The sequence below is a fragment of the Pseudomonas sp. PA27(2017) genome (assembly GCF_001945445.1).
Classification (GTDB): domain Bacteria; phylum Pseudomonadota; class Gammaproteobacteria; order Pseudomonadales; family Pseudomonadaceae; genus Aquipseudomonas.
In genome coordinates this window covers 54077-108496 of sequence record NZ_MSXW01000011.1, presented here as the reverse complement: position 1 = coordinate 108496, position 54420 = coordinate 54077, and the positions used below count along the sequence as shown (strand labels likewise).

At 63.5% G+C, this 54420-nt stretch carries 58 protein-coding genes and 1 pseudogene (1 of these 59 running past the window's edge); 33 read left to right on the top strand and 26 right to left on the bottom strand.

Annotated features, from left to right (window positions below):
• The first annotated feature begins 166 nt into the window (after positions 1–166).
• The 15 genes from BVH06_RS05235 to BVH06_RS05165 all read left to right on the top strand — a co-directional run bounded on the left by BVH06_RS05235 (position 167) and on the right by BVH06_RS05165 (position 15487).
• The gene (locus BVH06_RS05235; RefSeq protein WP_075931943.1) at positions 167–1087 is read left to right on the top strand and encodes a LysR family transcriptional regulator; all 921 of its coding nucleotides are present in this window, start codon (positions 167–169) and stop codon (positions 1085–1087) included.
• Between the two features lie 389 nt (positions 1088–1476).
• The gene (locus BVH06_RS05230) at positions 1477–2559 is read left to right on the top strand and encodes a 4-oxalomesaconate tautomerase (protein WP_075933442.1); all 1083 of its coding nucleotides are present in this window, start codon (positions 1477–1479) and stop codon (positions 2557–2559) included.
• A gap of 60 nt (positions 2560–2619) precedes the next feature.
• The gene (locus tag BVH06_RS05225; RefSeq protein WP_075931941.1) at positions 2620–3936 is read left to right on the top strand and encodes a dicarboxylate/amino acid:cation symporter; all 1317 of its coding nucleotides are present in this window, start codon (positions 2620–2622) and stop codon (positions 3934–3936) included.
• A gap of 59 nt (positions 3937–3995) precedes the next feature.
• A complete protein-coding gene (locus tag BVH06_RS05220; RefSeq protein WP_371915267.1) occupies positions 3996–5324 on the top strand; it encodes a CitMHS family transporter in 1329 nt (442 codons plus the stop codon).
• A 148-nt stretch (positions 5325–5472) separates the two neighbouring features.
• Positions 5473–5784, top strand: a complete 312-nt coding sequence (locus BVH06_RS05215) for a YgaP-like transmembrane domain (protein ID WP_075931939.1) — start codon at positions 5473–5475, stop codon at positions 5782–5784.
• 59 nt (positions 5785–5843) lie between these two features.
• Entirely contained in the window at positions 5844–6170 is a 327-nt protein-coding gene (locus BVH06_RS05210) for a thioredoxin family protein (RefSeq protein ID WP_075931938.1), read from the top strand.
• 70 nt (positions 6171–6240) lie between these two features.
• On the top strand, positions 6241–6678 hold the full coding sequence (locus tag BVH06_RS05205; RefSeq protein ID WP_075931937.1) for a phosphotransferase system, HPr-related protein: 438 nt from the start codon (positions 6241–6243) through the stop codon (positions 6676–6678).
• 128 nt (positions 6679–6806) lie between these two features.
• Positions 6807–7193, top strand: coding sequence for a MerR family DNA-binding transcriptional regulator (locus tag BVH06_RS05200; RefSeq protein ID WP_075931936.1), 387 nt, complete (start codon positions 6807–6809; stop codon positions 7191–7193).
• Between the two features lie 49 nt (positions 7194–7242).
• Positions 7243–8424, top strand: coding sequence for an isovaleryl-CoA dehydrogenase (locus tag BVH06_RS05195; protein WP_075931935.1), 1182 nt, complete (start codon positions 7243–7245; stop codon positions 8422–8424).
• An 82-nt stretch (positions 8425–8506) separates the two neighbouring features.
• A complete protein-coding gene (locus tag BVH06_RS05190; RefSeq protein ID WP_075933440.1) occupies positions 8507–10114 on the top strand; it encodes a carboxyl transferase domain-containing protein in 1608 nt (535 codons plus the stop codon).
• 19 nt (positions 10115–10133) lie between these two features.
• The gene (locus BVH06_RS05185; protein WP_075933439.1) at positions 10134–10931 is read left to right on the top strand and encodes a gamma-carboxygeranoyl-CoA hydratase; all 798 of its coding nucleotides are present in this window, start codon (positions 10134–10136) and stop codon (positions 10929–10931) included.
• Positions 10928–12823 carry an acetyl/propionyl/methylcrotonyl-CoA carboxylase subunit alpha gene (locus BVH06_RS05180; RefSeq protein ID WP_075933438.1) on the top strand — a complete coding sequence of 632 codons (1896 nt, stop codon included), beginning with the start codon at positions 10928–10930 and terminating at the stop codon, positions 12821–12823. Before BVH06_RS05185 ends, BVH06_RS05180 begins: the two co-directional genes overlap by 4 nt.
• Positions 12820–13728: a hydroxymethylglutaryl-CoA lyase gene (locus tag BVH06_RS05175; protein WP_075933437.1), complete on the top strand. Its 909-nt coding sequence runs from the start codon at positions 12820–12822 to the stop codon at positions 13726–13728. The genes BVH06_RS05180 and BVH06_RS05175 overlap by 4 nt, the downstream gene beginning before the upstream one ends.
• A gap of 236 nt (positions 13729–13964) precedes the next feature.
• Positions 13965–14711, top strand: coding sequence for an FKBP-type peptidyl-prolyl cis-trans isomerase (locus tag BVH06_RS05170; RefSeq protein ID WP_075933436.1), 747 nt, complete (start codon positions 13965–13967; stop codon positions 14709–14711).
• A 344-nt stretch (positions 14712–15055) separates the two neighbouring features.
• A complete protein-coding gene (locus BVH06_RS05165) occupies positions 15056–15487 on the top strand; it encodes a YkvA family protein (protein ID WP_075933435.1) in 432 nt (143 codons plus the stop codon).
• Between the two features lie 13 nt (positions 15488–15500).
• Here the strand turns inward: BVH06_RS05165 and bdcA are convergent, their stop codons facing one another.
• Both bdcA and BVH06_RS05155 read right to left on the bottom strand, forming a co-directional pair.
• Positions 15501–16214, bottom strand: coding sequence for an SDR family oxidoreductase (gene bdcA / locus BVH06_RS05160; RefSeq protein ID WP_075933434.1), 714 nt, complete (start codon positions 16212–16214; stop codon positions 15501–15503).
• 28 nt (positions 16215–16242) lie between these two features.
• Positions 16243–17445 carry an MFS transporter gene (locus BVH06_RS05155; protein WP_075933433.1) on the bottom strand — a complete coding sequence of 401 codons (1203 nt, stop codon included), beginning with the start codon at positions 17443–17445 and terminating at the stop codon, positions 16243–16245.
• A 111-nt stretch (positions 17446–17556) separates the two neighbouring features.
• On the opposite strand from BVH06_RS05155, the gene BVH06_RS05150 reads away from it, so the two are divergent.
• Positions 17557–18162 (top strand): TetR/AcrR family transcriptional regulator, encoded by a 606-nt coding sequence (locus BVH06_RS05150; protein WP_075931926.1) that lies wholly within the window; start codon positions 17557–17559, stop codon positions 18160–18162.
• A 40-nt stretch (positions 18163–18202) separates the two neighbouring features.
• Here BVH06_RS05150 and BVH06_RS05145 read toward each other — a convergent pair whose 3' ends face one another.
• A complete protein-coding gene (locus BVH06_RS05145) occupies positions 18203–19384 on the bottom strand; it encodes an acetyl-CoA C-acetyltransferase (RefSeq protein ID WP_075931925.1) in 1182 nt (393 codons plus the stop codon).
• Positions 19385–19570: 186 nt separating this feature from the next.
• On the opposite strand from BVH06_RS05145, the gene BVH06_RS05140 reads away from it, so the two are divergent.
• From BVH06_RS05140 to BVH06_RS05130, 3 genes are all read left to right on the top strand, one after another.
• Complete coding sequence (locus BVH06_RS05140) at positions 19571–19852, top strand: DUF2218 domain-containing protein (RefSeq protein WP_075933432.1); 282 nt, start codon at positions 19571–19573, stop codon at positions 19850–19852.
• 78 nt (positions 19853–19930) lie between these two features.
• Positions 19931–20851 carry a lipid A biosynthesis lauroyl acyltransferase gene (locus tag BVH06_RS05135; protein WP_075933431.1) on the top strand — a complete coding sequence of 307 codons (921 nt, stop codon included), beginning with the start codon at positions 19931–19933 and terminating at the stop codon, positions 20849–20851.
• 23 nt (positions 20852–20874) lie between these two features.
• Positions 20875–22059: a patatin-like phospholipase family protein gene (locus BVH06_RS05130; RefSeq protein ID WP_075933430.1), complete on the top strand. Its 1185-nt coding sequence runs from the start codon at positions 20875–20877 to the stop codon at positions 22057–22059.
• A gap of 60 nt (positions 22060–22119) precedes the next feature.
• Here BVH06_RS05130 and zapE read toward each other — a convergent pair whose 3' ends face one another.
• From zapE to BVH06_RS05115, 3 genes are read right to left on the bottom strand one after another with little or no spacing between them, the layout of a single operon-like run.
• On the bottom strand, positions 22120–23235 hold the full coding sequence (gene zapE / locus BVH06_RS05125) for a cell division protein ZapE (RefSeq protein ID WP_075933429.1): 1116 nt from the start codon (positions 23233–23235) through the stop codon (positions 22120–22122).
• Positions 23232–23429, bottom strand: coding sequence for a helix-turn-helix transcriptional regulator (locus tag BVH06_RS05120; protein WP_027904667.1), 198 nt, complete (start codon positions 23427–23429; stop codon positions 23232–23234). Before BVH06_RS05120 ends, zapE begins: the two co-directional genes overlap by 4 nt.
• Entirely contained in the window at positions 23426–23803 is a 378-nt protein-coding gene (locus tag BVH06_RS05115) for a hypothetical protein (RefSeq protein ID WP_075931919.1), read from the bottom strand. The genes BVH06_RS05120 and BVH06_RS05115 overlap by 4 nt, the downstream gene beginning before the upstream one ends.
• 389 nt (positions 23804–24192) lie before the next feature.
• Here BVH06_RS05115 and BVH06_RS05105 point away from each other — a divergent pair, with 389 nt between their 5' ends.
• Positions 24193–24978 carry a sulfite exporter TauE/SafE family protein gene (locus tag BVH06_RS05105; RefSeq protein ID WP_075933428.1) on the top strand — a complete coding sequence of 262 codons (786 nt, stop codon included), beginning with the start codon at positions 24193–24195 and terminating at the stop codon, positions 24976–24978.
• Between the two features lie 306 nt (positions 24979–25284).
• The gene (locus tag BVH06_RS05100) at positions 25285–25980 is read left to right on the top strand and encodes a GntR family transcriptional regulator (RefSeq protein ID WP_075931914.1); all 696 of its coding nucleotides are present in this window, start codon (positions 25285–25287) and stop codon (positions 25978–25980) included.
• 48 nt (positions 25981–26028) lie between these two features.
• Here BVH06_RS05100 and BVH06_RS05095 read toward each other — a convergent pair whose 3' ends face one another.
• The 8 genes and pseudogenes from BVH06_RS05095 to BVH06_RS05065 form a co-directional block, all read right to left on the bottom strand.
• A complete protein-coding gene (locus BVH06_RS05095; protein ID WP_075933427.1) occupies positions 26029–26850 on the bottom strand; it encodes an ABC transporter ATP-binding protein in 822 nt (273 codons plus the stop codon).
• Complete coding sequence (locus BVH06_RS05090; protein WP_075931912.1) at positions 26847–27611, bottom strand: ABC transporter permease; 765 nt, start codon at positions 27609–27611, stop codon at positions 26847–26849. Before BVH06_RS05090 ends, BVH06_RS05095 begins: the two co-directional genes overlap by 4 nt.
• 11 nt (positions 27612–27622) lie before the next feature.
• Complete coding sequence (locus BVH06_RS05085; RefSeq protein ID WP_075933426.1) at positions 27623–28642, bottom strand: ABC transporter substrate-binding protein; 1020 nt, start codon at positions 28640–28642, stop codon at positions 27623–27625.
• A gap of 198 nt (positions 28643–28840) precedes the next feature.
• Positions 28841–30058: an amidohydrolase family protein gene (locus tag BVH06_RS05080; RefSeq protein ID WP_075933425.1), complete on the bottom strand. Its 1218-nt coding sequence runs from the start codon at positions 30056–30058 to the stop codon at positions 28841–28843.
• Entirely contained in the window at positions 30055–30765 is a 711-nt protein-coding gene (locus tag BVH06_RS26000; protein WP_256575135.1) for an ABC transporter ATP-binding protein, read from the bottom strand. The genes BVH06_RS05080 and BVH06_RS26000 overlap by 4 nt, the downstream gene beginning before the upstream one ends.
• Before the next feature lie 63 nt (positions 30766–30828).
• Positions 30829–32547, bottom strand: a pseudogene (locus tag BVH06_RS05075) (ATP-binding cassette domain-containing protein); the annotation flags it as partial.
• Entirely contained in the window at positions 32544–33413 is an 870-nt protein-coding gene (locus BVH06_RS05070) for a branched-chain amino acid ABC transporter permease (RefSeq protein WP_075933423.1), read from the bottom strand. The pseudogene BVH06_RS05075 and the gene BVH06_RS05070, both read right to left, overlap by 4 nt.
• Before the next feature lie 47 nt (positions 33414–33460).
• Positions 33461–34642, bottom strand: a complete 1182-nt coding sequence (locus BVH06_RS05065; protein WP_075933422.1) for an ABC transporter substrate-binding protein — start codon at positions 34640–34642, stop codon at positions 33461–33463.
• A gap of 187 nt (positions 34643–34829) precedes the next feature.
• On the opposite strand from BVH06_RS05065, the gene BVH06_RS05060 reads away from it, so the two are divergent.
• Positions 34830–35228, top strand: coding sequence for a nuclear transport factor 2 family protein (locus tag BVH06_RS05060; protein WP_075933421.1), 399 nt, complete (start codon positions 34830–34832; stop codon positions 35226–35228).
• A 32-nt stretch (positions 35229–35260) separates the two neighbouring features.
• Here BVH06_RS05060 and BVH06_RS05055 read toward each other — a convergent pair whose 3' ends face one another.
• On the bottom strand, positions 35261–35776 hold the full coding sequence (locus BVH06_RS05055; protein ID WP_075933420.1) for an O-acetyl-ADP-ribose deacetylase: 516 nt from the start codon (positions 35774–35776) through the stop codon (positions 35261–35263).
• Positions 35777–35790: 14 nt separating this feature from the next.
• On the bottom strand, positions 35791–36216 hold the full coding sequence (locus tag BVH06_RS05050) for a hypothetical protein (protein WP_075933419.1): 426 nt from the start codon (positions 36214–36216) through the stop codon (positions 35791–35793).
• Positions 36217–36308: 92 nt separating this feature from the next.
• Here BVH06_RS05050 and pdxY point away from each other — a divergent pair, with 92 nt between their 5' ends.
• Together pdxY and BVH06_RS05040 are read left to right on the top strand one after the other, a co-directional pair.
• A complete protein-coding gene (pdxY, locus tag BVH06_RS05045; protein WP_075933418.1) occupies positions 36309–37187 on the top strand; it encodes a pyridoxal kinase PdxY in 879 nt (292 codons plus the stop codon).
• On the top strand, positions 37184–37585 hold the full coding sequence (locus BVH06_RS05040) for a hypothetical protein (RefSeq protein ID WP_075933417.1): 402 nt from the start codon (positions 37184–37186) through the stop codon (positions 37583–37585). Before pdxY ends, BVH06_RS05040 begins: the two co-directional genes overlap by 4 nt.
• 13 nt (positions 37586–37598) lie before the next feature.
• Here BVH06_RS05040 and BVH06_RS05035 read toward each other — a convergent pair whose 3' ends face one another.
• The 3 genes from BVH06_RS05035 to BVH06_RS05025 form a co-directional block, all read right to left on the bottom strand.
• Positions 37599–37853 carry a hypothetical protein gene (locus tag BVH06_RS05035; protein ID WP_075932117.1) on the bottom strand — a complete coding sequence of 85 codons (255 nt, stop codon included), beginning with the start codon at positions 37851–37853 and terminating at the stop codon, positions 37599–37601.
• 61 nt (positions 37854–37914) lie between these two features.
• Positions 37915–38370 carry a DUF2846 domain-containing protein gene (locus BVH06_RS05030; RefSeq protein WP_139315578.1) on the bottom strand — a complete coding sequence of 152 codons (456 nt, stop codon included), beginning with the start codon at positions 38368–38370 and terminating at the stop codon, positions 37915–37917.
• 69 nt (positions 38371–38439) lie between these two features.
• Entirely contained in the window at positions 38440–38850 is a 411-nt protein-coding gene (locus tag BVH06_RS05025; protein WP_075933416.1) for a hypothetical protein, read from the bottom strand.
• A 257-nt stretch (positions 38851–39107) separates the two neighbouring features.
• Here BVH06_RS05025 and BVH06_RS05020 point away from each other — a divergent pair, with 257 nt between their 5' ends.
• From BVH06_RS05020 to rbsD, 6 genes are read left to right on the top strand one after another with little or no spacing between them, the layout of a single operon-like run.
• On the top strand, positions 39108–40064 hold the full coding sequence (locus BVH06_RS05020; RefSeq protein ID WP_075933415.1) for a sugar ABC transporter substrate-binding protein: 957 nt from the start codon (positions 39108–39110) through the stop codon (positions 40062–40064).
• The gene (locus BVH06_RS05015) at positions 40061–41629 is read left to right on the top strand and encodes a sugar ABC transporter ATP-binding protein (RefSeq protein WP_075933414.1); all 1569 of its coding nucleotides are present in this window, start codon (positions 40061–40063) and stop codon (positions 41627–41629) included. The genes BVH06_RS05020 and BVH06_RS05015 overlap by 4 nt, the downstream gene beginning before the upstream one ends.
• Positions 41626–42606, top strand: coding sequence for an ABC transporter permease (locus BVH06_RS05010; protein WP_075931898.1), 981 nt, complete (start codon positions 41626–41628; stop codon positions 42604–42606). The genes BVH06_RS05015 and BVH06_RS05010 overlap by 4 nt, the downstream gene beginning before the upstream one ends.
• 6 nt (positions 42607–42612) lie before the next feature.
• On the top strand, positions 42613–43611 hold the full coding sequence (locus tag BVH06_RS05005) for a LacI family DNA-binding transcriptional regulator (RefSeq protein WP_075933413.1): 999 nt from the start codon (positions 42613–42615) through the stop codon (positions 43609–43611).
• Between the two features lie 49 nt (positions 43612–43660).
• Entirely contained in the window at positions 43661–44569 is a 909-nt protein-coding gene (gene rbsK, locus BVH06_RS05000) for a ribokinase (RefSeq protein ID WP_075933412.1), read from the top strand.
• Positions 44566–44970 carry a D-ribose pyranase gene (gene rbsD, locus BVH06_RS04995; protein WP_075933411.1) on the top strand — a complete coding sequence of 135 codons (405 nt, stop codon included), beginning with the start codon at positions 44566–44568 and terminating at the stop codon, positions 44968–44970. Before rbsK ends, rbsD begins: the two co-directional genes overlap by 4 nt.
• 236 nt (positions 44971–45206) lie before the next feature.
• On the opposite strand, the gene BVH06_RS04990 is transcribed toward rbsD, so the two are convergent.
• Positions 45207–46637, bottom strand: a complete 1431-nt coding sequence (locus BVH06_RS04990) for an IS1182 family transposase (RefSeq protein WP_075933410.1) — start codon at positions 46635–46637, stop codon at positions 45207–45209.
• Positions 46638–46746: 109 nt separating this feature from the next.
• Here BVH06_RS04990 and BVH06_RS04985 point away from each other — a divergent pair, with 109 nt between their 5' ends.
• From BVH06_RS04985 to BVH06_RS25290, 3 genes are all read left to right on the top strand, one after another.
• Positions 46747–47514 (top strand): hypothetical protein, encoded by a 768-nt coding sequence (locus BVH06_RS04985; protein WP_139315577.1) that lies wholly within the window; start codon positions 46747–46749, stop codon positions 47512–47514.
• A 559-nt stretch (positions 47515–48073) separates the two neighbouring features.
• Positions 48074–49192: a hypothetical protein gene (locus tag BVH06_RS04980; protein ID WP_075933408.1), complete on the top strand. Its 1119-nt coding sequence runs from the start codon at positions 48074–48076 to the stop codon at positions 49190–49192.
• Positions 49193–49195: 3 nt separating this feature from the next.
• Positions 49196–49462: a hypothetical protein gene (locus BVH06_RS25290; RefSeq protein ID WP_139315576.1), complete on the top strand. Its 267-nt coding sequence runs from the start codon at positions 49196–49198 to the stop codon at positions 49460–49462.
• A gap of 343 nt (positions 49463–49805) precedes the next feature.
• Here the strand turns inward: BVH06_RS25290 and BVH06_RS04975 are convergent, their stop codons facing one another.
• The 6 genes from BVH06_RS04975 to BVH06_RS04950 all read right to left on the bottom strand — a co-directional run.
• Complete coding sequence (locus BVH06_RS04975) at positions 49806–50486, bottom strand: EcsC family protein (RefSeq protein WP_075933407.1); 681 nt, start codon at positions 50484–50486, stop codon at positions 49806–49808.
• Between the two features lie 330 nt (positions 50487–50816).
• Positions 50817–51470: an HAD family phosphatase gene (locus BVH06_RS04970; protein ID WP_075933406.1), complete on the bottom strand. Its 654-nt coding sequence runs from the start codon at positions 51468–51470 to the stop codon at positions 50817–50819.
• The gene (locus BVH06_RS04965) at positions 51470–52456 is read right to left on the bottom strand and encodes an ABC transporter ATP-binding protein (RefSeq protein ID WP_075933405.1); all 987 of its coding nucleotides are present in this window, start codon (positions 52454–52456) and stop codon (positions 51470–51472) included. Before BVH06_RS04965 ends, BVH06_RS04970 begins: the two co-directional genes overlap by 1 nt.
• Positions 52453–53250, bottom strand: coding sequence for an ABC transporter permease (locus BVH06_RS04960; RefSeq protein ID WP_075933404.1), 798 nt, complete (start codon positions 53248–53250; stop codon positions 52453–52455). The genes BVH06_RS04965 and BVH06_RS04960 overlap by 4 nt, the downstream gene beginning before the upstream one ends.
• Complete coding sequence (locus BVH06_RS04955) at positions 53237–54085, bottom strand: ABC transporter permease subunit (RefSeq protein WP_075933403.1); 849 nt, start codon at positions 54083–54085, stop codon at positions 53237–53239. Before BVH06_RS04955 ends, BVH06_RS04960 begins: the two co-directional genes overlap by 14 nt.
• Positions 54082–54420, bottom strand: the final stretch of a protein-coding gene (locus BVH06_RS04950) for an alkaline phosphatase family protein (protein ID WP_075933402.1). 468 nt of this gene lie beyond the right edge of the window; only the last 339 of its 807 coding nucleotides appear in the window; the start codon falls outside the window, past its right edge; the stop codon is at positions 54082–54084. The genes BVH06_RS04955 and BVH06_RS04950 overlap by 4 nt, the downstream gene beginning before the upstream one ends.

Genomic DNA, 54420 nt, shown 5'->3' with positions numbered 1-54420 from the left:
GGTGGTTATCGCCGTTTGTTTTGTAAATTGCATATATTTTGTTTATTGATAATTTAGATGCATTAATGCGCCTGTGATGATCTTCCATTGGGTGCAAATCGCCAGATGTTGTTTAATGCACTAATCTGCGCTGAAAAATAAAAATATGAATTGATAGGTTTTTTGCATGAATTACGAACTTCAGGACCTGCGCGCCTTCGTCAAGATCGCCGAGTTCGGCAATTTTCACGAAGCGGCCAACGCCATCCATCTCTCGCAACCAGCCCTTACCCGACGCATGCAGAAGCTGGAGGAGGGGCTTGGCACCCAACTGCTGGATCGCACCACGCGGCGGGTCAGCCTCACGGCGGTCGGTCGTGATTTCCTGCCCAAGGCGCGGCGCCTGCTCGACGATTTCGAACGCTCGATTCTCGGTATTCGCGAACTGGCCGAGCGCCAGTCCGGCCAGGTGACGCTGGCGTGCATCCCCACCGCGGCGTTCTATTTCCTGCCTACGGTGATTCGCGATTTCAATCGTCAGTACCCGAAAATTCGCATCCGCATTCTAGACCTGAGTGCCCACGAGGGCCTGGAAGCGGTGCTGCGTGGCGAGGCGGATTTCGGCATCAACATGCTCAGTGGTCAGCACGCCGAGATCGATTTCACGCCGCTGGTCAACGAACCCTTCGTGCTGGCCTGCCGGCGCGATCACCCGCTGGCCGAACAGCCGCAAGTGGCCTGGCGTGAGCTGAGTGACTACCGCCTGATCGGCGTCGGGCGCTTGAGCGGCAACCGCGTCCTGCTCGATCATGGCCTCGCACACCTGGACTGGCGACCCAGCTGGTTCTACGAGGTTCAGCACCTGTCCACGTCCCTGGGCATGGTCGAGGCCGGGTTGGGCATCGCCGCCATGCCGAGCCTGGCGATGCCGGTCGAGGATCACCCGATACTGGTGCAGCGTCCGCTGGTCGACCCGGTGATCAGCCGTACCCTGGGCCTGGTGCGGCGCCATGGTTCCTCGCTGTCCCCGGCCGCCGAGCAGTTCGTCGATACCCTGCTCAAGCAGTGGCCTGGCTACACCGCACTGGGCACCGACAAGCCTGCGTAAGCCATCGCGAGATCAGTTGGCGAAATTGCATTCAAGAACAGCGCTGCCCACGGGTGGCGTTTTTTGAGCGGAATCTTGCCGATTTTTTTGTCAATGGACAGCCTGTTTTGTTGATTGGATCAGCGCCATATGGCCACAGCGATGTATTCGCTGATGACAGTTGTCACGATGGTCATTTTCTTAAATTTGCAGATATACCAAGATTTTAAGCGCTATCTTGACGGCTTTCGTGCGATTAAGCGTTTCGCACGCAGCTAATCAAAGAGTTCTTTTGATGCGCATGGCGCATTAAATTCTGAAATCTTTGCATTTGATGGAATTGTCAGCGCGTGTGACTCTTTTGCTCAAGGCATCAATCGGCCTGATTGATCAGTACAAGAGAGAAAGTCATGCGAATCCCCTGTGTGCTCATGCGCGGAGGCACCTCCAAAGGGCCGGTTTTCCTTGCCAGCGACTTGCCTGAGTCGATTGACGAGCGAAACGAAGTGCTGCTGTCTGTAATGGGGGCAGGGCATGAACTGGAGATCGACGGCATCGGGGGCGGCAGCCCGCAGACCAGCAAGGTCGCCATCGTCAGCCCGTCCAGCCACCCGGACGCGGATGTCGATTACCTCTTCGTGCAGGTCATGGTGTCCCAGCGCCGTGTGGATACCGCGCCGAACTGCGGCAACATGCTGTGCGCCGTCGGCCCGTTCGCCATCGAGCAGGGCCTGATCAAGGCCGGCTCGTCGACCACCGAAGTGCGTATTCGCAACCTCAACACCGGCACCTTCGTCTGCTCGAAAGTGCAGACTCCGGGCGGTGTGGTCACCTATGCCGGCAATACCCGCATCGACGGCGTACCGGGCGTTGCCGCGCCCATCGAGCTGACCTTTCTGGACGCGGCGGGTAGCAAGACCGGCAAGCTGTTCCCCACCGGCAACACCCGCGACAGTTTCGATGACGTGCAAACCACCTGCATCGACATGGCCATGCCGATGGTGTTGATCGACGCCGCCAGCCTGGGCAAGTCCGGCCAGGAATCACCCGCCGAGCTGGACGCCGACAGTGCCTTTCTCGCCCGTCTCGAGTCGATCCGCCTGCAGGCGGGCCTGGCCATGGGCCTGGGCGACGTCAGTGAAAAAGTCATTCCCAAGCCGGTCCTGCTGGCGCCTGCATCGGCAGGCGGCACCATCCAGGTCCGTTACTTCATGCCTCACAACTGTCATCGCGCCCTGGCGATCACCGGTTCGATCGGTCTGGCGACTGCCTGCGTCAGCCCGAACACCGTGGCCGCCGACCTGCTGGGTCTCGATGACAACGCAGAGCGCCTGGATCACGTACGCATCGAGCACCCGAGCGGGTCGATCGAAGTCGCGTTGGCGTACGTGGGTGAAAACGGCCAGACGATCCGTGCCTCCGTGGTACGCACCGCCCGTCGGCTGTTTTCCGGAGAGGTACACGCCCCGGAAGGGCAACGTCTGGCCGGTTGAGCGACCGGCCCGCACGAAAATTTGCGCATCCGAACAATTTCTATAAATGGGTGATGCCTGATGAAAGTCGTCAGATCGTTATATTTCCAGATCCTCTGCGCCGTGCTGCTGGGCGTACTGGTCGGGCACTTCTGGGCGCAGCAAGCCACTGCTCTCAAACCACTGGGCGATGCCTTTATCAAGCTGGTGAAGATGATGATCGCGCCCGTGGTGTTCTGCACCATCGTCACCGGCATCGCCGGCATGACGGAGAAAAGCGCGCTTGGCCGCCTGATGGGCAAGACCCTGGGGCTGTTTCTCGGCCTGACCGTACTCAGCCTGCTGATCGGCCTGTGCGCGGTCTACCTGTTCCAGCCGGGCGTGGGCATGAACGTCGACCCCAGCAAGCTGAGCACAGCAGGGCTGTCGCAGTACACCGATTCGGCGGCCAAGCTCGGCGTGGTCGAATTCTTCATGCACATCATCCCCAACACGTTCATGGGCGCATTCGCCGAAGGTGAGGTGCTGCCGGTGCTGTTCATCGCCGTGCTGTCGGGCTTCGCCCTGTCGTCGATCGGCGAGGCGGGCAAGCCGGTGCTCGACGTGCTCGAAGCCGCTTCGAAGATGGTCTTCAAGATCTTCTCGTACCTGATGCGCTTCGCGCCGATTGGCGCCTTTGGCGCCATCGCGTTCACCGTCGGCCAGTACGGCATCACCTCGCTGGGCTCGCTGGCCAAGCTGATCATGACGCTGTACATCGCCTGCGCGTTCTTCGTCTTCGTGGTGCTCGGCAGCCTGTGCCGCCTGTACGGCTTCAGCCTGTGGAAACTGCTGCGCTATTTTCGCGAAGAGTTCCTGGTGGTGCTCGGCACCTCGTCGACCGAGCCGGTATTGCCGCGCATGCTGGAAAAACTCCAGGCCCTGGGTTGCCGCAAGTCGGTGGTCGGCCTGGTGCTGCCGACCGGCTACTCGTTCAACCTCGACGGCACGGCCATTTACCTGTCCCTGGCTGCCGTGTTCATTGCCCAGGCCTGCAACATCGACCTGTCGCTCACCCAGATCGTCACCATGCTGGCGGTGATGCTGCTCTCCTCGAAAGGCGCCGCCGGCGTCACCGGTAGCGGTTTCGTGGCGCTGGCCTCGACCCTGTCGGTGATGCACGACCTGCCGCTGGCCGGCCTGGCGCTGTTGATCGGCATCGACCGCTTCATGTCCGAAGCCCGTGCGCTCACCAGCCTGGCCAGTAACGCAGTGGCCACCGTGGTGGTGTCGATTTCCGAAGGCGCCTGTGATCGTCGCACGCTGCACGCCGTGCTCGACGAACGCCCGCAGCCGCCAGGCGCAGAGCAGCAGCCCGGCTGGCAGCCGGCCGCCCCCGCCGAGTCGCCGTTGAAGTGAAGGCCAACTAAAATTCTGCCGCGCCGGCTGTATCGGCGCGGCATCCGACGCTCGTCTCAATAACAATACAAGAGAGAATTCAGATGCTCGCTCTACTCGGGTTGGCGATGGTGGTCGTGTTCACCTACATGATCATGTCCAAGCGCATGTCGCCCATCGTGGCACTCACCTTCATTCCCATCGTCTTCGCCATTGCTGGTGGCTTCGGTGATTCCACCGGCAAGATGATTCTCGACGGTCTGAAGATGGTCGCGCCGTCGGCAGCGTTGCTGCTGTTCGCGATCCTGTTCTTCGGCCTGATGATCGACACCGGCCTGTTCGACCCGCTGATCCGCGTGATCCTGCACAAGGTCAATGGCGACCCGGTGAAGATCGCCGTCGGTACCGCGCTGCTGTCGCTGACCGTGGCCTTGGACGGCGACGGCACCACCACCTACATGATCACCTGCGCGGCGATGTTGCCGCTATACCGGCGCATCGGCATGAACCCGATGATTCTCGCCACGGTATCGATGCTGTCGCTGAGCATCATGAGCGGCATGACTCCCTGGGGCGGCCCGGCCACCCGTGCCATCGCCGCTCTGGGGCTGGACGCCTCCGAGTACTTCATCCCGCTGCTGCCAACCATGGCCGCCGGCGCCGCGTGCGTGGTGCTGATCGCCTACATCCTCGGTCGCAAGGAGCGTGCTCGCATCGGCAATACCGAGCTGCAGACCGGCGGCGGTGATTGCTACATCAAGGAAATTCTTGGTGATCAGCCTTACAAGCGCCCGCGCTTCGTGTGGATCAACCTGTTGCTGGTGGTGGCGGTGATGACCGCTCTGGTAATGGGCCTGGCCCACGCCGCGGTGCTGTTCTTGGTCGGTTTCGTGATCGCTCTGATGATCAACTACCCGCAACTCGACATCCAGAAAGAGCGCATCCTGTCCCACGCCGGCAATGCCATGACCGTGGTGCTGCTGGTGTTCGCCGCTGGCGTGTTCGCCGGGATCTTTTCGGGCACCAAGATGGTCGACGCGCTGGCACAGAGCATCGTCGACATGATCCCGCCATCCTGGGGGCACCTGTTCCCGATGGTGGTGGCGATCACCAGCATGCCGCTGACCTTCGTGCTGTCCAACGATGCCTATTACTTCGGCGTGGTGCCGATCCTGGCGAAGGCGGCAGCGGCCTATGGCATCAGCCCACTGGAAATCGCCCGTGCGTCGATCCTCGGCCAGCCGGTACACCTGATGAGCCCGCTGGTTGCGTCCACGCTGCTGCTGGTCGGCATGGTCGACAAGGACATCGGCGACTTCCAGAGGGCTACGGTCAAGTGGGCGGTGCTGCTGTCCCTGGCCATCACCTTCGTGGCGGTGATCACCGGGGCCATTTCCTTCATGGTGTGATCGGGCGCTAAGCGGCTTTGCACGGATGGCTGCCCTCGGGCAGCCATTTTCGTTCATGGACGGCCGTTCATCCGCCTGTCGGCGGGGTCGAACGCCAGGCCGCTTCGGTCAGTCGTTTGCATATCAATCACCGAGCGGAGCGAACGCGATGTCCATATCTGATAAACAAGGCAGCAGTAACGTCCAGGGTTGGGAGCGCGCGCTGTCCATCGGCAGCGGTATCGCCATGGCCCGCGGCGGCCTCAAGCGCGGTGGCGTGCTCGGCCTGATGCGCGCAGCATTCGGCGGCATGCTGGTGGCTCGCGGTCTGAGTGGGCACTGCCGGCTCAAGAGCATCATGGAAGACGCCCGCTCGATGCGCCCCGAAGTGGACCGCATCACCGATACCGTGAGCCGCCTGGAAGGCGAGATCGCCGAGCGGGTCAAGCCGGTCGTCAAGAAAGTCACCGACGGCGTTTGATACGCTGCAACCCCGCACCGCCCCGCCTGATCGGGGCGGTTTCGCGGCGAGGAGATCCCATGAGCAATTCCTATAGCGCCACAGCCCCGACATCCGCCGAGGTGCAGGCGATGCCCGCTATGACCGTGCTCGAGTTCGGTACCGACTGGTGCGGTCATTGTCAGGCTGCTCAGCCGCTGCTGGCCAAGGTGCTGGCGGATTACCCCGAAGTGCGCCACCTGAAAATCGAGGATGGCAGTGGCCGGCCCTTGGGGCGTTCCTTCCGGGTCAAGCTGTGGCCGACGCTGGTGCTGCTGCGCGATGGCGTGGAGGTCACTCGCCTGGTGCGGCCTACCAGCGACAGCGTGATCGAAGAGGCACTCGAGCAACTGGTCGGCGAGGGTTGAACTCGTCACTTTCCCTGAATTTTCCCGCTGTGGGGCGAGTCCACCAGATAGACCCACAGCGGAGACCATCATGAGCACATCCAAGCAATCGCCCACGCCCCAGGAGATCGACGACATGGAGGATCGCATGGGGTCGATCGAGCAGCTCGACTTCAGCGACCGCCAGGATGATCGCGAAGGGCGCATCGGCGACCGTCGTCCAGCCGACGAGGTGCAACACGAATACCCCGACGAGCGTGTCCGCGAAGCCGGGCAGAGCGGCGGCGAAACCCTCAGGGAAGGCCGCCATGAAGATGGCGTGAGCATGGACGACCTGAGCCCGGAAACTCTGATCGACGATTCCGGTGCCCGTTCGCCACACGAGCGCGGTGACGATAAACCGGCTGATCGTGACCTGAGCATCGTGGGCGAAGGTGATATCGGCGCCGGTGAAGGCCTCGATGAAGAAGAGATGGCGCGTCGTCGCCCCCTCGATGGCGTGCCGTGGGACGGCAAGCCGCAGCCCTGAATCAATCGAAGGCATGGCCGTGAAGGCCATGCCTTTTTAATTTCAGTCAGGTGGTACCGATCGATTTGACAGCCCTGCATTTGCAGGCTTACGTTTACGTAAAGGTAATTATCGGTTGGCCTCCCACCATGAGTGTTTCCCACAGCATTTCCGATCTTGCCCAGGAGCTGGGCGTCACCACCCGCACCATTCGTTTCTACGAGGAGCAGGGCATGCTCGCGCCCGAGCGGCGTGGCCAGGAGCGCATCTACAGCGCCCGGGACCGGGTGACGCTGATGCTGATTCTGCGTGGCAAGCGCATTGGTTTCTCCCTGGCCGAGTGCAAGGAATTGATCGACCTCTATGATCCGGCTGGCGGCAACCGCAAGCAGCTCGACCACTTTCTGGAAAAGATCGCCGAGCGGCGCGAGCACCTGGCCCGCCAACTGCTGGATATCCAACAGATGCAGCGCGAGCTCGATACCGCCGAGCAGCGCTGCCTGACGGCTTTGAAGGAGATTCCCGTCACCGCCTGATCGCCACCCTTTGACCCATCCAACAACTACAACAATGGAGCGTCGTGAGATGAACACCCTGCCAGGACTGAATTTCTTCCTCGGTGAGGAAATCGACATGCTGCGCGATGCGGTCGCCGGTTTCGCCGCCAAGGAAATCGCCCCGCGCGCTGCCGAAGCCGACCGCAACGATCAGTTTCCCATGGACCTATGGCGCAAATTCGGCGACATGGGCCTGCTCGGCCTGACCGTCAGCGAGGAATACGGCGGCGCCGGCATGGGCTACCTGGCACATATGGTCGCCATGGAGGAAATCTCCCGCGCTGCCGGTGGCATCGGCCTGTCCTACGGGGCCCATTCCAATCTTTGCGTCAACCAGATCAACCGCAATGGCAGCGACGAACAGAAGTGCCGCTTCCTGCCCAAGCTGATCAGCGGCGACCATATCGGCGCACTGGCCATGAGCGAGCCCAACGCCGGCTCCGACGTTGTGTCGATGAAGCTGCGCGCCGACCGCAAGGGCGATCGTTACGTACTCAACGGCAGCAAAATGTGGATCACCAATGGCCCGGACTGCGACGTGCTGGTGGTCTACGCCAAGACCGATCCGGCCGCTGGCGCCAAAGGCATGACCGCGTTCATTGTCGAGAAGGGCAGCCAGGGTTTCTCGGTAGCTCAGAAACTCGACAAGCTCGGCATGCGCGGCTCGCACACTGGCGAGCTGGTGTTTCAGGACGTCGAGGTGCCGGCCGAGAACGTGCTGGGCGGCGTCGGCGAGGGCGCGCGGGTGCTGATGAGTGGCCTCGATTACGAACGCGCCGTGCTGTCCGGTGGGCCGCTGGGGTTGATGCAGGCCGCCATGGATGTGGTGGTGCCCTACGTTCACGACCGCAAGCAGTTCGGCCAGAGCATCGGCGAGTTCCAGCTCATCCAGGGCAAGCTCGCCGACATGTACACCACTCAGCAGGCTTGCCGCGCATACCTGTACGCCGTCGGCAAGCAGCTCGATGCGTTGGGCCGTGAGCACGTGCGCCAGGTGCGCAAGGACTGCGCCGGGGTGATTCTCTACGCCGCCGAGAAGGCCACCTGGCTGGCCGGCGAAGCGATCCAGATCCTCGGTGGCAACGGCTATATCAACGAGTTTTCGGTCGGCCGCCTGTGGCGCGACGCCAAGCTTTACGAGATCGGCGCCGGCACCAGCGAGATCCGCCGCATGCTGATCGGCCGCGAGCTGTTCAACGAAACGGCTTGATCGGAGCACCTCGTTTTTCTGTTTCAGGACACCGTTAACGCTCAGTGCGTTTTTAACGGTGTCCGTCAGTCGGAGCCGCACCATGGCAACCCTGCACACGCAACTCAACACGCGTTCCAGCGAGTACGCCGCCAACCGCGAGGCGATGCTCGCTCAGGTCGATGAGCTACGCACCTTGTTGGCCCACACCCGCGAGGGCGGCGGTGCCAAGTCCCAGGAGCGGCACACCGCGAAGGGCAAGCTGCTGCCGCGCGAGCGCATCGACCGGCTGCTCGATCCCGGTTCGCCGTTTCTGGAAATCGGCGCGCTGGCCGCTTATCAGGTGTATGACGAAGAGGTCGCCGCCGCCGGGGTGATTGCCGGCATCGGCCGGGTCGAGGGCGTCGAGTGCATGGTCATCGCCAACGACGCCACGGTGAAGGGCGGCAGCTACTACCCGTTGACCGTCAAGAAGCACCTGCGCGCCCAGGCCATCGCCCTGGAAAACCGCCTGCCGTGCATTTATCTGGTGGATTCCGGTGGCGCCAACCTGCCGCGCCAGGACGAGGTATTTCCCGATCGCGAGCACTTCGGACGGATTTTCTTCAACCAGGCCAACATGAGCGCCCAGGGCATTGCGCAACTCGCCGTTGTGATGGGCTCGTGCACCGCCGGCGGTGCTTACGTGCCGGCGATGAGCGACGAGACCATCATGGTGCGCGAGCAGGCGACCATCTTTCTCGCTGGCCCGCCGCTGGTGAAGGCCGCCACGGGTGAGGTGGTCAGCGCCGAGGAACTGGGCGGCGCCGATGTGCATTGCAAGACCAGCGGTGTGGCCGACCATTACGCCGAGAACGACGAACACGCCCTGGCCCTGGCGCGGCGCTGCGTAGCCAACCTCAACTGGCGCAAGCTCGGCCAGTTGCAGGTGCAAACGCCGCTGGCGCCGCGTCATGCTGCCGATGAGCTGTACGGGGTGATTCCCGCCGACGCCAAGCAGCCGTTCGACGTGCGCGAGGTAATCGCGCGGATCGTCGACGACTCGCAGTTCGATGAATTCAAGGCGCTGTTCGGCACCACTCTGGTGTGCGGCTTCGCGCACCTGCACGGCTACCCGATCGCCATCCTGGCCAACAATGGCATCCTGTTCGCCGAGGCTGCGCAGAAGGGCGCGCACTTCATCGAACTGGCCTGCCAGCGAGGCATCCCGTTGCTGTTCCTGCAGAACATTACCGGCTTCATGGTCGGCAGGAAATACGAGGAGGGCGGCATCGCCAAGCACGGCGCCAAGCTGGTCACCGCGGTGGCCTGCGCCAGGGTGCCGAAGGTCACGGTGATCATTGGCGGCAGCTTCGGTGCCGGTAACTACGGCATGTGCGGCCGCGCCTACGACCCACGCTTCCTGTGGATGTGGCCCAACGCGCGGATCGGCGTGATGGGCGCCCAGCAGGCCGCTGGCGTGCTGGTGCAGGTCAAGCACGAGCAGGCGCAGCGCGCCGGCCAGGTGTTTTCCGCCGAAGACGAGCAGCGCCTCAAACAGCCCATCGTCGAACAGTACGAGCGCCAGGCCCATGCCTTCTATTCCAGCGCACGGCTGTGGGACGACGGCGTGATCGACCCGGCGCAAACTCGCGATGTGCTGGCCCTGGCGATTTCCGCCAGCCTCAATGCGCCCATCGAGCCGACACGCTTCGGCGTGTTCCGCATGTAGCCCGGCCGAGGATCGAGCAATGACCGACTTCAATACCCTCGAACTGCACATCGACCCGCGTGGCGTCGCCACGCTGTGGCTGAACCGCCCGGACAAGCACAACGCCTTCAATGCCGAGATGATCGCGGAGCTGATCCAGGCCCTGCACCAACTGGCCGCCGACGACAGCCTGCGCTTCGTGATTCTGCGCGGGCGCGGCAAGCACTTTTCTGCTGGCGCGGATCTGGCCTGGATGCAGGCCTCGGCCAAGCTGGATTACGCCGCCAACCTGCACGACGCCCATGAGCTGGGCGAGTTGATGAGCCTGCTCTATCACCTGCCGTGCCCGACCCTCGCGGTGGTGCAGGGTGCGGCGTTCGGCGGTGCGGTAGGCCTGACCGCCTGTTGCGATATCGCCATCGGAGCCAGTGACGCGCTGTTCAGCCTCTCCGAAGTGCGCATCGGCCTGGCGCCCGCGGTGATCAGCCCTTTCGTTGTGCAGGCCATCGGCGAGCGGGCGGCACGCCGTTATGCCCTGAGCGCCGAGCGTTTCAGCGGTGAGCGGGCGCGAGAGCTGGGCCTACTCGCCGAGTGCTATCCACAGGCCGAGCTGGAGAGCGAGCTGGAGCAGTGGATCGCCACGCTGCTGCTCAACAGCCCGCAGGCCATGCGCGAAACCAAGGCGCTGCTGCACGGCGTCGGCAGCGGCGTGCTGAGCGACGCCCTGCGCCAGCGCACGGAAAGCGTGATCGCCGGCATCCGCATCAGCGAAGAAGGGCAGGAGGGGCTCAACGCCTTTCTGCAGAAACGCACACCCGCCTGGCAGGCTCAGTCATGAAAACCATCACCACACTGCTGATCGCCAACCGTGGCGAAATCGCCTGCCGGGTCATGCGCACCGCCAAGGCGCTGGGGCTTACTACCGTGGCGGTACACAGCGCCATTGACCGCAGCGCCCGCCACGTACGCGAAGCGGACATCGCCATCGACCTGGGCGGCGCCAAGCCCGGCGACAGCTACCTGCTCATGGACAAGGTCATCGAGGCTGCAAGAGCCAGTGGCGCCGAGGCCATTCATCCCGGCTACGGCTTCCTGTCCGAGAACGCCACCTTCGCCCGCAAGCTCGAAGCCGCCGGGCTGATCTTTCTCGGCCCACCGGCCAGCGCCATCGACGCCATGGGCAGCAAGTCGGCGGCCAAGGCGCTGATGGAGGCCGCCGGCGTGCCGCTGGTGCCCGGCTACCACGGCGATGATCAGGACGTGGAGACCTTCCGCCGTGCTGCCGAGCAGATCGGCTACCCGGTGTTGCTCAAAGCTACGGCTGGCGGCGGCGGCAAGGGCATGAAGATCGTCGAACGCGAGGGCGACCTGGCCGACGCCCTGGCCTCGGCGCAGCGAGAAGCGCAGTCGGCGTTCGGCGATGGGCGCATGCTGGTGGAGAAATACGTGCTGCAACCGCGTCACGTGGAGATCCAGGTATTCGCCGACGGGCATGGCAACTGCCTGTACCTCAACGAGCGCGACTGCTCGATCCAGCGCCGCCATCAGAAGGTGGTCGAAGAGGCCCCAGCGCCCGGGCTTACGCCCGAACTGCGCCGCGCCATGGGTGAGGCCGCGGTACGGGCCGCCCAGGCCATCGGCTACGTGGGCGCCGGCACCGTGGAATTCCTGCTCGATGCCCGCGGCGATTTCTTTTTCATGGAGATGAACACCCGCCTGCAGGTCGAGCACCCGGTGACCGAAGCGATCACCGGCCTCGACCTGGTCGCCTGGCAGATTCGCGTGGCCCGTGGCGAGCCGCTACCGATCAGCCAGGAACAGGTGCCGCTGCTGGGTCACGCCATCGAAGTGCGCCTGTACGCCGAGGATCCCGAAGGTGGCTTCCTGCCGGCCAGTGGGCATCTCGACCTGTACCGTGAGCCCGCGGCGGGGCCGGGGCGGCGGGTCGACAGCGGTGTGGCGCAGGGCGACGAGGTATCGCCGTTCTACGACCCGATGCTGGCCAAGTTTATCGCCTGGGGTGAGAACCGTGAGCAAGCGCGGCAGCGGCTGCTGGCCATGTTGGCCGAAACGCTGGTGGGGGGCTTCAAGACCAACCTGGCGTTTCTGCAGCGCATCCTCGCTCACCCGGCGTTCGCCGCTGCCGAGCTGGATACCGGCTTTATCGAACGGCATCAGGCGCAGTTGCTGCCGCCTGCGCAGGAACTGCCGGATGCCTTCTGGCAGCAGGCGGGTGCCGCCTTGCTGGCCACCGATGCGGATCGCCAGCGAGCCGATGATCCGTTCTCGCCTTGGGCAGCACGTAATGCCTGGCGCAGCGCCTTGCCTGCTATCACGCCGATGACGCTGACGTGTGGCGAGGTCACCCGTTGCGTACACGTCGAGCCGGTAGCCGCGCCGAAAAACGCGGTGCGTGAAGGCGATACGTTGTACCTGCGCTGGGGCGTGGAGTGGCTGGCGGTGGGTCGTTTCGATCCGCTTGCCGCCGCCGCGGCCAACACCGCGCACCAGGGCGGGCTCACCGCGCCCATGAACGGCAGCATCGTGCGCGTACTGGTTGCGCCTGGCCAATCCGTCGAGACGGGCGCCGCGCTGGTGGTGCTGGAGGCCATGAAGATGGAGCACAGCGTTCGTGCGCCCCAGGCCGGCACCATCAAAGCCATTTACTGCGCCGAGGGCGAGTTGATCGCCGAGGGATCGGTGCTGGTCGAGCTGGAGGCACAGCCATGAGCCTGCCCCGGCGTGTTCGCCTGGTGGAAGTCGGCCCCCGTGACGGATTGCAGAACGAGAAGCAGCCGATCAGCGTGACCGACAAGATACGCCTGGTCGATGACCTGAGCGCCGCCGGGCTTGGCTATATAGAAGTCGGCAGTTTCGTGTCGCCCAAATGGGTACCGCAGATGGCCGGCAGCGCCGAGGTGTTCGGCGGCATCGCCCAACACCACGGCGTCACCTATGCGGCGCTGACGCCCAATCTGCAGGGCCTGCAGGCGGCGCTGCAGGCCGGCGTGCGCGAGGTGGCGGTGTTCGCCGCGGCGTCGGAGGCCTTCTCGCAGCGCAACATCAATTGTTCCATCGCCGAGAGCCTGAAGCGCTTCGAACCGTTGATGGACGCGGCTCGGCAGCATGGCGTGCTGGTGCGCGGCTATGTGTCCTGCGTGCTCGGTTGCCCGTACGAGGGCGCCATCGCCGCCGAACAGGTGGCGGCGGTAGCGGGCGAGTTGCAGGCCATGGGCTGTTACGAGGTGTCCCTGGGCGACACCATCGGCGTGGGCACCGCGGCTGGTGTGCGGCGGTTGTTCGAGGTGGTGGGCCGGCGAGTACCGCGTGATCGCCTGGCCGGGCATTTTCACGACACTTACGGACAGGCATTGGTCAACATCTATGCCAGCCTCCTGGAAGGCATCGCGGTATTCGATGCATCGGTGGCTGGGCTTGGCGGCTGCCCCTACGCCGAGGGGGCGACCGGCAACGTGGCCAGCGAGGACGTGCTCTATCTGCTGCAGGGGCTCGGCATCGAGACCGGGGTGGATTTGCCGCGGCTGATCGAGGCGGGGCAGCGCATCAGCCGCGTGCTCGGGCGGGAGTCCGCCTCGCGGGTCGCCCGAGCGCGTTCCCGGGCAGGCCATCAGTGAACTTCTGCGAGCAGAAAAACTCTTACCGGCTAGTCAGTTACGTCGCTGTTTCGCGAGATCGGCGCGGCGTGCTGAACGATCAGGTTGGCTTCGATGCCACCGTTCGCCACTTCTCGCAGAGCGCGTGTGATCTGCCTGGATAAATCCAGGCGCCGCGGCTTGCGTTGACACACTCACACACCCTAAGCTCGCGCCTTCACTCGATAGCCCTAGGGCGCAGCGGACAAGGAATCAGCATGAAACAGCATCGTTTGGCAGCAGCGATCGCCCTGGTGGGCCTGGTGCTCGCCGGTTGTGATTCGCAAACCAGCGACGTAAAACTGGAAACTCCGGCGCAGAAGGCGTCCTACGGTATCGGTCTGAACATGGGCAAGAGCCTGGCTCAGGAAGGTATGGATGACCTGGATCCGAAGGCCGTCGCCCAAGGCATCGAAGACGCCATCGGCAAGAAAGAACAGCGCCTGAAGGACGAAGAGCTGATCGAGGCCTTTGCCTCTCTGCAGAAGCGTGCCGAAGAGCGCATGACCAAGATGAACGAAGAAGCTGCCGCAGCTGGCAAGAAATTCCTCGAAGAGAACGGCAAGCGTGACGGCGTCACCACCACCGCTTCGGGCCTGCAGTACGAAGTGGTCAAGAAGGCCGATGGCGCTCAGCCCAAGGCTGATGACGTGGTTACCGTTCACTACGAAGGTAAGCTTACCGACGGCACCGTGTTCGACAGCTCCATCGAGCGTGGTACCCCGATCGACCTGCCGGTTGGCGGCGTGATCCCGGGTTGGGTCGAAGGTCTGCAACTGATGCACGTCGGCGAGAAGGTCAAGCTGTACATCCCGGCCGAACTGGCCTACGGCGCCCAGAGCCCGAGCCCGGCCATTCCCGCCAACTCGGTACTGGTGTTCGACCTCGAGCTGCTGGGCATCAAGGACCAGAACGCTCAGGAGCAAGCCGCTCCGCAAGCACCTGAGGCCGCTCCGGCCAAGTAAGCGTCAGTTGCTTGAAACAACGCCCCGCCTGTCGGGGCGTTGTCGTTTCTGGGCGGGTTCCTAATCGCAAAAAACAGGAATTGCAAGCCTTGACAGCGCGGTTATGCACACTGCGACAAAGCTTCTTATTCAGTTGGTCAGGTTTTTAACGAAATCTTTTGATTTTTTTAACTAATTGATTTAGCAAGGTTTTATCGGCTGGATAAAAAATGTCCGATCTGTGGCGAGGCCGCACGACAGGGGGCTTTGGTAAGCTAATCCCATAACTGTTCACAAGGTTATCCACAGCTACGGTGGATAACCACAGACAGCCCAGCAGCAGTGCGGGCTGACGAGGAGTGGTCATGAAAGCACCGTGGAATTTTGCCCGTTACCTGCCCGTCGCCCAGCGCTTCCTCAAGCGGGGTCGTCTGCCGGCATTGCTGCTCGCCGTGACCCGCAAGAGCGGGGGCGGGGCGCGCAGCCTGTCATCGCTGAAAGGCGACCTGAGCTTGCTGCAGGAGCTGTGCGTGGCCTGGTGGCGCGGTAGCTACCGGGCGATCAACCCCCAGGCGCTGGTGGCGATCGTGGCCGGGCTGATCTACTTCGTGTCGCCACTCGACGCCATTCCCGATTTCATTCCGGGCCTCGGTCTGATCGACGACCTGGCGGTACTGGCCTGGGTGATGAAAACCTGGGGCGGCGAGCTGGACGCGTTCCGCGCCTGGCGCGACGCCCAGGATCGGGAAACCCGCGAGGCCATCGCCAAGCTGCCGGTGGCCGAGCGGGTAACCTGAGCGAAACGGGTCATCAGGCGCTGAAGCCACCGTCCAGGGTCAGCGCAGCGCCGGTTACCAGGCCCGCCTCGCTGCCTGCAAGCCACGCCACCATGCCGGCGATCTCGTCGCTGCGGGCATGACGCTTGATCGCCATGAAACTGTGCATCAATTCGTTCAGCGGCCCGTCGGCGGGGTTCATGTCGGTGTCGGTCGGGCCCGGTTGCACCACGTTCACGGTGATGCCGCGAGGCCCGAAGTCGCGAGCCAGACCCTTGGCCATGCCGGTCAGCGCTGCCTTGCTGGCGCCATAGGCGGCGACGCCCTGCATGGGCGCGCGGTCGGCGATGTTCGAACCGATGAAGATGATCCGCCCGCCGTCCGGCATTTGCCGCGCCGCGCTGATGGCAGCGTGGTACGGTGCCTGAATGTTGATGGCGAAGAGTCGGTCGATGGCGTCGGCATCCAGTTCCAGCGGGTCGCCGGCGATGAAGATGCCGGCGTTGACCACCAGCACGTCGATGGCGCCCAGTTTTTCGATGCCCGCGATCAGGGCCTGGCGGTCGGCGCTGTCGAGTTGCACGGCGGTGCTGCCGGTTTCCTCGGCGAGCCGCAGGGCCGGCGCCGCCGAACTGGCGTAGGTGAAGGTGACCTGTGCGCCATCACGGGCGAAGCGGCGCACCAGGGCGGCGCCGATACCGCGGCTGCCGCCGAGGACGAGAACGGATTGGCGATTCGAGTGGGACATGGGCTGAGCTCCTGTCAGAAGGTTTAGGTCAATGGCCGGCGACGAGCACGTCGCTGCGACGCTGGCCGGAAGGGAAACCGTGCTGGCTGGCCGCCGAGGCGATCCACAGGGCGATCAGTAGCAATGCCAGCATCGTCCAGGGGAATACGCCGACGCCGAACTGACCCAGCAGCAGGCCACCACTGAGGCCGGCAGCGGCGATGGCGCTGTTCCAGATCACCACGTTCATCGACATCGCCACGTCGGCGCCGGGGCCGGCGGCATCGGCCAGGGCCGTCTGCAACAGCGTCGCGGCGCCGCCGAAGGTCAGCCCCCAGACGAACACGCCGGCATACAGCACGGTGGCCGATTGGGCATACAGGCCGAACAGCAGGGCGACCAGGGCGAAGGTGGCGAGGCTGGTGATCACCGCCTGGCGCAGATGGCGGTCGACCAGGCGGCCGGTGATCCAGATGCCGATCAGTGCGGCGACCCCGAATGCCAGCAGCACGATATCGACCTGGCTGCCCAGCCCGGCTGGGGCGACGAAGGGCGCGATGTAGGTGTAGAGCATGTTGTGGGCGAGCATCCAGGTCAGCACCACGGCCAGTACCGGGCGCACGCCTGGCGTCAGCAATACCGCCCGCAGGGGCACACGCTGGGTACGCGCCTGGCCGGGATAGTCCGGTACTTTGGCCAGTACCCAGACGATCAGCCCGATGCTCAGCAGCGACATCAATCCGAACGCCGTGCGCCAGCCCACCGCGCCACCGAGCCAGGTGCCGATAGGCACGCCGAGGGACAGCGCGATGGGCGTGCCGACCATGGCCAGCGCCAGAGCGCGCCCCTGTTGAGGCGCGGCGACCATGCGCCGGGCATAACCGGCGATCAGGCTCCAGGCCAGGCCCGCCGCCATGCCGGCGAAGAAACGTGCGACCAGGGTCAGCACGTAGTTCGACGACCAGGCCGTGATCGAGTTGAACAGCAGAAAGCCAATGATCGCCAGCAACAGCGCGTTGCGCCGCCGCCAGCCCTGGGTGGCGATGGTCAGCGGAATCGCCGCCAGCAGCGAGCCCAGGGCATAGAGGGTCACCAACTGGCCGGCCAGGGCGGGAGATACGCCAAGGCCGGCGCTGATCTGTGGCAGCAGGCCCGCCGGCAGGGTTTCGGTGAGGATGCAGATGAAGCCGGTCATCGCCAGGGCAAGTAGCGCAGACAAGGGCAAGGCGTCGGGTTTCGTGGAGTCGGTCATGGGGGAGTGCTCATTTATGTATCGTTCGGTACAAATGTAGGCTTGTCGGCTCCCAGTGGTCAATGACTTTTGTATCGACTAGTATTTAAGTCGTCAGGCAGGAGGATCCACATGGCACAGATGGGGCGCCCACGCACATTCGATCGGCAGGCGGCACTGGTACAGGCAATGCACCTGTTCTGGGAGCACGGCTACGAAGCCACTTCCTTGAGTCAGCTGAAGGCCGGCATCGCTGGCGGCATTTCCGCGCCCAGCTTCTACGCCGCGTTCGGTTCCAAGGAGGCCCTCTACAAAGAGGCGATGGCGCTGTACATGCAAACCCATGGCAGGGTCACCGAAAGTCTGTTCGACAGCGCGCTGCCGGCTCGCGAGGCCGTCGAGCTGGCGCTACGTCGCTCGGCCAGGATGCAGTGCGAGGCCGGCCACCCACGCGGCTGCATGGTGGCGCTCGGGGTGATCGGCGTGTGCACGCCGTTGGAAGGGGCGACGCTGCCGGGTGAGAACCGTCAGCGTACGCGAGAAGGGCTGAGCGACTGCATCACACGGGCCATCGCTGCGGGTGAGCTGGCTGGCGATACCGATGTCGCGGCGTTGACCTCGGTGTTCGACAGTTTTCTGCTGGGGCTCTCGACCCTGGCCCGCGATGGGGTCGAGCACGCCGCGCTGGACGCGGCGGTCACCCAGGTCATGAAGGTCTGGGACGGGTGTCGCGCGTAACGGCCAGGGCCGCACGCGCCTGATGCAGGGCCGGGGGTATTCAGTCGCGCTCGAGCAGCAGCGCCACACCCTGGCCACCGCCGATGCACAGGGTCGCCAGGCCTCTTCTGGCATCGCGCTTGAGCATTTCGTGGAGCAGGGTGACCAGCACCCGGCAACCGGAGGCGCCAATCGGGTGGCCGAGGGCGATGGCGCCGCCGTTGACGTTGACCTTTCCGGCATCCCAGCCCAGCTCCTTGCCGACCGACAGGGCCTGGGCGGCGAAGGCTTCGTTGGCTTCGATCAGGTCCAGCTGATCCAGCGTCCAGCCGGCTTTCTCCAGGCTGCGGCGGGTGGCCGATACCGGGCCGATGCCCATGATCGACGGGTCGACGCCGGCGTTGGCGTAAGCCTTTATCCGCGCGAGCACCGGCAGGCCAAGCGCCTCGGCCTTGTTGGCGCTCATCAGCAGCACCGCCGCGGCGCCGTCATTGAGGCTCGAGGCGTTGCCGGCGGTCACGCTGCCGTCCTTCTTGAATGCGGGCTTGAGCTTGGCCAGGGTTTCGGCCGTGGTGCCGGCGCGCGGCTGTTCGTCGGTGGCGAAGGACAGGGGTTCGCCCTTGCGCTGGGGAATCAGGATCGGGGTGATCTCGTCGGCGAAGCGCCCGGCCTCGATGGCGGCGATGGCCTTCTGCTGTGAAGCGGCGGCGAAGGCGTCCTGCTCCTCGCGGCTGATGGCGTATTTGTCCACCAGGTTCTCGGCAGTGATGCCCATGTGGTAGTCGTTGAAGGCATCCCACAGGCCGTCGCTGATCATCGTGTCGACCAGTTGCCCGTGGCCCATGCGCAACCCGGTGCGGGCCTTGGGCAGCACGTAGGGCGCCAGGCTCATGTTTTCCATGCCGCCGGCGATGATCACCTCGGCATCACCGCAGCGGATCGCCTGGGCGCCGAGATGCAGGGCCTTGAGGCCGGAGCCGCAGACCTTGTTGAGGGTCAGTGCAGGCACCGCGTGGGGCAGGCCAGCTTTGATGGCCGCCTGACGCGCGGTGTTCTGGCCGGCGCCGGCAGTCAGCACATGGCCAAGGATCACTTCGTCGACCTGTGCGCCATCCAGACCGGTCTGCTCGAGCAGCCGGCGGATCACCGCGGCGCCCAGATCGGTGGCCGGCACATCGGCCAGCGCTCCCTGGAAGCTGCCGATGGCGGTGCGGGTGGCTGCGACGATGACGACTTCTTGCATGACGTTCTCCTGACCAGGTAGGCGGATGTTTTTATTGGCTGGTACGATCCTGACGCCGCCTCAGCCGCCATGCAAGTCCAGGATTTCCGATTGGTTGCATCGATAATGGCGTGTGTGACGGCGCGTGCTGTGCAGCGAAGCGGCGTGCTAGATTCCGGGCGTCATCAACCCATCAGGAGCATTCTCATGGCTGAATCCCGTGCAACGGTCACCACCGAACAGGGGCTGCGCTGCCTGACCCGCCTGTGCCGGCACTGGAGCCACAAGTTCCAGGTGAGCTTCGACGAGCAGCGCGGCGAGATCGTCTTCGACCCGGCGCGCCTTGTCCTGACCCGCTTCGAGGGCGGCCTGACGGCGGTCATCGAGGCGCCAGATACCGACACGCTCGATCATCTCGAGCCCGTGGTGGCCGACCATATGCAGCGCATGGTGGCCGACGAAACCCTGCAGATAGACTGGCAGCGCTGAGCGTCCTGGCGCCTCACTCCCGAGAGCGGCGAACGTGCTGGTAGACTAGGCGGCTTTGAACGCCATCCTGGATCGTCAATGGATCGTCCCGTCTTTCGTCGCACCTTCCTTCACCCGCGGTTCTGGCCGCTGTGGGCCGGGCTCGGCCTGCTGTGGCTGACCGTGCAACTGCCCTACGGCGCGCTGCTGCGCCTGGGCCGTGGCCTGGGCTGGCTGATGTATCACACGGCAGGCTCGCGTCGGCGCATCGCCACGCGCAACCTGGAACTGTGCTTCCCGCACATGCCGGCAGACAAGCGCGAGTGTCTGCTCAAGGAGAATTTCGCTTCCACCGGCATCGCCTTCTTCGAGATGGCCATGAGCTGGTGGTGGCCGCGCCACAAGCTGGCGCGCCTGGCCCACATCGAGGGCATCGAGCACCTGCAGCAGGCCCAGGCACAAGGGCAGGGCGTGATTCTCATGGCCGTGCACTTCACCACCCTGGAAATCGGCGCCGCCTTGCTCGGCCAGGTGCACACCATCGACGGCATGTACCGTGAGCACGGCAACCCGGTGTTCGATTTCGTGCAGCGCCGCGGCCGCGAACGCCATAACCTGGACGCCACCGCCATCGAACGCGAGGATGTGCGGGCGATGATCAAGGTACTGCGCGCCGGCAGAGCGATCTGGTACGCACCCGATCAGGATTATGGCCGTAAGCAGAGCCTGTTCGCGCCGCTGTTCGGCATCCAGGCGGCGACCGTCACGGCCACCACCAAGTTCGCGCGCCTCGGCCGCGCCATCGTGTTGCCGTTCACCCAGATGCGTCTGCCTGATGGCGGCGGCTATCGTTTGACCATCCACCCGCCGCTGACCGATTTCCCCGGTGAGAACGAAGAGGCCGATTGCCTGCGCGTCAACCAGTGGGTCGAACAGGCGATCGTCACGTGCCCCGAGCAGTATCTGTGGGCGCATCGGCGCTTCAAGACCCGTCCAGAAGGCGAGCCCAAGCTCTACTGACCACCCGAACCGGAATCGACGCAATGAAGCAGGACGCTAGCGGCAACCCGGCTACCACCGGGCTCATCCTTTCCGGCGGTGGCGCACGGGCCGCCTACCAGGTCGGTGTGTTGTCGGCGATCGCCGAGCTACTGCCCGAGGAGTCGTCGCACAATCCCTTTCCGGTCATCGTCGGCACCTCGGCGGGGGCCATCAACGCCGTCAGCCTGGCCTGCGGGGCGCTGCACTTTCGCGAGGCGGTCAAGCGCCTGAGCAGCGTGTGGCGCAGCTTTCATACCGATCAGGTGTACCGCAGCGACTGGCCCGGCGTGCTGCGTCAGGCCAGCCGCTTCATCGGCCACAGCATGCTCGGCCTCGGCAAGCAGGTGCCGGTGGCGCTGCTCGACAGCTCGCCGCTGGCCAAGCTGCTCGAACGGGAACTGGATTTCTCCGGCATCGCCGCTGCGGTTCGCCATCGCCAGTTGCGCGCCGTGGCGGTGACCGCGTTCGGTTACGAGTCGGCCCAGGCGGTGACCTTCTATCAGGGCCGCGCAGCCATCGATCCCTGGTTCCGCCATCGTCGGGTCGGCGTGCCAACGCGCCTGGCGTTGCCGCACCTGCTGGCCAGCACGGCGATTCCGCTGATCTTCGAACCGGTGAAGATCAACCGCGAATACTTTGGCGACGGCGCCGTGCGGCAGATGGCGCCGATCAGCCCGGCTCTGCACCTGGGCGCGACCAAGGTGCTGGTGGTGGGCGTAAGCGGCAACCCGGTCGGCAACCAGGCCGGCGGTGCACCGGCGCCGGTACCGGGCGGCGTGCAGCCGAGCCTGGCGCAGATTGCCGGGCATATGCTCAACAGCACCTTCATCGATAACGTGGAAAGCGACATCGAATTGCTCGAACGCCTCAACCAGCTGGGCCGCCTGGTGCCCGCCGAGCAGCGCAGTCGCACCTACGGGCTCACCCCGGTGGAAGTGCTGGTGATCTCGCCGAGCCAGCCGCTGGACGTGATCGCCGCGCGTCACCGCCGCGAAATGCCGGCGGCGCTGCGCCTGTTCCTGCGCGGCCCCGGCGCGACCCGCGATGGCGGCGGCGGGGTGCTCAGCTACCTGCTGTTCGAGCCGGGTTACTGCAGCGAACTGATCGAACTGGGCTACCAGGACGCCATCGCCAAGAAAGCGCAGATCCAGGCGTTTCTCGGTCTGGTGCCTGCTGCTACGGGGTGAGCCGTCGAACCTGGGTATCGTTTCGCTCAACCCAGGCTACCTATCTGACCGCACAGGCTTTCAGCCGAAACGCTCCAGTTGCATTTCCTGCAAGCGGCTCAGGGTGCGTCGGAAGGCGAAGGCCAGATAGCCTTCGGTATACAGCGCCTCCAGCGGCACGGCGGCTTCCACGTACAGCGGCACGCGACGGTCGTAGCACTCGTCCACCAGGGCGATGAAGCGCCGCACCGCATTATCGTGAATCGACAGCGCTGGCAGCTGGCGGTCGCCGGCTTCCACCCGTTCAGCGGCGTCTTCGGTGCCGCGGGCAATCCTTGCCGGGCGCTGCTGCGCGCTGAGGGCCGGTACATCGCCCAGCACGATGGCCTTGAAACGGTCACAGAGCAGAATGAAGTCCCCGGTCGCCAGCGGTTGCTCGCAAAGCTGGTCGAACCCGCCGTGCAGCACCCGTTCGCTGTGGTCGTGCACGGTGATCCGACGATGGCCGACCTGCAGCGGCTCGTGGCTGACCGGCTCGCCCTGGCGCAGTGCTGCCAGCAGCCCGGGCAGGGCGCTCGGCTGGCCGGCCTGGCGCAGCCAATAGCGCTGGTGCCCTTGGCCGGGGTGCTGGCGATGATCCTGGCTGCCGTCCACCGCCACCACCTGCATGTGCTGCAGCAGGGCGTCGATGGCGGGCAGGAAGCGCTCGCGGTTATGGCCGCCGGCGTACAACTGCTCCGGCGGCTGGTTGGAGGTGGCGACCAGCACCACGCCCTCGTCGAACAGCGAACGAAACAGCCGCCCGAGCAGCATGGCGTCGCCGATATCGCTGACGAACAGCTCGTCGAAGCACAGCACGCGAATCTCCGCCGCCAGTTCCCGGGCCAGCACCTGCAGGGGCTCGGCGGTGCCGGTCAGCTCGAACAGGCGGCGGTGCACCCAGCCCATGAAGTGATGGAAGTGCTGGCGCCGGGCGGGCACCTGCAGCGCCCCATGGAAACTGTCCATCAGCCAGGTCTTGCCACGCCCCACCGGCCCCCAGAGATAGACGCCCTGGGGCAAGTCACCGCGCTGCAGGGCTTCGTAGCAGCGCTGCAATTGTTCGGCCGCGTGCTGCTGGGCGGCATCACTGACGAAGCCCTGCTGTTCGACGGCCAAGCGGTACGCCTCGAGCGGCGTGCGGGTGTGGATGTTCATGCGTCGGGCGCCTGGAAGATGGCTTCGATAGGGCGTTCGAACAGCCGAGCGATCTTGAAGGCCAACGGCAGGCTGGGGTCGTAGCGGCCGGTTTCGATGGCATTCACCGTCTGCCGGGAGACGCCCAGGCGTTCACCCAGCTCCGCCTGGGACCAACCCTGGCCATTGCGCAACTCGCGCACCTGGTTGATCACCGGTAACGCCTCCAGCCCAGCCACGCGCCAAAGCCCCACAGGGCGGCGAGCAGTGGCCACACGAAGAACATCGACAGGCGCGGAAAACCGGCGGTTTCCAGAAAGCCATAGCTGAAGGTGATCAGTGCCGTGCCGACGAACGCCAGCGCCAGGGCCTCCAGGTGAATCGTCCGGGCCAGTTCGTCGAGCTGACGGATCTGGCGAATCACGGTAATCGCCACGACGATCATCGGTACGATGGGGATCAGTGCACACAGCGTCCGCAAGATCCCCTCGGGTAAGAGCGCCTGGGTCAGGCTGCTGACGGCCACGGCTGTGATATAGGCGGTTATCGCCAGGCAGAAGTGGATAGCGAAACGTTTGGAGTCGGTCATGGCGCTGCACCGGAAATGGAAAGTGTGCTTTACATTATGACGGTGCGCTCGCTTGGTCAAGTAAGCTTTACATTCAAGCTCGTGATGAGCTCACGTCCCTTGGCCCAGCGTGCCGACGAGTACCCGCCGCGCCTGCCGATGACGACGTGAGAGCAGGTTCATCGGCCGCCCACGGTTTCTATAGCCAGTCCGGGTCTCAGGACACCGGGCGTAGTGAGTGGGACGGACAAGGCCGACCGTTTCCGCTGATCCATATGGCGTATCGAGGCTCGCAAGCCTGAATCTATATAACTGTTATAAGCAAATGCTTACTCGGTATATGTCCTTTATGTTCAAGTAGTTATCCTGCGCGCCTGACAAATGAGCCGACGACGGCAATTGGGGCAGGTATGGATTTTGGTGGCTTGGGCTTCGTCATCGCGGGGCTGGTAGTAGGCTTTATCGTGGGCATGACGGGCGTGGGCGGCGGCTCGCTGATGACGCCCATTCTGCTGTGGTTCGGCATCAACCCGGCAGCGGCGGTCGGCACCGACCTGCTGTATGCGGCGATCACCAAGGCTGGTGGGGTTTTCGTCCACCAGCGCAATCGCAATATCGACTGGTCGGTGACCGCCTGGTTGGCGGCGGGCAGCGTGCCGGCAGCCTTGTTGACGCTGCTGGCGCTGACTCTGCTGCCGGGCGATCAGCATGCCACCAACGCCTTGATCAAGCATTCTCTGGGTATCGTGCTGCTGCTCACGGCCACGGCGATCCTGTTCAAAAAACAGCTGTTCGCCTTCGCCAGCCGCCATGCCGGCGATGGCTTTCACTTCAGCCCGGGGCGGCTCAACGCGTTGACGGTCGTGGTCGGCCTGGTGCTCGGCTTCATGGTCACCCTGACTTCCATTGGCGCCGGCGCCCTGGGCACCGTGGCGCTGTTCCTGCTCTATCCGCTGATGCCCACGCGCCGCCTGGTGGGCACCGAAATCGCCCACGCCGTGCCGCTGACCCTGGTGGCGGGCCTTGGCCATGCCGGGCTCGGCAATCTGGACTGGGGCGTGCTGGGCTACCTGCTGCTGGGCTCGCTGCCGGGCATTTTCTTCGGCAGCCACCTGTCCGGGCGTGTATCGGACAACGTGCTGCGCCCGTTCCTGGCGATCATGCTGATGGTGATCGGCTTCAAGCTGGCGTTCTGATCACCGCAACCTGAGCGGCCCGTGGTGCGGCCATGGGTAACTGCGTTGCCTTCGTGGCAGCGCAGGGCGTCATCAGGGCTTTCACTTCGATAGCAAGGCGGTTGGTTATGGCTAGCAGCATCTGATATCTCGCGCTGTTTGCTGCACAGGTGTTCGTCGAAACTGCCCAGCCCCGTTCGCTGGACGCGCATTGGCATAGCGCTAGCGAAGCATGTTTACCCGACTCACGTGGCTGACGGATAATGCGCCGGTGCAAGCGTTCGTGGCGGGCCATCTTGGCGCGTCGACGTGGGATCAGAGGACCAGATGGCAGCGAAGACCGTCACCAGCAAGCAAGCTGAAGTGCAGCGCATCGTCGATGTGTTGTTCAAGGCTATCGCTCAGCATCGCTTGCCACCCGGAACGCGCCTGATCGAAGCGCAGATCGTCGAGACCCTGCAGGCCAATCGCAATCATGTTCAGGCGGCGCTGCAACGTTTGGCCTTGCAGCGGGTCGTGACCATCGAGCCGAACCGCGGCGCCATGGTCGCTCAGCCCAGCGCCAAGGAGGCGCGGGAGATATTCGCGGCGAGGCGCGCCATCGAGCGGGCCATCGTCGAAAGCATCACGCCGGCGATCATGCACAAGCAGCGTCAGCGGGTGGCTACTCACATGAGCAACGAGCGCAAGGCCACCAGTGCTACCGATCGGCGCGCCATCGTTCGCGAGCTGAGCGAGTTTCACCTGATGCTCGGCGAGATCAGCGGCAACTCGGTGCTCAGCGAGATCCTCGCCAACCTGATGGTGCGCAGCTCACTGATCGTCGCCCTTTACCAGCGCAATGACGTGCCGTCCTGCGCCTCGGACGAACACCAGCAGATCATCACCGCGCTGGAGAAGGGCGACCATGCGCAGGCTGCTGCGGTGATGCTCGAACACCTGGACGAACTCGAAGCCCAGCTGGACCTGGATGATCAGGCCGAGCCCGAGATCAACCTGCGCCAGGCCCTGGCGGGGCTGTAACGCGATAACTCATGGATCTGCCATAAATGTGTGCGCTACTGGTGAGACTCAGAGCGCCATTTCCCGCCTGAACACCTCCAGGGTATGGGCCTTGACCCGCACGAACTCCGGATGGCTCATGATCTCCGCACCCCGTGGGCGGGGCAGGTCGAACCTGACGATTTCGGCAACCCGGGTGGGGCGTCGGGTCAGCAACAGGATCTCATCGGCCAGAAATACCGCGTCTTCCAGATCATGGGAGACGATCAGCATGGTGACGCCGGTCGCCAGTTGTACCTCCTGCAATTTGTCGCGGATGAACAAGGTCATCTCGAAATCCAGCGCGGAAAACGGCTCGTCGAGGAACATCACTTCCGGGCGCGGCGCCAGTGCCCGCATGATGCACACGGTCTGCTGCTGGCCGCCGGAAAGCTCGTAGGGGTAACGGTCGAGATCGAAGCGGATATCGAACATCTGCGTGAGTTCCTCGACGCGTGCGTTCACATCCGCCTTGCTCATGCCCTGGCGAACCAGCGGATAGGCGATATTGGCGCGGGCACTCATCCACGGGAACAACGCATCGCGATAGTTTTGGAACACGTAGCCGATCGTGGTCTGGGCGAGCGTCTTGCCATCGAACAGAATCTCGCCTTTGTCCATCGGCAGCAGCCCGGCGATCATGTTCATCAGGGTCGACTTGCCGCAGCCGTTGGGCCCGAAGGTCGAGACGATCTTGCCGCGCGGCAGGTCGAGGTTCAGGTCGGTGTACAACGGCTGGCCGGCAAAGGCCTTGCTCAGGCCGCGAATGGTGACATGGGTATCGGCGCGCGGTGTGCTGCCGGGTGCCGGTGAGGTGGCAAGAGTGTGGGCGAGGGAAAGCGCGTGCGTCATGCCTGGCTACTCCAGTGGACGGTTTTTTTCTCGATGAGCAGGAACGCCAGGTTGAGCAGATAGCCCAGGGCGCCGGTGATCAGGATCGAGGCGTACATGTCCTTGATGTTGAAGACCTGCTGGGCATCGATGATCCGGTGGCCCAGGCCGTTCTCCGAGCCGATGAACATTTCCGCGACGATCACGATGACCAGGGCGATGGACACCCCGGTACGCAAGCCGACGAAGGTCTGCGCGAGGCTTTCCATCAACAGGATGTCCTTGAAAATGTGCCAGCGCGAAATGCCCATCACCTTGGCGGCCATCAGCCGGGTTTTCTTGGCGTTCATCACGCCGTAGGCGCTGTTGAACAGAATCACCAGCACGGCGGCGAAGGCGGCGATGGCGATCTTGTTCGCATCGCTGATGCCGAAGATCAGCATGAACAGCGGGATCAGCGCCGAGGAGGGCGTCGAGCGAAAGAAGTCGATCAGGAACTCAAGGCTGCGGTAGACCTTTTCGCTGCTGCCCAGAATGACCCCCAGGGGCACGCCCACCGCAGCCGCGAAGGCGAACGCGGCCAACGTGCGGTAAAGGGTCGAGGCAATGTCGGTGCGCATGGACGATTCGCTGAACGACTGGAACATGAAACCCAGGGTTTCGAGCGGCGAGGGCAGCAGCACCGGATTCAGCCACTGTGCGCTGACGGCCAGCTGCCATAACGCGAATAGCAGCAGCGGGCCGATCAGCGGCAGCAGGCGCGAGGACCAGGGTGATGTCATGGCGATTCTCCTCAGCCCTGATAGATCAGCGCAGCCACGTCGATCGGTTTGCTGAAGATGTTCCGCTCGGTGAACACGTCATAGAACTTCTGGAACCACTGCAGGTTGTCGCCTTGCAGTTCGGAGTACATGACGAAGCCCGGCAGTGGCACCTCGTTGACCAGATCCGCTTCGATGCTGGTGTAGCCGACGATGTTCTTGCGTGCCTGCTCCGGCTGCACGGCGATGAATTCCACGGCCTTCTGGTAGGCGGCGATGAAGGCCTTCGCCTGCTCCGGTTTGCGCTCGATGAAGCTGCTGTTCAGCGCCGCCGCACCACCGAACCAGGGCGCATCGGCATTGCCGAGCACGTACTTGGAGATGACGCCGGTTTCCAGGGTGCGCGACAGGTTCTTCATGCGCCCCACGGTGCCGGTCGGCTCCAGGGTGTAGACCCCGTCGATCTGGCCGGCCGCCAGGGCTGGTGCGTGCTGGCCGACGGGGAGTTCGATGACCGACGGGTCGGAGAAGCCATTTTTCTCCAGAATGATCTTGGCCATGGTGACGTTCTGGATGCCGGGGCCGCAGGCGATCTTCTTGCCTTGCAGATCGCCGATGCTTTGCGCGGTGCTGTTGAGCGGCACCAGAAACTCATCCAGAACCAGGCGGTGGTTCGACGGGTTGGAGCAGATGATCTTGAACAGCCCCGGCATGGTGATCGCGCCGAGGCCGAGCGCGCCGGTCGCTGTGCCGTTGGCGCAACCGTGAATGCGACCGGTGATCATGCCTTCGACGATTTGCTGCGGGCTGGAGAACTTGACGCCTTTGACGTTCAGCCCAGCGTCCTTGAAGAAGCCCTGTTCCAGGCCGACATACAGCGGAAGACCGCCGACGATGGGCCAGTAACCGATACGAATTTCCTCGTCATCGGCGAACGCGCCTGCAGGAAGCAGGCTGCCGAGCGTCAGCGCGCTTCCCGTCACGCCCAGCCACTTCAGCAACTGGCGACGATCCAGCTGGAGACAACGATTTTCAGGTTTGCGGTCTTTCATCGGTTTTCCCTGTTTCAGATGTGGCGTATGCAGAGCTGCAAGCACGTGCCGTTCCAGGTTGATAAAGTCATTGAATTCAGTGGCTTGGGTATTTTCCGTGACGTAATCACGGCGATATCTGCGCAGCGCGGATAAACAGGCCCCAGGTTGGCGCACGAGCCCCGGTTGCCGACCCTGTCACCTTCACGATGGGCGCCGTCATGGTTTGAACAGCCGTGCCTGGGCGCGCTCGAAGGTCTTGCGGCCGGCCTTGTAGCCCATCAGCGGTGGGCTGATCTCAGCCACCACGGCGGCCGGCGACGGCGCATCGAATACGATGAAGTCGGCGCGGCAGCCGGGCGTCAGGCCATAGTCGGGCAGGCGCAGCAGGCGGGCCGACTCACTCGACACCCAGCTCAGGCAGCGCAGCAGTTCGGCCTCGGTAGCCAGTTGGCTGACGTTGGCGAACAGGTTGGCCTGGCGCACCAGCGAGGCGTCTCCATACGGGGTGAAGGGGTTGCCGATATTGTTGGTCGACAGCGAACAGGTCACGCCACAGGCGTGCAGGTGCTGCAACGGCGCCAGGCCGCGTGGCCGGTTGTGGAAGTGCTCGCGGCCGGTGAGGAACAGATCGGTACTCGGCAGGCAGGTGACCTGCACGCCGGCCTCGGCCAGCGACTGGGCGACCGCCAGCAGAGTCTCCCTGGGCAAGGTCGACAGCTTGGTGACATGGCCGATGGTCACCCGGCCACCCCAGCCGTGCTGATGGGTGCAGCGGATCACCTCGCCGATGGTCATGCCTTCGGGATTGAGATCGAAATCCAGGTGGAAATCCAGGTCGCGGTCGAATGCCACCGCCAGTTCGAACAGCCGACGGATTTGTGCGTCGGGTGCCGCGTCGGTATACGGGCAGCCGCCAAGTACCTCGGCACCCAAGGCCAGCGCCTCGCACAGCAGGGCTTCGGTGCCGGGGTTGTTGAGCAGTCCCTCCTGGGGGAATACGCAGATTTCCAGGCTGATGGCCCAGGCGTAATCGGCCTGCAGGCGGCGCACCGCATTGAAGCCGGTCAGGCCGATCTGCGGGTCGATCTCGACGTGGGTACGCATGTGCGTGGTGCCCTGGATGATGGCCTTGTCGAGCACCTGAGCACCGCGTTGGTAAACGTCCGCTTCGGTGAACTCGGCCTTGGCCGAGCGGGTCTGGGCGATGGCCTCGGCCAGGGTGCCTTCGCTCAGCTGGCAGCGCTGCATGATGCAGGCCTTGTCCAGATGGATATGGGTTTCCACCAGGCCGGGCAGCAGCAGCTTGCCCTGCAGGTCGAGGATCTCGGCGCCGGCACCTGGCGCACTGACGAAGCGGCCGTCTTCCACGTACAGGGTCTCAAGTGCCGTGGCATCGGCGCCGAGGCGGGCATTGATGAGGGTCAGTGCGCTCATGCTGCGGCGCCTCCCAGATAAGCCGCTTCCAGTTCCGGGTCACCGCGTAGCGCTTCGGCGCTGCCGGATTTGACGATGCGTCCGGTTTCCAGCACGTAGGCGCGATCAGCCACCTGCAGGGCGAGGTTGGCCATCTGGTCGACCAGCAGCAGGGTCACGCCTTCGTCGCGCAGGGCGGCCAGGGCGTCGTACAGCTCGCCGATCATGGCGGGCGACAGGCCCAGGGAAGGCTCGTCGAGCAGCAGGATCTTCGGTTTGGCCATCAGCCCGCGGCCGATCGCCACCATCTGCTGCTCACCGCCGGAGAGCAGGCCGGCCGGGCTGTCGATGCGATCACGCAGGCGCGGGAAGCGCCGCAGGATGCTGTCGATTTCCGCCTCGGTATCGAAGGCTTCCTTGCGCGAGTAGCCGCCGAGCAGCAGGTTGTCACGCACGCTGAGTTGCGCGAACACCTGACGGCCCTCCGGTACCAGGGCCAGGCCCTGGGCGGCAATGGCGCTGGCGTCGGCGTGCTCGATGCTCTCGTCGTCGAGCAGAATGCTGCCGCCACTGGCTCTGTGCAGCCCGGCCAGGCACTGCAGGATGCTCGACTTGCCGGCTCCGTTGGCGCCCAGGATGGCGATCAGCTCGCCAGGGTTGACCACGATATTGACCTTGTCGACCACCGGTGCGGCGCCGTAGTCGATCACCAGATCCTTGATGTACAGACGAGCATTGCGCGAGCCATCCCAGGCCTCGGCCCGCGGTGTGGCCTGATAGCGGGTGCCGCCCAGGTAAGCGGCGATCACCCGTTCGTCCTTGCGCACGTCCTCCGGTACGCCCCAGGCGATGGGCTTGCCAGCGTCGAGCACCAGCAGGCGCTCGGACACGGCCATCACCAGGCCCATATCGTGTTCGACCAGGATGACGGCGATACCAAACCCGGCCAGGGTTCTGAACAGGCCCGCCAGGCGATCGGTGTCGCTGCGGCTGAGCCCGGCAGCCGGCTCGTCGAGCAGCAGCACGCGTGGGCAGGTGGCCAGGGCGCGGGCGATTTCCACCAGGCGCCGGTCGACGTGGGCCAGGTCATCGGCCGGGGTGTTCACCGAACCGCCATAACCGACCAGCGTCAGCAATTGCAGCGCCAATTGGCGCCGGGTTTCGCTGGCGCACTTCAAGGGCAGGCCGAGACGACCCTGCTGCATGGCCACCAGCAAATTCTCCAGCACCGACAGTTCGCCGAACAGCTGGGTAGTCTGGTAGGTGCGGGCGATGCCGGCGCGGGCGATCTTCCAGGCCGGCAGGCCGGCCAGGGGGCGGCCCAGGTCGATACTGCCGCTATCGGGTGCGTAGAAGCCGCTGATCATGTTCAGCACCGTGGTCTTGCCCGCGCCATTGGGGCCGATGATGCTGGTGATGCTGCCCGCCGGTGCGTGCAGGCTGACGTGTTGCGCCGCCTGCACGCCGCCGAAGCGAATGCCGATGTCCTTGACCTGCAGGCCTTCTGGGGCGGCGTTGTCCTGCTGGAAAAAGGCGCTCAGTTGCGCCTGATCGAAAGTCGCCGGGGCGGCCAGGTGGGCAGGTCGCAGCCACAGGCTGGCCAGGGTGCCGAGCAGCCCTCGCGGTGCAGCCCAGAGCACGCAGAGCAGTAGCACCGAGAAGATCAGCAGGCGGTATTCGGCGAAATCCGAGAGCATCTCCGGCAGCAGCACGATCAGCAGGGCGCCGAGCAGCGGGCCGAACAGGGTGCCGCTGCCGCCGACGATCACGGCCAGCACGAACAGGATCGATTGCGAGAAGGGGAACGAGGCCGGGTTGATGAACATCATCAGCGGCGCCACCAGAGAACCGGCCAGGCCAGTCAGCAGGGCGGACAGGGCGAAGGCCAGGGTCTTGGTCTGCACCGGGTTGAAGCCGAGGGAGCGGGCGGCGATCTCGGTGGATTTCACGGCGCGCATGGCCATGCCCCAGCCACTGCGACGCAGGCGCTGGAACAGCGCCAGGGCGGCAATCATCAGGGCGGTGGCGATCAGGGCCAGGCTCACGCTTGGATCGAGGCTGCCGATTTCCGGCATGGGAATGCCCATCAGGCCGTTGGCCCCGCCGGTCAGCGAGCGCCATTCGATCAAACCGTGGTGGACCACCAGGGCGAAGGCGATGGTGATCATCGCCAGGTACGGGCCGCTGACGCGCAGGGCCGGAATCGCCAGCAACGCGCCGATGGCCGCGCAGGCCAGGCCGGCGGCGATCATTGCCAGGCCCAGGGGCAGGCCGGCCATGGTCAGCAGCGCGGACACATAGGCGCCGATGGCGTAGAAGGCAATGTGGCCGAAAGAGATCTGCCCGCTCAGGCCGATCAGAATGTTCAGGCCCACGCCAACCACCACGGCCAGCGCGCAGAAGGTGAAGACCAGCAGCGAGTAGCTGTCGAGCAGCAGCGTGGCGGCAATGCAGGCCAGCGTCAGCAGGGCCAGGGAAGCGGGAGCGAACAGCGAATTCTTCAGGGTCATACTTTCACCAGGGTCTTGCTGCCGAACAGGCCATTGGGGCGCAGCGCCAGGGCCAGGATGACCAGTGCGAAGGTGAACAACTGGGTGAAGGCCGAGCCGAAATAGAGGGTCACCAGCGCCTCGACCAACCCGAACAGCAGGCCGGCGGCGAATACCCCGCCAGCGCTGGCGATGCCGCCGAGAATCGCCACGGCGAAGGCCTTGAGGCCGAACAGCAGGCCCATCTCGGCATTCACGCTGAACAGTGGCGCGATCAACAGGCCGGCGATGGCGGCGAACACGGTCGACACCGCAAAGGCCACGGCCACCACCCGGTTGACGCGGATGCCCATCAGCATCGCCGCCCTGGGGTTCTGCACGCAGGCTTCCAGCACCTTGCCCAGGCGGGTATGGCGGCGTACCAGAAACAACGCCAGGGCGATGCCGCCGCCTACCAGCGGAATCAGCAGTTGCAACACGCCGACGTTGTTGCCCAGCAGTTCCAGATGCTGATTGGCCAGCGCCGAGGTGAACTGCCGTGGCTCCTTGCCAAAGGTGAACAGCGCCAGGTTGTCGACCAGGATGCCCGCCGCCACCGTCGCCATCAGCCAGGCTTCGGAGCCGCGCGAATGGAAGGGGCGAACCAGAAAACGCTCGATGATCAGCCCATACAGGGCGCACAGCGCCAGGGTGGCCGGAACCGCCAGCCACAGCGGCCAGCCCCAGGTGATGTGGAAGCTGTAGCCGAGCACGGCGCCGACCATCATGGCGCTGCCCTGGGCGAAGTTGACCGTACGTGACACCACGTAGGTGATGTGGAAGCCCAGGGCCAACAGGGCATACATGCTGCCCAATCCAAGCCCGGTGATGATGGCGGCGGTGATCATGTCGATAATCCTCCGGGCGCGCCGCAAGGGCTCGCCCGTTCACGGCGTCAGGGGGCGAGCGGGACGATGCGGCCGTCGACGAAATGGGTGAAGACGTAGTCGTCCGGGCCCAGGGCGTCGTGCTTGGTCGGGGTGAAGGGCTGGGTGTAGTCCTTGATCAGGCCCTGGTAGCTGTCGATTGCATAGAAGCCATCGCGAACCTTGCTGCCTTGGGTGTCGCCGGCCTTTTCGATGGCCGCGGCGGCCAGGTGCATGGCGTCGTAGGCATTGGCGATTCCTACTGCCGGGGTCACGTCGGCCAGGCTCTTGATCTCCGGAAAGCGCTGTTTGAGGGCCGCCAGCACGCTGTCACCCCTGGCGCTGTTGTTCTCGGTGAACACGTAGGTCTGGATGAAGTGCACGCGGCTGGCGTTGGGGCCGGCCAGCTCGCTGAAGCGACCGCCTGCCGGGCCCCAGTGGGAAACCACCGGCACGTCCCAGCCCATGCGATCGAGGGACTTGACCACCTGGGCCGAGGGTCCGACGTTGCCGACCATCAGCAGGGTGTCGGTGCCGGCATTCTTCAGGCGGGTGAGTTGCGGCACCACATCGAGGTCGCTGTCTTCGATGCGCTCGATGCCGGCGTAATCCATGCCGCGTTTGGCGAGGGCATCCTTGAAGCCGAGTTCGTTGGATTCGCCCCAGGGATTGTTGATCAGGATCATCCCTGGCTTCTTCATGCCTTTGTTCACGCCGTACTCGACCAATGCTTCGTCGACCAGCTCGTCCACCGCCGAGACGCGAAATACGTAATTGTCCTTCGCAGCGTTCTCGGTGATCTTGGTGCCAGCAGCCCAGATGCCCATGAACGGCACCTTCAGTTGATTGGCCAATGGCACGATGGCCAGGGAAACCGGGGTGTCGAGGCCACCGAACAACACGGCGACCTTTTCCCGCTGCGCCAGTTCGCGGGCGGCCAGCATGCCTTTGGCCGGGTTGCTTTCATCATCGCGACGAATCAATTGCACCGGGCGGCCGAGGATGCCGCCCTTGGCGTTGATTTCGTCTATCGCCACCATCAAGCCGCGGGTCAGTGCCTCGCCGGATTTCGCCGACTGCCCGGACAGGGCGGCCACCAGCCCGACCTTGATCGGCTCCTCGGCGAGTACCGTAGCGCTCAGCGCCATGGCCAGGCTGGCGGCCGCCGCGCAAGGTAGCAGGCGGCGTAGTGGAGGTAACAGTTTGCGCATGACCTTTCTCCTGATTGCTAGCATTTGTATATAATTTGCTAGCAAGCCTGGTGCCATAACGCGCAGACTGGTTCTGCCGGGGTTGTCCCGCACAGATCAGGGCAGATATGCACGAATAGCGCGCATGTTGCACCACATCCAGGCACGAAAGTTGTCTCGGCAAATCAATAGAGCAGGAGAGCAATTCATGAGCGATATGAATGAAGCGGTGCAGATTGTTAGCGATTTTCTAGCGGCCTCCATGGCGCCGGATCCCGTCAAGGCCGCCACCTACATGAGCGATGACGTGCGCATCACCTTCACTGGCGGGCGGCACATGCCCACGCCCCAGGACATCACCGCCTTCAACGGCTCGCGTTACGCCTGGGTGAAAAAGGCCCTCGGTCAGTTCGACTGGACCGAGCGTGACGACCACACCGTCGTCTATTCGAACGGCACGCTGTATGGCGAGTGGCCGGATGGCAGCAGTTTTTCCGGTAACCGCTATCTGGATCGTTTCGAAGTGCGCAGCGGCAAGATCACTCGCATGGACGTCTGGAATGACAGCGCCGAGTGGCTGTTGGCTCCCGAGATCGCCAGGGCCTGACCGTACCGTTGGCTGGTGCCTGCCCGGCTGAATCAGTGTCGTTCGGCTAATGCCTTCTGGTAGACCGCCAAGTCATTAGCCGAAAAACAGCAGAACAGCGCCTCGTCGATGCCGGGATACCGCGCCAGTTCGGCCCGCACCGTGCTCACCGCGGTGCGAGCCGCCTGCTCGATGGGGTAGCCGAAGATACCGGTGCTGATGCTCGGAAAGGCGATGGAATGGGCGTCCACCTCGGCCGCCAGGCGCAGGGCGTTGCGGTAGCAGGCGATCAGCAACGCCTCTTCGCCGTGCTCGCCGCCACGCCAGACGGGCCCCACGGTGTGCACGATGAAACGCGCTGGCAATCGGTAGCCGCCGGTGCGCTTGGCCTCACCGGTCTTGCAGCCGCCGAGCAGGCGGCATTCGTGCAGCAGGTCGCTGCCGGCGGCACGATGGATGGCGCCATCCACGCCGCCGCCACCGAGCAGTGACGAGTTGGCGGCATTGACGATGGCATCGACTTCGAGCGTGGTGATATCCGCCTGGATGGCGCGTGTTCGTGCGGTCATTGACGTGGCTTTCTCTACTTGTCGATAGTGACGGCCATGAACCACTTGGGCTGCATGCGCCAGAAGTCGGTGCGCACGTTGTGCTTCAGGGCGCGCTTGGAGTCCAGCACGCGAGCTTGCCCGCCGTCGCGGGCGAACACCACCCAATGCCAGAACGGCCGGCCCTTTTCCAGGCGCCAGCGGATGGCCAGCAATGCGCGATCCGGCAAACGCTCCCAGCCCGGAAACGGCGCCGGTGCTTGGGCCTCGAGCCCTTGGGCGTGCAACAGTCGGGTCACGTACTCGGTGTCCGACCACAGCGCCTGGTCCTCGGCGTAAATGCCCAGCCCGTTGGCGATACGCCGGCTTTCGCTGTAGCTGACCTCAGTCAGCACCGCGCAGGCAGCGATGCCGCAACCCGAGGGTTGTTCCTGGATGACTGGGTCGATGGGGTAGGGCATTGGGCACTCCGTTTGCCATGGAATCTCAGGGGGGATTGGCGAATAATGCCGGCACTGGCCTTGCGCCGTCCATGACAGGATCCCGCCCGCCCATGAGCGCTACCCACCCACCTCTGGTGCTATCCATCCAGTCCCACGTTGCCCTCGGCCATGTCGGCAACGATGCCGCCGTGTTCCCGCTGCAGCGCCTGGGCTTCGAAGTGTTGCCGGTGCACACGGTGCAGTTTTCCAACCACACCGGCTACGGCCAGTTTCGCGGCCAGGTGTTCGATGCCGAGCACATTCGCGAGGTGCTCGCCGGCCTGCGTGATCGCGGCGCCTTGTCGCGGGTTTCAGCGGTGTTGTCCGGTTACCTGGGCGATGCGGCCATCGGCGCGGTGATTCTCGAGGCGGTGGACGAGATCCGCCGCGACAATCCCGGCGTGCGCTACCTCTGCGACCCGGTGATGGGCGACGTCGGGCGTGGCGTGTTCGTCAATGCGGCGATCCCCGATTTCCTGCGTAACCTGGCGATTCCTTGCGCCAACATCATCACCCCCAACCAGTTCGAGTTCGAGTTGCTCACCGGCAGCAAGCTGGGCAGCGTCGACGAGGCGGTGCGGGTGGCGCGTCAGTCGCGCGGTCGCGGGCCGGACGTGGTGGTGATCACCAGCCTGGCCACGCCGGACATTCCCGCGGACCAGCTGTGCACCCTGGCGGTCAATGGCGAGGGCGCCTGGCTGGTGAATACGCCGCGCCTGGCGCTGCATCCACTGCCCAACGGCATGGGCGACGTGTTCTCGGCTACCCTGCTGGCGCGTTTGCTGTCCGGCCATGCTTTGCCCCAGGCCCTGGAACTGGCCACCGCCACGCTGTACGCCCTGGTCGGGGCCACCGCCGAAGGCTCGCGTGACCTGCCGCTGGTCAGCGCCCAGGAGCAGATCGTCCAGCCGGCGCAGCGTTATGCGGCCAGCGAAGTGGTATGCCAATGAGTGGTCGTGCCTGGTGTGCAGCCGCGCTGCTGCTGGCCAGTGCGCAGAGCCTGGCTTGTGAAGTGGACACCGGCGCTGCGTTTCGCGATGAGGTGCACGGCAATCTGGTGATACCGGTGCGAGTCGGGCCGGGTGAGCGTTGCGTGGTCCTCGACCATCTCACCGAGGAAGGGCGCAGGACGCGCCGCGAGCTGTGGATGCCGGTGGAGAAGCTGGGTAACAGCACACCCGAACTGGGGCGCTGGAAACGCGAGTATCAGGTCGACGGCGACGTGGCCAAGGTCGACCGTTTCGTCTACCTGGCGGGCGAAAAGCCGGGTGAGGATTCGGTGAAGTTCTCCTCCTTCCCGAACCAGCAGGAGCACCGGGCCGTCGAGTACCGCATTCGCATCGAGTGATGCGCCCCGCGTCTCAGCACTTGTAGGGGCTTTCACTCTTGAGCTCTTCACCACTTTGGACGTCACGGATGATGACCGTGGCATCCGGGTGGACCGAGCACATCGCGTTGCGCGCGCTGTAGATGCCACTCCCTTGGGCCGTCATGCTGATGTTCTGGGGCAGCGGCTTGCCAGTGGCATCCTGTAGCGAGAGTTGATAAGTGCCGGAAAGGGTCATGCAGCCGCAGAGCAGGGCGCCGACGCTCATCGATGCTATCAGGTTCTTCATGATGTTCATCCGCGAGCAGAGGCGGGCGCCGTGCGATTAGCTGCAGCGCCCGCGCATGGGGTTACTGGGAAATGGCCAGCTTCGAGTCACGTACGCCCTGCATGCCCTCGGTTTCGTCGACCATTTCGACACCCGCGCCGCCGACGAAAACGCCCATCTTGATGTACTGCCGAACGAAGTAGTTCTTGCCGCCCTCGGCTTGGAAGGTCAGGGCGTTGTCGCTGAACTCAGATTCGGTGGAGATCACGTGCTTGCCAGGTGCGATTTCCTTGTAGAAATAGACCTTGTTGGCAGTTTCGCCAAGTACCTTGCCGTCCAGCGAAACGCTTTTCTTCAATGCCTTGCCCGCGAAGCTGTTGCGGTAAATGTACAGGCCTGCCTTGCCAGCTGCGGGTGCGCTGAACTGCTTCATGGATGCGTCCTGCTCGGCCGGAGCCATGGGCACGGAAGAGCAGCCGGCCAGAACCAGAGAAGCGAGCAGCGCGGAGCCGAGCATCAGTTTTTTCAACACGATCATCATCCTTGTCGTTTTTTTCGGGGTGGGGTTGTCGAGCCAGAGGTTCATGGGAAGGCGCGGCAGGCTGTTTCAACTGCCGACGCGTTGCTCGGTAAAACGGTAGTCCGCCTGGCAATCGGCGGTCGGGTCGGCCTTGGTGTTGACGTACTCGACGCTGTCGGCATCGATGAAGCGATAGTCGTACACCTCGGTGGTCTTCACGCCATCGGTTGTCAGGTGGTTCTGGCCGTCGTGGGCCGACCAGCTTCCGCGTTCGGTCTGGATCAGACGCGTTCTTTGTTCATCGGCAAAGAAGCTGATCTCGAAGCGCCCGTCAGGGCGAAAGCTGGAGTTCCAGGCGAAAAACTGGCACGGACCGTTCTTGTCGCGCATGCCTTGCCATTCGCCGAGCAGGCGCTGATCCAGAGGTTGGGTGGCGTGGCTGGAGCAGCCGGCAAGCAGAGCCGCGAGGCTGCCGCTCAGAAGAAAGGTTTTGAGCATGATGACATTCCTTGTTCGAGATTCATCCATGGGGCGTCCGTCCATGCCAAACATGGCGGCATGAATTGATGACTATGGTAGCGAAAAGTTCGCCGGTGAAACCAGCTTGGCGGTTACTCGAAGCTCCATAGTGCAACGGCATTCAAATCGTATCGATGCTGCTTGAAAATTTGACAATGAGCGGCCCATTTCATAATTTTGTGGGCACGCAAACGTTTGCGTATCGATAACAACGACAATAACCACGGAGTTCGCCCATGTCCGGTTTCCGTCCTGCCCGTCTGTGCGCCGCCATCGCCCTTGGTGCCGCAGCCCTCGTCAGTTTCTCCAGTGCCCATGCCGCCGAAGGCGAGCCGCCGCGCGTCGCGCTGGTGATGAAATCCCTCGCCAACGAGTTCTTCCGCACCATGGAAGACGGCGCCAAGGCTTACCAGAAAGAACACCCTGACCAGTTTGAACTGGTCGCCAACGGCATCAAGGATGAAACCGATACCTCCGCGCAAATCCGCATCGTCGAGCAGATGATCGTCGCCAAGGTCGATGCCCTGGTGATCGCGCCCGCCGATTCCAAGGCGCTGGTGCCGGTGATCAAGAAGGCCAGCGATGCCGGCATCAAGGTTGTCAACATCGACAACCGTCTCGATCCGGAAGTGGTCAAGAGCAAGGGTCTGGACGTGCCGTTCGTAGGCCCGGACAACCGCAAGGGCGCGCGCCTGGTCGGTGAATACCTGGCCAAGGAAAAGCTCAAGGCCGGTGACGAAGTCGGCATCATCGAAGGCGTGTCCACCACCACCAACGCCCAGCAGCGCACCGCGGGCTTCAAGGACGCCATGGAAGCCGCTGGCATGAAGATCGTCGGCGTGCAGTCCGGCAACTGGGAGATCGACCGCGGCAACGCCGTGGCCTCGGCCATGCTCAACGAGTACCCGAACCTCAAGGCGCTGCTGGCCGGCAACGACAGCATGGCCCTCGGCGCGGTGTCCGCCGTGCGTGCCGCTGGCAAGAAGGACCAGGTGCAGGTGGTCGGTTATGACAACATCAACGCCATCAAGCCGATGCTCAAGGACGGCCGCGTGCTCGCCACCGCCGACCAGTTCGCGGCGCGCCAGGCGGTGTTCGGCATCGAAGCGGCGCTCAAGCTGGTCAAGGGTGAGCCCACCGATGCCAAGGACGGTGTGATCGAAACCCCCGTCGAACTCGTGACCAAGCCGTGACCCATGCGGTAACCGGCGGCGAGACCGTTCTCGCCGCCCGCGATATCGGCAAGACCTACGTCCAGCCTGTGCTGGGCGGGGTCGAGCTGGAGCTGCGCGCCGGTGAAGTGCTGGCGCTGACCGGCGAGAACGGCGCCGGCAAAAGTACCCTCTCGAAGATTTTCTGTGGGCTGGAGCAACCGACCACGGGCTCCCTGAGCTTTCTCGGCCAGCCCTATGCACCGGCCAGCCGCCGCGACGCCGAACGCCTCGGCGTGCGCATGGTGCTGCAGGAGCTCAACCTGCTGCCCACCCTGACCGTGGCCGAGAATCTGTTTCTCGACAACCTGCCCAGCCGCGGCGGCTGGATTGCCCGTGGCCGCCTGCGCGAAATGGCGCGCGAAGCCATGGCGCGGGTCGGCCTGGAGGCCATCGACCCGGACACGCCGGTGGCATCGTTGGGCGTCGGTCATCAGCAGATGGTCGAGATCGCCCGCAACCTGATCGGCGAGTGCCGCGTGTTGGTGCTCGACGAGCCGACCGCCATGCTCACCGCCCGCGAGGTCGATCTGCTGTTCGAGCAGATCCAGCGCCTGCGCGAGGCCGGTGTGGCCATCGTGTACATCTCCCACCGCCTGGAAGAACTGACGAAAGTGGCGCAGCGCATCGCCGTGCTGCGCGACGGCCAACTGGTGGCGGTTGAGCCCATCGACCGCTACAGCAGCGACGAGCTGGTCACCCTGATGGTCGGCCGTGAGGTCGGCGAAGCCATCGACCTGGGCGAGCGAAAGATTGGCGCACCGTTGTTGCAGGTCAGCAAGCTGTGCCGGCGCGGCAAGGTCGACGACGTGTCGTTCAGCGTGCGGGCCGGGGAAATCTACGGCATTTCCGGGCTGATCGGCGCGGGCCGTACCGAGTTGCTGCGGCTGATCTACGGCGCCGACCGCGCCGACAGTGGCCAGGTGGCCATCGGCAATCCGCCGGTGCCGGTGCAGGTGCGTTCGCCCGCCGAAGCGGTGCGCCATGGCATCGCGCTGATCACCGAAGACCGCAAGGGCGAAGGCCTGCTGCTCGGCCAGCCGATTGCCGCCAACCTGGCGCTGGGCAACATGCCGGCCGTTTCCAGGCACGGCGTGATGCGCCCAGCGGCGGAGCAGGCTTTGGCGCAGCGGCAGATCGACGCCATGCGCATTCGCTGCAACGGCGCCCACCAGGCGGTGGTCGAGCTGTCTGGCGGCAACCAGCAGAAAGTGGTGATCGGCCGCTGGCTGGAGCGTGACTGCCAGGTGCTGCTCTTCGACGAGCCGACCCGCGGCATCGACGTGGGCGCCAAATTCGAAATCTACGGCCTGCTCGGTGAGCTGGCGCGCCAGGGCAAGGCCCTGGTGGTGGTGTCCAGCGACCTGCGCGAACTGATGCTGATCTGCGACCGCATCGGTGTGCTGTCCGCTGGCCGCCTGATCGAAACCTTCGACAGCGATGACTGGACCCAGGACCGTCTGCTGGCTGCCGCCTTCGCCGGCTACCGCAGCCGCGAGGCCTTGCTCGGCGACGTCGCCCCCCCGTTACAGGAGCTTTCCCAATGACCACTCCATCCGCCACGCCGGCCAAGCGCAGCGGCACGCATCAGGGCCTGGGCACTTACCTGGGCCTGGCCGGTGCACTGCTGGCGATGATCGTGCTGTTCTCTAGCCTGAGCAGCCACTTCCTGTCCTACGCGACGTTCACCACCCTGGCCAACCAGATTCCCGATCTGATGGTGCTGGCGGTGGGCATGACGCTGATCCTGATCATCGGCGGCATCGACTTGTCGGTGGGCTCGGTACTGGCCCTGGCGGCTGCCGTGGTCAGCGTCGCCACCCTCGGTTTCGGCTGGGGCATCCTGCCTGCCGCGTTACTGGGCATGGCCTGCGCCGCATTGGCCGGCAGCGTGACCGGGATCATCACCGTGGCCTGGGGCATTCCCTCGTTCATCGTCTCCCTCGGCGTGCTGGAAATGGCCCGCGGCCTGGCCTATCAGCTCACCGACTCGCGCACCGCCTATATCGGCGACGCCTATGCCTGGCTGTCGACGCCGTTCGCTGCGGGCATCTCGCCATCGTTCGTGATCGCCCTGCTGGTGATCGCTGCCGCGCACCTGCTGCTCACCCGCACGGTGTTCGGCCGTTATCTGGTGGCCATCGGCACCAACGAGGAAGCGGTACGTTTGGCCGGCATCAACCCCAAGCCATACAAGATCTCGGTGTTCGCCCTGATGGGGCTGCTCGCCGGCCTGGCCGCGCTGTTCCAGATTTCCCGCCTGGAAGCTGCCGACCCCAACGCTGGTTCTGGCCTGGAGCTGCAAGTGATCGCCGCCGTGGTGATCGGTGGTACCAGCCTGATGGGCGGGCGCGGCTCGGTGATCAGCACCTTCTTCGGCGTGCTGATCATCTCGGTGCTGGCCGCGGGGCTGGCGCAGATCGGCGCCAGCGAGCCGACCAAGCGCATCATCACCGGTGCGGTGATCGTCGTCGCGGTGATTCTCGACACCTACCGCAGCTACCGCGCCAAGCGCCGGGCCTGACCGCTCATGGCCACCATCAAGGACGTCGCCGCCCGGGCGGGCATTTCCTACACCACGGTGTCCCACGTGGTGAACGGCACCCGCCCGGTCAGCGACCCGGTGCGCAGCAAGGTTGAGGCCGCCATCGCCGAACTGGGCTACGTACCCAGCGGCGTGGCGCGCTCGCTGCGGGTGCGCGCCACCGGCACCCTGGGCCTGTTGGTGCCCAACGCCAGCAACCCGTATTTCGCCGAGTTGGCCCGCGGCATCGAGGACCACGCCGAGCGCAACGGTTACAGCGTGATCCTGTGCAATTCCGACGACGACACCGACAAGCAGCTGCGCTACTTGCGCGTGTTGCTGGAGCGGCGCATCGACGGGCTGATCGTCGCCACCGTGGCCAGTGACGCGGCCTTTGCCGAAGCCCTGGCCAACCTGCGGGTGCCGCTGGTGCTGGTCGACCGTTCCCTGGAAGGCGTCAGCGCCGACCAGTTGCGGGTCGACCACGAGCAGGGCGCCTACCTGGCCACCCGTCACCTGCTGGAGTTGGGCCATCGACGCATCGCCTGCATCGGCGGCCCGGCCAGTACCCAGGTGGCCCAGTTACGTGCCGCCGGCTACCGCCGCGCGCTGGACGAGGCGGGTATCGCAGCCCGGGCGGTGGCGGACTGCCCGTTCACCAGCCCGGCCGGGCATGCCGCCGCCCAGGCGCTGCTGGCAGGCGAGCAGCGGCCCACGGCGATCTTCGCCGGTAACGACATGATCGCCCTGGGCGTGCTGCGCGCCGCCGCTGAGCGTCAGTTGCAGGTGCCGCAGCAGCTATCGGTGGTGGGCTTCGACGACATCGAAGTGAGCCGCTACCTGCACCCGGCACTGACCACCGTCGGCCAGTGCATCGGCGCGCTGGGCGAGCAGGTGGCCGAGCGGCTGCTGGAGCGTATCCGCACGCCCGGCCTGGCCGTCGCCCAGCGGCTGATCGAACCCATTCTGGTGCTGCGCGAATCCAGCGCCGCACCCGACGCATGATTCACCGCAAGGCCCGGCGCCTTGCGGTCGATGGAGAGGAACACCTGCAATGCAAGCGAACGTAGTTGTGATGGGCAGCCTGAACATGGACCTGATCGTGCGGGCGCCGCGCCTGCCGGTTGGCGGCGAAACCCTGGCCGGCCAGGATTTCTCCACGGCGCCGGGCGGCAAGGGCGCCAACCAGGCAGTTGCCGCGGCGCGCCTCGGCGCACGGGTGGCGATGGTCGGCTGCGTGGGCGATGACGCCTACGGCAGCGAACTGCGCGGCGGCCTGCTGGCCGAAGGCATCGACTGCAGCGCCGTGGAGGTGGCCGCCGGTGTGCCCAGCGGCATTGCGTCGATCCTGGTCGACGATGCTGGCCAGAACGCCATCGTCATCGTCGCTGGCGGCAACGGCGAGATGAGCCCCGAGCGCGTCGCGCATCACGATGCCCTGCTGGCAGCGGCCGACGTGGTGATCGCGCAACTGGAGGTGCCGGCCGCCACGGTCGAGGCCACCTTGGCGCGCGCCCATGCCCTGGGCCGCACGGTGATCCTCAACCCGGCGCCGGCCATCGGCCCCTTGCCCGCGCACTGGTACGGCCTGGTCGACTACCTGATCCCCAACGAAAGCGAGGCCGCCTTGCTGACCGGGCTGCCGGTCGAAGGCCCTGACACGGCGCTGCTGGCCGCCCGGCAATTACTCGCGGCAGGCGCCCGGCGAGTGCTGATCACCCTGGGTCGCCAGGGCGTGCTGTACGCCGACGCCACCCGGCATCTGCATCTGCCGGTCGAGCCGGTGGTGGCGGTGGACACCACCGCCGCCGGTGACACCTTCGTTGGCGGCTTCGCTGCCGGCCTGGCCGAGGGCCTGCCGCTCGAAGAGGCCATCGCCCTGGGCCAACAGGCCGCCGCCCTGGCCGTTACCCGGCCGGGCGCCCAACCTTCGATTCCCCATCGCCACGAGTTGCCCGCATGAAAAAGACCCCGCTGCTCAACGCCGAACTCTCCGCCGCCATCGCCCGCCTTGGCCATGGCGACGTGATCGTCATCGGTGACGCCGGCATGCCGATACCGCCTGGCACACCATGCATCGACCTGGCGCTGACCGCCGGCGTGCCGGATTTCGTCACCACCCTGAAGGTGGTGCTCAGCGAGATGCAGGTGCAGGGCCATCTGCTGGCCCGGGAAACCCTGGAAGTCGCGCCCCTGGCGCTCGAGGCCATCGAAGCGATGACCGCAGCCGGGGAGTTGGGCGAACGGCAACTGGTCAGCCACGACGAACTCAAGGCCGCTTGTGCCAAGGCTCGCGTGCAGATCCGTACCGGGGAATGCCGGCCTTACAGCAATATTGCGTTGATCGCTGGCGTGACTTTCTAGGAGGCTTTTCAGGATGTTTTTGAATGCGTCACGTGGCCGCTTCAAGGCAATTGCGGCTACTGACACGGGCAGCTACCGGCCCAGAGTGTGTAAAAACACTTTTGTATCGTGGATACCTCAGCCCAGCGCAGTTGGGCGAGTCGATTGCCCAGGCATTTGCCACGATCAGCACCGGTAACGCCCCAGGGCGCTTATGAAGCGCTTTAGCTCCATCTAGAGCAGCAAAAGCCGGGCTTTTACGCCGCCATTGCCTTCAACAAGCCTTCGGTACCGATGATTCTCATGACCCGCTTCATGTTGTAGGCGAGCACATTCAGACTCATCTCCGCGCTGACACCGGCCAGCCTACGTGTGAGGAAATGCGTGGCTCCCATCCATTGTTTGAGCGTCCCGAAGGGATGCTCAACAGTGCGCTTTCGGACTCGCATCATGTCCGGCGCATGGTTCAGCCGGATCTGCATTTCGTCTAGTACGACTTCATGCTCCCAACGCCGCACTCGTCGCTGCTTGCTCGGCGTACACTGAGTTTTCAGGGCGCAGCTCTGGCAGTTCGAACTCCAGTAGCAGTGCATGTTCAGGCCTTTCTCGACGCTGGAGAAACGCCAAATCAGTGCCTCACCAGCTGGGCAAACATATTCATTTTTAGCTGCGTTAAAAACGAAGGCATCTTTGTTGAAACGCCCGTCCGCTTTAGCTCCTGAAGTCATCGGCTTGGGCACATAGACAGTAATTTTTGCATCTCGGCAGGCCAGGATTTCTTCGCTTTTAAAGTAGCCTCGATCAGCCACTACCGACAGCGTTTCTGAACCAATGGCTTCCCGAGCCTGCTTCGCCATCGAGCTGAGTTGGTCTCGGTCAGAGCCAACGTTCGTGGCCTCGTGAGCAACGATTAAATGGTGCTGGGTATCGACCGCCGTCTGTACGTTGTAGCCGACGATGCCATTGCCACGCGTCATCATCGAGCGGGCATCGGGGTCGGTCAGTGAAACCTGTTTGTCTGGAGAGTCGTTGAGCTGAGATTCGATCACCTGAAGCTCTTTCATCTGAGCTTTGAGCTTGGCAATTTTCTCTTCCAGATGTGTAGCGTCTGGCTCAGCGGCGCTACGCACTTGCCGATCAGCTGCATCAAGGGAGGTCAGGTAACGGTTGATGCTCGACTCAATTTCTTCCATTCGCCGCTTCAGTTTGGCGCTGGTGAAATTGCGGTCGCGGTTGTTCACTGCCTTGAATTTGCTCCCGTCGATGGCCACCAGGTTTTCGCTAAACAACCCCAACCGCTGGCACAGCACAACGAACTGGCGGCACACGCCGCGAATGGCTTTGCTGTTGTCTTTTCGGAAGTTGGCGATCGTTTTGAAGTCGGGCATCAGGCGCCCGGTTAACCACATTAGCTCGACATTGCGTTGGGCTTCGCGCTCAAGACGCCGGCTCGATTGGATGCGATTGAGATAGCCGTAGATATAAATCTTCAGCAGGATCGCAGGGTGATACGCGGGTCTGCCGGTTTCGGCAGGAATGACGCCATCGAAACCCAGCGTGGCCAGGTCGAGTTCATCGACGAAGACATCGACCACGCGCACCGGATTGGTATCGCTGACGTAGTCGTCGAGGCTCTCGGGAAGCAAGGTGCTTTGACCTCGGTGTTCACCCTGGATAAACCGTTTCATGGGTTTCCCTTGCGATGAAATTCTCAGAAATCATAGCAAGGGTATGTCCAGGTGTTTTTACACATTCTGGGCCAGCAGCAGACCTGCACACCGTACTACAGGGGAAAAAATGAAACACTCAGGTGAAATGAAAGCACTTCATCGAAAAATTTCGGATGCCTGTCTCGCTGGGGATATTCCCATGCTCGAGCAGGAACTCGCCCTGCTTGCCGATCCTTCGGTATTGTGGTCCTGCCCTGATTATCCGCTCGCCATTGCTGCCTCTCAAAACAACGTTGCCATGATGGATGTGTTGTTGGCCAAGGGCATGCCCCTGTACATCAACACCAAGTACGCCTCGCGCGACGGCGATGTTACGGATTTCACCTTGGCCAGCAGTTGGGGCGTGGAGTGCCATAAGGCAATCATGTATTTGATTGAGAAAGGCGCCCGTGTTCGCTCCGATAATGTGGCCTACATGCCTGTCGTTCGTGTGCTAGCACTACATGATCATTCTGTGTGTACAGAGTCCGATGAATTCTTCACGGCGGTTTCTGATGGCGTGGATATCGATGCCCCAATTGGCAACGGGGAGAGCTTGCTGCACCTGATTTCGACGCTGAACAATCGCTATGTGCCCAAGCTGATCGCTCAGTCGAAGGATGTAAATGCAGCAAGTGCATCCGGCCGGCGACCACTCAGTTTGGCGGTGCTCCACGGCGCCGACCTGGCTGTCGAAGCATTGCTCAGCGCTGGGGCCAGTACGGGCTATTTTGTGGGTGAGTCATACCCAACAGTCATCGCGCTGGCGCAATGGGTGAACGAGTACAAAAGCAACGTCAAATTGCTCGGGACAATGGGCAGGATATTGGCCTTGCTAGGTGCAGCGGATGAATGAGTGAAAGGCATTGGTAGTTTGAGGGCGACATTTCCAAGCCATGGGGACGTGTCTCTTTAAACGGCTAAAGGTTTGGGCCTTGATCCAGCACCTCAACGACTTGGCCAATGCGTTGCGCCGACCGGTTGAATCCGCCGCCAACAGCTGCCGGTCGCCAATAGGCCGGTTTCCGCCTGTGGCCAGCGGGTCGGGGTTGGCCTATAGCGGTCAATGCTAGCCGCAGCCCCCGTTTTGCTCGCAGTATGCTCTGTACCTTGTAAGGGCGGTCAATTCCATTTGTTGTCGGACGGATCGCTGCCCTTTTTCAGCTAGATTCACGAAGCTAATAATTACCTGCCACATCAGCTTGCCCTAGATGACGAATGTCTATCTACAGCTGAGTGGATGAAGGATGCGTTCGAAACACCGGCTAAGGTTAACTAGCGCAAGACGTGGGTTATTGAGGCTTGCCTGCAGGCGATCAAGCCGTTCCCGAGCGCGGGTTTTGATTGCAAGAAAGATATTTCCTTTAAAGTGCTTTCCGAGGTAATTGACCCGTCGACGACTAAGGGCAAATAAAATGGCAGTAGGTATCCCCGCAAAAAAAGCGACCTTTCGCTTTGCGCAGAAATTCAACGGTGTGGTGTCCACCGCTATTGGTGGTGATCAACTGTATGTGCTGTACAGCAGTAAAGACACCGAGGGTGAGCGTTACTTCAAGGCTTTTGACCTGCCTCGGTACAACGGCCTGGAGGACAATGTGCCGGCACGTCTGAGACGCAAGGCGGAGCCACGCTGGCGGCCGATGTTTCTGGAAAGTGGCTTGCTGTATGTCTATGGGGAATCCCCCGAGCTGATCGATGTGGCTGACTGGCAGCCGCGTTACAGCGAACATGAATCGGTCGCCAACCCTGAATGGGCAACCGACGGCCGCTTTGCCTACGACGGCAAACGGATTTACCGCGCTTTTGGCTGGAATGACTACAGCCGTGGCCTGGATATCGTCGAGAACGGCAAGATGGTCGATCATGTTGACATCGATATCCAGTATTTCATGCCGGCCGCTGACGGCCTGATTTACGGAGTACGACTGTCTGCTCCGGTTTTCTGTGTGTACTCACTCACAGAAAAAACCGTAAAGCTCGAAATTCCTCTGGGCTGTTTCGAGTTTGCGCCTGGCGTTACCCTGGCTCCGACTTCGCGTGACGGTGACACGCTTTACGTGCTAGCAGGTGATCATGTACTGGTCATTGATTTGACCTCTTTCACCCTCGTCGGCGAGTTTGCTTACTTCAATACCGCGTTCATGCAAACGCTGGTGGCTGGCATGAAGTACAAAAATCAGGCATTTCCGCGCTACATCAGCGCCCATGGCGGCACCGCCCTCTTGAGTAACGTCAACAGCAGCGGCTTCGTACTCTGCTTGTCCACGGTTGATGGGGCCCAGCTTTGGGCACGCAAAAGCAACGATGAAATACTCGCCGCGAATACCGATGGCGACCTGGTGTTCGGTCTGGAGGAGCGCCGACCTCGCGCCTGGGACAAGTACACCGGCGAGGAGGTTTGGCAGGCATCGGCGGGGACCATTGCCAATACCATCGAGGTGAGTGGCGACTGGGTGGTCTACCACCAGCCTGCCGGCGATATTCAGTGCTTCACCTGGAAAAAGCCCTATTCGTCACCTCATCGTCGGGGTTGAGGGATGTCCAGCGTCGTCACGTCGTTGTTGAAAGCCGCCAGCTGGCAAGAGCAGGCCAATGAGCATGGTTTGCTTCTTTCGCCGTTGTCTGTGTCGGTATCGCCTGCCCAGGCGCCGTTGCTGAAGTATGCCATCGACCTGCGCGAAACCGTGGCGTATGTGTCGGCCAGTGAGGTGGATGTCGCGCAGCGGGCAGACTTTCATCAGTCTGCTGGCGGCGTTACGCCAGCGTCTGAGCCAGCTGGATTGGGTGCCTGTCGCCGAGCATGAGCACACCCTGATACTGGCGGGCGATTTCAATGCCGCAGAAGGCCTGCTGCTGCCAGAGCGCCTGCAGAAAGCATAAGCCTTACTTGGCGTCACGGCGTTGCTGGCGTGTACACCCAAGCGCAGTGTGTTGCTGGTGGCGCCTATGAGACCGACGATAAAGCGGGTGTCGTGTAGAGGCTAAAAGGATTATGTCGCTGGGTTTGAAAGTTGCAGCGACTGGACAGCCGTTTATATCCATTGGGATTGACCAGCACGCTTTGCTCCCTCGACAGGCAGGAGTCGGCCAGAAGCGGCCAACCGAGAACTCGATCGACCATTCGCGTGGCCCAGTTAGCGCTAGTAGTTACTCCGCAGTCGCTTCTTCTTTCAGACTCACGCGGAAAGTGTCGCGAGCAGTTTTGCCTACGTAGGTGGTCAGCGCGTAATTCGCAGTTCCGCCGACGATGACTCCGATTCCGAACGGAATCACTTTTGCTGCGGCTTTTTGAGTGAACGAGATGCCGACTTTTGCGAACAATTCCTTGATGATCTGAAGCGTCGGCCCCTTCAAATATTGATGCACCATACGCACGCCGGCCTTGCTGGCTAATTTTGTTGCGCTGGAAGACCCCATCTGTTCCAAAGAGCCGTACAACGCGATGATGTACGACATGTGCTTGGCATCTTCGTTGGACATCTTGCCGTTGATGGCTACAGCCAGGCACATCGTCATGTCAATCTGCAGCTTCATGCACACCGAGATATCTGTCAGTCCTCCACCAACAGCACCCACTGCAGTACCTATACCGGGAATGACACCCGGAAGAGCGGTGGCTGCGCCAGATGTCGCAGCCAGCTTTGAATAGCGGCTGATTATTTTTTCGACAACTGCATCTTGAATCTTTTCTTCCGTAGCGGACGGCGACGAGTTGCGTGCCTGACTTTCATACTGGGTAACGAGCTCACGGGCATCCTGCGGGCTAATGGCGATAGCTTCCACCATTTTCATCAATGAGGAGCTGCCTTCATCTTTTCCTGTTGTCATGTCGAATTCCTTTCGAGAAATATTTATCAACGGTTTTCCAGTCTGAGCGCTGACGTGAATGTCGCACGGATGATATCAAAATAACACTAAACCAATAACTATGCGTCGCGAAGGGGGACTACACGGAGCTCCGCTTCTGGCCGAGTGCAGCCGGTGACGATAGGCAGCTACCGGCGAGTGGACGGTGAGCGGAGCTTTTGTGGGAGAGGCCGGGCCGCTTTCCGCTTTAGCCTCGATCTTTTGCCAGGCTAGGCGTAAGAGACCGGGGCTAAAGCCCCTCCCACGATCGTGAACGGCGTTACCGCCACATTGCTGCTATCGACCTCTGCCTCAACTCCAGCTCAAGATCGGCCAACCTTCACGTTCGGCATGCTCGCGCAGCACCGGGTCGGGGTTGACCGCGTGAGGTTTGTCGACCCGCTGCAGCAGCGGCAGGTCGTTGCGTGAGTCGGAGTAGAAATAGGCGCCGTCCAGCGTTTCGCCGTGTTCTTCCAGCCAGGCGTGCAGGCGGGTGACCTTGCCTTCGCGGTAGGTCAATACACCCTCGGTCTTGCCGCTGTAATGGCCGTATTCCTCGTGCAGATCGATGGCCAGCACTTCGTCGACCTTGAGGCGTTCGGCGATGGCGCTGACCAGGAAGTGCGCCGAGGCGGAGATGATCAGAATGCGGTCGCCGGCCTCGCGGTGGGTGGCCAGGCAGCGGGTGGCGTCGCTGTAGAAGATCGGCTCGATCACGTCTTCCACGAAAGGCTCGACCACGAAGGCGACTTCTTCCGGCGTGCGCCCCACCAGCGGCGACAGGCTGAAGCTCATGTAGTCCTCCATGGCCAGCTTGCCTTCGGCGTACAGCGCCATCAGCTGGTGATCCTTGGCGATGAAGCTCTCGCCGTCGACCCAGCCCAGCGTAGCCATGTGTTCGCTCCACAGGCTGGCGCAGTCTCCGTTGATCAGGGTTTCGTCGAGATCGAAAATTGCCAGGGCCATCAAGCTACCTCTTTTACGGCATGCGCCGCGATATCCAGTGAGATGGGGTGGCCGTTGGCGTGCAGGTCGTCGGCGCTGCGGTTGAGCACGTCGACCAGCAGTTCCACGCCGCCGGCGTCCACCCGGTAGCGGATGATATTACCGAGCAGGGCGTGGCTGCGAATGATTGCGCTGATCGGGCCCTGGCCGAGCACGATGGCTTCCGGGCGGATGGCCACCTGGCTGCTGACCGGATAGCCGAACAGGCGGCTGGCGGTGGGCGCGTCGAGCAGGTTGTAGTTGCCGATGAAACCGGCGGCGAAGGCGTCGGCCGGCGCGGTGTAAAGGGTTTCCGCGTCGCCGCTCTGGACGATGCGCCCGGCGTTCATCAGGAAGATGCGGTCGCTCATCACCAGCGCCTCTTCCTGATCGTGGGTGACGAAAATCGTGGTCAGGCCAAGCTCCTGCTGAATGCTGCGGATCTGCTCGCGCAGGTGCTTGCGAATACGCGCATCGAGGGCCGACAGCGGCTCGTCGAGCAGCAGTAGCCGTGGGCGGGTGACCAGCGAACGGGCCAGGGCGACGCGCTGGCACTGGCCGCCGGACAGCTGATGCGGGTAGCGGCCGGCGAAGTCGCCCAGCTCGACCATCGCCAGGGCTTCCTGTACGCGGTCGGCGGATTCTTCCTTGCCGACCTTCTGCATGCGCAGGCCGAAGGCCACGTTCTGCGCGGCGGTCATGTTGGGGAACAGCGCGTAGCTCTGGAACACCATGCCGATGCCGCGCTTTTGCGGCGACAGCGGCACCAGGTCTTCGCCGCCGAGCAGGATCTTGCCGCCGTTGACCTCGGTGAGGCCGGCGATGCAGCGCAGCAGGGTGGATTTGCCGCAGCCCGAAGGGCCGAGCAGGGTGACGAATTCGCCTTGCTCGATCTCCGCGTTGATGTCGCTGAAAATCGCGGTGCCGCCGTAGCTTTTGTGCAGGTTCTGGATGCTCAGGAAGCTCATGCCTTGTCCCTGTTCAGTCGATTGGCCGCCCAGGTGAACACCAGGACGAAAAAGAAGTAGGAGATCACCAGGGCGCTGTTGAAGTGGCCGCTGCTGTTCTTCATGTTGTTCAGATACACCTGCAGGGTTTCGTAGCGCGTGCCGACCAGCAGGTTGGCGAACACGAATTCGCCGAACAGGAAGCTGAACGACAGGAACAGCGACACCATCAGGCCCTTGCGCAGGTTGGGCAGCACCACCAGAAAGGCGGCCTTCCAGGTACTGGCGCCGAGCAGGTGGGCGGCGTCCATCAGGTCGCGCAGGTTGATCGCCTGCAGGTTGTTGGTGATGGCCCGGTACATGAACGGCAGGGCAATGGTGAAGTAGCAGCCGATCAGGATCCACGGCGTGCCGACCATTGCCAGCGGCCCGGAGCCGTAGAGCTGCAGCAGGCCCACGGCGGACACCACCGGCGGCACGGCGAACGGCAGCAGGATCAGCACGTTCATCACCGCGTCGAGTTTCGGGAAGTGGTAATGCACCACGAACAGCAGCGGCAGGATCAGCACCACCGACAGCGCCAGGGCGCCGAAGCAGACCAGCAGCGACTGGCCGAAAGCCTTGAGAAAGCGCGGCTCGCCCCACAGCTCCAGGTACCACTTGAAGGTCAGGCCATCCGGCAGAATGGTCGCCGACCAGCTAGTGGCCAGGGAGTAGAGCAGGGTGCCGGCCAGCGGCAGCAGCAGGATCAGGAACAGCAGCCAGACCACCACGCGGTGGTAAAGGCTGGCTGCTGGGGCATCAGCGCGGGACATGGTAGCTCCTCCTCAGCAGCAATTGATGGACGAGGGTGATCGCCGCCATCAGGCCGACCAGGATCATCGCCAGGGCGCTGGCCATGTTCGGGTCGAGGGAAATGTCCCCGGAAATCATCGCGGCGATGCGGATCGGCAGCACGTTGAAGTTGCCGGTGGTCAGGTAATACACCGTGGCGTAAGCGCCCAAGGCATTGGCCAGCAGGATCACGAAGGTGCCGAGCAGCGCCGGAGTCAGCACCGGCAGGCCGATATGCCGCCAGAAGGCCCAGGTGCCAGCGCCGAGCAGCGCGGCGGACTCGCGCCAGTCCTGGCGCAGGGCGTCGAAGGCTGGGTAGAGCAGCAGCACACCGAGGGGAATCTGGAAGTAGGTGTAAAGCACGATCAGGCCGTTCTTGGAGTACAGGTTGAAGCTGTCGATCAGCCCGGCCTGGATCAGCAGCAGGGTCAGCGCGCCGTTGAAACCGAGGAGGATGATGAAGGCGAAGGCCAGGGGCACGCCGGCGAAGTTGCTGGTCATGTTGGAAAAGGCGATCACGAAATCGCGCAGTTTCGAGTCCACCTGGCGCAGCGAGTAGCTGCCGACGATGGCGATGAGCATGCCGAACACGCTCGACCAGAAGGCGATCTGCAGGCTGTGCTTGACCGCCTGCATGTAGAACTTGGAGGCGAAGGCTTTCTCGAAATTGCCCAGCCCCCAGCCGTCCGGGGTGTTGAGGCTGTTGATCGCCACCCAGATCAGCGGAGCGACCTGAAAGGCGAAGAAGAACAGCGCGAAGGGCAGCAGGCACAGCGCTGCCAGCCATTTGCCGCGGGGTTTGTGGGTGGCGCTCATCGCAGCAGCTCCCGGCACAGAGGTTTGTCATGGGCCACGCCGAGCAGCTCGCAGATCGTGCCGCATAGCTCCAGTTGCTTCGGCGCGGCGGCTTCGCTAAGGCTGAAGGCATCACCGAGCACGAACAGCGGCACTTCGCGCTCTTCGGGCAGCAGGCCGTTGTGGGAGCGGTCGTCGTTCATGCCGTGGTCGGCCGTCACCAGCACCTGGTAACCGGCGTCCAGCCAGCCTTGCAGGTAGTTGGCCAGCAGGATGTCGGCGACGCGCGCGGCATTGCGGTATTGGCTGCTGCCCAGGCCATGCTTGTGGCCGGCGTCGTCGATGTTCATCGGGTG

Bases quoted from the DNA above. Each gene is read 5' to 3' on its own strand.
- BVH06_RS05235 (WP_075931943.1), top strand. From the start codon at position 167: ATGAATTACGAACTTCAGGACCTGCGCGCCTTCGTCAAGATCGCCGAG.
- BVH06_RS05230 (WP_075933442.1), top strand. From the start codon at position 1,477: ATGCGAATCCCCTGTGTGCTCATGCGCGGAGGCACCTCCAAAGGGCCG.
- BVH06_RS05225 (WP_075931941.1), top strand. From the start codon at position 2,620: ATGAAAGTCGTCAGATCGTTATATTTCCAGATCCTCTGCGCCGTGCTG.
- BVH06_RS05215 (WP_075931939.1), top strand. From the start codon at position 5,473: ATGTCCATATCTGATAAACAAGGCAGCAGTAACGTCCAGGGTTGGGAG.
- BVH06_RS05210 (WP_075931938.1), top strand. From the start codon at position 5,844: ATGAGCAATTCCTATAGCGCCACAGCCCCGACATCCGCCGAGGTGCAG.
- BVH06_RS05205 (WP_075931937.1), top strand. From the start codon at position 6,241: ATGAGCACATCCAAGCAATCGCCCACGCCCCAGGAGATCGACGACATG.
- BVH06_RS05200 (WP_075931936.1), top strand. From the start codon at position 6,807: ATGAGTGTTTCCCACAGCATTTCCGATCTTGCCCAGGAGCTGGGCGTC.
- BVH06_RS05195 (WP_075931935.1), top strand. From the start codon at position 7,243: ATGAACACCCTGCCAGGACTGAATTTCTTCCTCGGTGAGGAAATCGAC.
- BVH06_RS05190 (WP_075933440.1), top strand. From the start codon at position 8,507: ATGGCAACCCTGCACACGCAACTCAACACGCGTTCCAGCGAGTACGCC.
- BVH06_RS05185 (WP_075933439.1), top strand. From the start codon at position 10,134: ATGACCGACTTCAATACCCTCGAACTGCACATCGACCCGCGTGGCGTC.
- BVH06_RS05180 (WP_075933438.1), top strand. From the start codon at position 10,928: ATGAAAACCATCACCACACTGCTGATCGCCAACCGTGGCGAAATCGCC.
- BVH06_RS05175 (WP_075933437.1), top strand. From the start codon at position 12,820: ATGAGCCTGCCCCGGCGTGTTCGCCTGGTGGAAGTCGGCCCCCGTGAC.
- BVH06_RS05170 (WP_075933436.1), top strand. From the start codon at position 13,965: ATGAAACAGCATCGTTTGGCAGCAGCGATCGCCCTGGTGGGCCTGGTG.
- BVH06_RS05165 (WP_075933435.1), top strand. From the start codon at position 15,056: ATGAAAGCACCGTGGAATTTTGCCCGTTACCTGCCCGTCGCCCAGCGC.
- bdcA (WP_075933434.1), bottom strand. From the start codon at position 16,214: ATGTCCCACTCGAATCGCCAATCCGTTCTCGTCCTCGGCGGCAGCCGC.
- BVH06_RS05155 (WP_075933433.1), bottom strand. From the start codon at position 17,445: ATGACCGACTCCACGAAACCCGACGCCTTGCCCTTGTCTGCGCTACTT.
- BVH06_RS05150 (WP_075931926.1), top strand. From the start codon at position 17,557: ATGGCACAGATGGGGCGCCCACGCACATTCGATCGGCAGGCGGCACTG.
- BVH06_RS05145 (WP_075931925.1), bottom strand. From the start codon at position 19,384: ATGCAAGAAGTCGTCATCGTCGCAGCCACCCGCACCGCCATCGGCAGC.
- BVH06_RS05140 (WP_075933432.1), top strand. From the start codon at position 19,571: ATGGCTGAATCCCGTGCAACGGTCACCACCGAACAGGGGCTGCGCTGC.
- BVH06_RS05135 (WP_075933431.1), top strand. From the start codon at position 19,931: ATGGATCGTCCCGTCTTTCGTCGCACCTTCCTTCACCCGCGGTTCTGG.
- BVH06_RS05130 (WP_075933430.1), top strand. From the start codon at position 20,875: ATGAAGCAGGACGCTAGCGGCAACCCGGCTACCACCGGGCTCATCCTT.
- zapE (WP_075933429.1), bottom strand. From the start codon at position 23,235: ATGAACATCCACACCCGCACGCCGCTCGAGGCGTACCGCTTGGCCGTC.
- BVH06_RS05115 (WP_075931919.1), bottom strand. From the start codon at position 23,803: ATGACCGACTCCAAACGTTTCGCTATCCACTTCTGCCTGGCGATAACC.
- BVH06_RS05105 (WP_075933428.1), top strand. From the start codon at position 24,193: ATGGATTTTGGTGGCTTGGGCTTCGTCATCGCGGGGCTGGTAGTAGGC.
- BVH06_RS05100 (WP_075931914.1), top strand. From the start codon at position 25,285: ATGGCAGCGAAGACCGTCACCAGCAAGCAAGCTGAAGTGCAGCGCATC.
- BVH06_RS05095 (WP_075933427.1), bottom strand. From the start codon at position 26,850: ATGACGCACGCGCTTTCCCTCGCCCACACTCTTGCCACCTCACCGGCA.
- BVH06_RS05090 (WP_075931912.1), bottom strand. From the start codon at position 27,611: ATGACATCACCCTGGTCCTCGCGCCTGCTGCCGCTGATCGGCCCGCTG.
- BVH06_RS05085 (WP_075933426.1), bottom strand. From the start codon at position 28,642: ATGAAAGACCGCAAACCTGAAAATCGTTGTCTCCAGCTGGATCGTCGC.
- BVH06_RS05080 (WP_075933425.1), bottom strand. From the start codon at position 30,058: ATGAGCGCACTGACCCTCATCAATGCCCGCCTCGGCGCCGATGCCACG.
- BVH06_RS05070 (WP_075933423.1), bottom strand. From the start codon at position 33,413: ATGATCACCGCCGCCATCATCACCGGGCTTGGATTGGGCAGCATGTAT.
- BVH06_RS05065 (WP_075933422.1), bottom strand. From the start codon at position 34,642: ATGCGCAAACTGTTACCTCCACTACGCCGCCTGCTACCTTGCGCGGCG.
- BVH06_RS05060 (WP_075933421.1), top strand. From the start codon at position 34,830: ATGAGCGATATGAATGAAGCGGTGCAGATTGTTAGCGATTTTCTAGCG.
- BVH06_RS05055 (WP_075933420.1), bottom strand. From the start codon at position 35,776: ATGACCGCACGAACACGCGCCATCCAGGCGGATATCACCACGCTCGAA.
- BVH06_RS05050 (WP_075933419.1), bottom strand. From the start codon at position 36,216: ATGCCCTACCCCATCGACCCAGTCATCCAGGAACAACCCTCGGGTTGC.
- pdxY (WP_075933418.1), top strand. From the start codon at position 36,309: ATGAGCGCTACCCACCCACCTCTGGTGCTATCCATCCAGTCCCACGTT.
- BVH06_RS05040 (WP_075933417.1), top strand. From the start codon at position 37,184: ATGAGTGGTCGTGCCTGGTGTGCAGCCGCGCTGCTGCTGGCCAGTGCG.
- BVH06_RS05035 (WP_075932117.1), bottom strand. From the start codon at position 37,853: ATGAAGAACCTGATAGCATCGATGAGCGTCGGCGCCCTGCTCTGCGGC.
- BVH06_RS05030 (WP_139315578.1), bottom strand. From the start codon at position 38,370: ATGATCGTGTTGAAAAAACTGATGCTCGGCTCCGCGCTGCTCGCTTCT.
- BVH06_RS05025 (WP_075933416.1), bottom strand. From the start codon at position 38,850: ATGCTCAAAACCTTTCTTCTGAGCGGCAGCCTCGCGGCTCTGCTTGCC.
- BVH06_RS05020 (WP_075933415.1), top strand. From the start codon at position 39,108: ATGTCCGGTTTCCGTCCTGCCCGTCTGTGCGCCGCCATCGCCCTTGGT.
- BVH06_RS05010 (WP_075931898.1), top strand. From the start codon at position 41,626: ATGACCACTCCATCCGCCACGCCGGCCAAGCGCAGCGGCACGCATCAG.
- BVH06_RS05005 (WP_075933413.1), top strand. From the start codon at position 42,613: ATGGCCACCATCAAGGACGTCGCCGCCCGGGCGGGCATTTCCTACACC.
- rbsK (WP_075933412.1), top strand. From the start codon at position 43,661: ATGCAAGCGAACGTAGTTGTGATGGGCAGCCTGAACATGGACCTGATC.
- rbsD (WP_075933411.1), top strand. From the start codon at position 44,566: ATGAAAAAGACCCCGCTGCTCAACGCCGAACTCTCCGCCGCCATCGCC.
- BVH06_RS04990 (WP_075933410.1), bottom strand. From the start codon at position 46,637: ATGAAACGGTTTATCCAGGGTGAACACCGAGGTCAAAGCACCTTGCTT.
- BVH06_RS04985 (WP_139315577.1), top strand. From the start codon at position 46,747: ATGAAACACTCAGGTGAAATGAAAGCACTTCATCGAAAAATTTCGGAT.
- BVH06_RS04980 (WP_075933408.1), top strand. From the start codon at position 48,074: ATGGCAGTAGGTATCCCCGCAAAAAAAGCGACCTTTCGCTTTGCGCAG.
- BVH06_RS25290 (WP_139315576.1), top strand. From the start codon at position 49,196: ATGTCCAGCGTCGTCACGTCGTTGTTGAAAGCCGCCAGCTGGCAAGAG.
- BVH06_RS04975 (WP_075933407.1), bottom strand. From the start codon at position 50,486: ATGACAACAGGAAAAGATGAAGGCAGCTCCTCATTGATGAAAATGGTG.
- BVH06_RS04970 (WP_075933406.1), bottom strand. From the start codon at position 51,470: ATGGCCCTGGCAATTTTCGATCTCGACGAAACCCTGATCAACGGAGAC.
- BVH06_RS04965 (WP_075933405.1), bottom strand. From the start codon at position 52,456: ATGAGCTTCCTGAGCATCCAGAACCTGCACAAAAGCTACGGCGGCACC.
- BVH06_RS04960 (WP_075933404.1), bottom strand. From the start codon at position 53,250: ATGTCCCGCGCTGATGCCCCAGCAGCCAGCCTTTACCACCGCGTGGTG.
- BVH06_RS04955 (WP_075933403.1), bottom strand. From the start codon at position 54,085: ATGAGCGCCACCCACAAACCCCGCGGCAAATGGCTGGCAGCGCTGTGC.